This window comes from Pseudomonas putida, assembly GCF_009883635.2.
Taxonomy (GTDB): Bacteria; Pseudomonadota; Gammaproteobacteria; order Pseudomonadales; family Pseudomonadaceae; genus Aquipseudomonas; species Aquipseudomonas putida_W.
Genome location: NZ_CP026115.2, coordinates 3,114,635 through 3,172,160, shown reverse-complemented (window position 1 = coordinate 3,172,160; position 57,526 = coordinate 3,114,635). Strand labels below are relative to the sequence as shown.

At 62.7% G+C, this 57,526-nt stretch carries 52 protein-coding genes, 1 tRNA gene and 1 pseudogene (2 of these 54 cut by a window edge); 34 read left to right on the top strand and 20 right to left on the bottom strand.

Annotation, left to right across the window (positions count from 1 at the left end; all coding sequences use genetic code 11):
• Together coq7 and C2H86_RS14310 are read left to right on the top strand one after the other, a co-directional pair.
• Positions 1–227: the 3' end of a 2-polyprenyl-3-methyl-6-methoxy-1,4-benzoquinone monooxygenase gene (gene coq7 / locus C2H86_RS14315; RefSeq protein ID WP_159408667.1), read on the top strand. The gene continues 421 nt to the left of window position 1, outside the view; 227 of the gene's 648 nt are visible here — the last part of the coding sequence; its start codon lies beyond the left edge, outside the window; the stop codon is at positions 225–227.
• A gap of 13 nt (positions 228–240) precedes the next feature.
• A complete protein-coding gene (locus tag C2H86_RS14310; protein ID WP_159408666.1) occupies positions 241–1,281 on the top strand; it encodes a DUF2157 domain-containing protein in 1,041 nt (346 codons plus the stop codon).
• A 44-nt stretch (positions 1,282–1,325) separates the two neighbouring features.
• On the opposite strand, the gene C2H86_RS14305 is transcribed toward C2H86_RS14310, so the two are convergent.
• A complete protein-coding gene (locus tag C2H86_RS14305) occupies positions 1,326–1,748 on the bottom strand; it encodes an OsmC family protein (RefSeq protein WP_004376171.1) in 423 nt (140 codons plus the stop codon).
• Positions 1,749–1,939: 191 nt separating this feature from the next.
• Here C2H86_RS14305 and crp point away from each other — a divergent pair, with 191 nt between their 5' ends.
• Positions 1,940–2,584, top strand: a complete 645-nt coding sequence (crp, locus tag C2H86_RS14300) for a cAMP-activated global transcriptional regulator CRP (RefSeq protein WP_054885258.1) — start codon at positions 1,940–1,942, stop codon at positions 2,582–2,584.
• Here crp and C2H86_RS14295 read toward each other — a convergent pair.
• The 4 genes from C2H86_RS14295 to C2H86_RS14280 form a co-directional block, all read right to left on the bottom strand.
• Complete coding sequence (locus C2H86_RS14295) at positions 2,581–3,285, bottom strand: lipoate--protein ligase family protein (RefSeq protein WP_159408665.1); 705 nt, start codon at positions 3,283–3,285, stop codon at positions 2,581–2,583. The genes crp and C2H86_RS14295 overlap by 4 nt on opposite strands.
• 65 nt (positions 3,286–3,350) lie before the next feature.
• Positions 3,351–4,184, bottom strand: a complete 834-nt coding sequence (trpC, locus tag C2H86_RS14290; protein WP_159408664.1) for an indole-3-glycerol phosphate synthase TrpC — start codon at positions 4,182–4,184, stop codon at positions 3,351–3,353.
• Positions 4,181–5,230, bottom strand: a complete 1,050-nt coding sequence (gene trpD, locus C2H86_RS14285) for an anthranilate phosphoribosyltransferase (protein WP_159408663.1) — start codon at positions 5,228–5,230, stop codon at positions 4,181–4,183. The genes trpC and trpD overlap by 4 nt, the downstream gene beginning before the upstream one ends.
• A 9-nt stretch (positions 5,231–5,239) precedes the next feature.
• Positions 5,240–5,833, bottom strand: coding sequence for an aminodeoxychorismate/anthranilate synthase component II (locus tag C2H86_RS14280; protein WP_054885201.1), 594 nt, complete (start codon positions 5,831–5,833; stop codon positions 5,240–5,242).
• 375 nt (positions 5,834–6,208) lie between these two features.
• Between C2H86_RS14280 and estP the strand changes: the two genes are divergently transcribed.
• Positions 6,209–8,089, top strand: coding sequence for an esterase EstP (gene estP / locus C2H86_RS14275; protein WP_159408662.1), 1,881 nt, complete (start codon positions 6,209–6,211; stop codon positions 8,087–8,089).
• 133 nt (positions 8,090–8,222) lie between these two features.
• Here the strand turns inward: estP and trpE are convergent, their stop codons facing one another.
• The 9 genes from trpE to C2H86_RS14230 all read right to left on the bottom strand — a co-directional run bounded on the left by trpE (position 8,223) and on the right by C2H86_RS14230 (position 18,872).
• Entirely contained in the window at positions 8,223–9,704 is a 1,482-nt protein-coding gene (gene trpE, locus C2H86_RS14270) for an anthranilate synthase component I (protein WP_159408661.1), read from the bottom strand.
• A gap of 70 nt (positions 9,705–9,774) precedes the next feature.
• Entirely contained in the window at positions 9,775–10,593 is an 819-nt protein-coding gene (locus tag C2H86_RS14265) for a phosphoglycolate phosphatase (protein WP_159408660.1), read from the bottom strand.
• A complete protein-coding gene (gene rpe, locus C2H86_RS14260; protein WP_060477482.1) occupies positions 10,590–11,264 on the bottom strand; it encodes a ribulose-phosphate 3-epimerase in 675 nt (224 codons plus the stop codon). Before rpe ends, C2H86_RS14265 begins: the two co-directional genes overlap by 4 nt.
• Positions 11,265–11,357: 93 nt before the next feature.
• Positions 11,358–12,185, bottom strand: a complete 828-nt coding sequence (locus tag C2H86_RS14255; RefSeq protein WP_079226329.1) for an ABC transporter permease — start codon at positions 12,183–12,185, stop codon at positions 11,358–11,360.
• 11 nt (positions 12,186–12,196) lie between these two features.
• Complete coding sequence (locus C2H86_RS14250; protein WP_159408659.1) at positions 12,197–13,444, bottom strand: ABC transporter permease; 1,248 nt, start codon at positions 13,442–13,444, stop codon at positions 12,197–12,199.
• 60 nt (positions 13,445–13,504) lie between these two features.
• Positions 13,505–14,539 carry an ABC transporter substrate-binding protein gene (locus C2H86_RS14245; protein ID WP_054885207.1) on the bottom strand — a complete coding sequence of 345 codons (1,035 nt, stop codon included), beginning with the start codon at positions 14,537–14,539 and terminating at the stop codon, positions 13,505–13,507.
• A 40-nt stretch (positions 14,540–14,579) separates the two neighbouring features.
• Positions 14,580–15,704, bottom strand: a complete 1,125-nt coding sequence (locus tag C2H86_RS14240; RefSeq protein WP_159408658.1) for an ABC transporter ATP-binding protein — start codon at positions 15,702–15,704, stop codon at positions 14,580–14,582.
• Positions 15,705–15,844: 140 nt separating this feature from the next.
• The gene (locus tag C2H86_RS14235; RefSeq protein ID WP_159408657.1) at positions 15,845–16,474 is read right to left on the bottom strand and encodes a response regulator; all 630 of its coding nucleotides are present in this window, start codon (positions 16,472–16,474) and stop codon (positions 15,845–15,847) included.
• A gap of 10 nt (positions 16,475–16,484) precedes the next feature.
• On the bottom strand, positions 16,485–18,872 hold the full coding sequence (locus C2H86_RS14230; protein WP_159408656.1) for a PAS domain-containing sensor histidine kinase: 2,388 nt from the start codon (positions 18,870–18,872) through the stop codon (positions 16,485–16,487).
• A gap of 95 nt (positions 18,873–18,967) precedes the next feature.
• On the opposite strand from C2H86_RS14230, the gene C2H86_RS14225 reads away from it, so the two are divergent.
• Positions 18,968–19,966, top strand: a complete 999-nt coding sequence (locus C2H86_RS14225) for an alpha/beta hydrolase family protein (protein WP_159408655.1) — start codon at positions 18,968–18,970, stop codon at positions 19,964–19,966.
• Between the two features lie 32 nt (positions 19,967–19,998).
• On the opposite strand, the gene C2H86_RS14220 is transcribed toward C2H86_RS14225, so the two are convergent.
• From C2H86_RS14220 to C2H86_RS14210, 3 genes are read right to left on the bottom strand one after another with little or no spacing between them, the layout of a single operon-like run.
• The gene (locus C2H86_RS14220; RefSeq protein ID WP_159408654.1) at positions 19,999–20,763 is read right to left on the bottom strand and encodes a TerB family tellurite resistance protein; all 765 of its coding nucleotides are present in this window, start codon (positions 20,761–20,763) and stop codon (positions 19,999–20,001) included.
• Position 20,764: 1 nt separating this feature from the next.
• Positions 20,765–21,436, bottom strand: a complete 672-nt coding sequence (gene murU / locus C2H86_RS14215; RefSeq protein WP_159408653.1) for an N-acetylmuramate alpha-1-phosphate uridylyltransferase MurU — start codon at positions 21,434–21,436, stop codon at positions 20,765–20,767.
• A complete protein-coding gene (locus C2H86_RS14210) occupies positions 21,433–22,452 on the bottom strand; it encodes an aminoglycoside phosphotransferase family protein (protein ID WP_159408652.1) in 1,020 nt (339 codons plus the stop codon). Before C2H86_RS14210 ends, murU begins: the two co-directional genes overlap by 4 nt.
• 130 nt (positions 22,453–22,582) lie before the next feature.
• On the opposite strand from C2H86_RS14210, the gene C2H86_RS14205 reads away from it, so the two are divergent.
• The 11 genes from C2H86_RS14205 to C2H86_RS14155 all read left to right on the top strand — a co-directional run bounded on the left by C2H86_RS14205 (position 22,583) and on the right by C2H86_RS14155 (position 36,583).
• Positions 22,583–25,384: an LPS-assembly protein LptD gene (locus C2H86_RS14205; protein WP_159408651.1), complete on the top strand. Its 2,802-nt coding sequence runs from the start codon at positions 22,583–22,585 to the stop codon at positions 25,382–25,384.
• Positions 25,365–26,684 carry a peptidylprolyl isomerase gene (locus tag C2H86_RS14200; RefSeq protein ID WP_159408650.1) on the top strand — a complete coding sequence of 440 codons (1,320 nt, stop codon included), beginning with the start codon at positions 25,365–25,367 and terminating at the stop codon, positions 26,682–26,684. The genes C2H86_RS14205 and C2H86_RS14200 overlap by 20 nt, the downstream gene beginning before the upstream one ends.
• Positions 26,681–27,670: a 4-hydroxythreonine-4-phosphate dehydrogenase PdxA gene (gene pdxA / locus C2H86_RS14195; RefSeq protein ID WP_159408649.1), complete on the top strand. Its 990-nt coding sequence runs from the start codon at positions 26,681–26,683 to the stop codon at positions 27,668–27,670. The genes C2H86_RS14200 and pdxA overlap by 4 nt, the downstream gene beginning before the upstream one ends.
• A complete protein-coding gene (gene rsmA, locus C2H86_RS14190) occupies positions 27,667–28,467 on the top strand; it encodes a 16S rRNA (adenine(1518)-N(6)/adenine(1519)-N(6))-dimethyltransferase RsmA (protein ID WP_159408648.1) in 801 nt (266 codons plus the stop codon). Before pdxA ends, rsmA begins: the two co-directional genes overlap by 4 nt.
• 190 nt (positions 28,468–28,657) lie before the next feature.
• The gene (gene apaG / locus C2H86_RS14185) at positions 28,658–29,038 is read left to right on the top strand and encodes a Co2+/Mg2+ efflux protein ApaG (RefSeq protein ID WP_159408647.1); all 381 of its coding nucleotides are present in this window, start codon (positions 28,658–28,660) and stop codon (positions 29,036–29,038) included.
• Positions 29,038–29,904, top strand: a complete 867-nt coding sequence (locus C2H86_RS14180) for a symmetrical bis(5'-nucleosyl)-tetraphosphatase (protein WP_159408646.1) — start codon at positions 29,038–29,040, stop codon at positions 29,902–29,904. Before apaG ends, C2H86_RS14180 begins: the two co-directional genes overlap by 1 nt.
• A gap of 14 nt (positions 29,905–29,918) precedes the next feature.
• On the top strand, positions 29,919–30,248 hold the full coding sequence (gene glpE / locus C2H86_RS14175; RefSeq protein ID WP_159408645.1) for a thiosulfate sulfurtransferase GlpE: 330 nt from the start codon (positions 29,919–29,921) through the stop codon (positions 30,246–30,248).
• Positions 30,249–30,533: 285 nt separating this feature from the next.
• Positions 30,534–32,456: a PrkA family serine protein kinase gene (locus C2H86_RS14170; RefSeq protein ID WP_159408644.1), complete on the top strand. Its 1,923-nt coding sequence runs from the start codon at positions 30,534–30,536 to the stop codon at positions 32,454–32,456.
• Positions 32,457–32,597: 141 nt separating this feature from the next.
• Entirely contained in the window at positions 32,598–33,869 is a 1,272-nt protein-coding gene (locus C2H86_RS14165; protein WP_103448722.1) for a YeaH/YhbH family protein, read from the top strand.
• A complete protein-coding gene (locus tag C2H86_RS14160; protein WP_159408643.1) occupies positions 33,866–35,434 on the top strand; it encodes a SpoVR family protein in 1,569 nt (522 codons plus the stop codon). Before C2H86_RS14165 ends, C2H86_RS14160 begins: the two co-directional genes overlap by 4 nt.
• A 54-nt stretch (positions 35,435–35,488) precedes the next feature.
• Entirely contained in the window at positions 35,489–36,583 is a 1,095-nt protein-coding gene (locus tag C2H86_RS14155) for a multifunctional CCA addition/repair protein (RefSeq protein WP_159408642.1), read from the top strand.
• 94 nt (positions 36,584–36,677) lie between these two features.
• Here C2H86_RS14155 and folK read toward each other — a convergent pair whose 3' ends face one another.
• Both folK and folB read right to left on the bottom strand, forming a co-directional pair.
• The gene (folK, locus tag C2H86_RS14150) at positions 36,678–37,187 is read right to left on the bottom strand and encodes a 2-amino-4-hydroxy-6-hydroxymethyldihydropteridine diphosphokinase (protein ID WP_159408641.1); all 510 of its coding nucleotides are present in this window, start codon (positions 37,185–37,187) and stop codon (positions 36,678–36,680) included.
• Positions 37,178–37,534, bottom strand: coding sequence for a dihydroneopterin aldolase (gene folB / locus C2H86_RS14145; RefSeq protein WP_027917471.1), 357 nt, complete (start codon positions 37,532–37,534; stop codon positions 37,178–37,180). The genes folK and folB overlap by 10 nt, the downstream gene beginning before the upstream one ends.
• Before the next feature lie 74 nt (positions 37,535–37,608).
• Here folB and plsY point away from each other — a divergent pair, with 74 nt between their 5' ends.
• Positions 37,609–38,178, top strand: coding sequence for a glycerol-3-phosphate 1-O-acyltransferase PlsY (plsY, locus tag C2H86_RS14140; RefSeq protein WP_054885227.1), 570 nt, complete (start codon positions 37,609–37,611; stop codon positions 38,176–38,178).
• Positions 38,179–38,193: 15 nt separating this feature from the next.
• Here the strand turns inward: plsY and tsaD are convergent, their stop codons facing one another.
• Positions 38,194–39,219, bottom strand: coding sequence for a tRNA (adenosine(37)-N6)-threonylcarbamoyltransferase complex transferase subunit TsaD (tsaD, locus tag C2H86_RS14135; RefSeq protein WP_159408640.1), 1,026 nt, complete (start codon positions 39,217–39,219; stop codon positions 38,194–38,196).
• 205 nt (positions 39,220–39,424) lie between these two features.
• On the opposite strand from tsaD, the gene rpsU reads away from it, so the two are divergent.
• From rpsU to pqqE, 17 genes and pseudogenes are all read left to right on the top strand, one after another.
• Positions 39,425–39,640 (top strand): 30S ribosomal protein S21, encoded by a 216-nt coding sequence (rpsU, locus tag C2H86_RS14130; protein ID WP_003255575.1) that lies wholly within the window; start codon positions 39,425–39,427, stop codon positions 39,638–39,640.
• Positions 39,641–39,929: 289 nt separating this feature from the next.
• Positions 39,930–41,912 (top strand): DNA primase, encoded by a 1,983-nt coding sequence (gene dnaG, locus C2H86_RS14125; RefSeq protein ID WP_159408639.1) that lies wholly within the window; start codon positions 39,930–39,932, stop codon positions 41,910–41,912.
• A gap of 67 nt (positions 41,913–41,979) precedes the next feature.
• Entirely contained in the window at positions 41,980–43,830 is a 1,851-nt protein-coding gene (gene rpoD, locus C2H86_RS14120; protein WP_159408638.1) for an RNA polymerase sigma factor RpoD, read from the top strand.
• 118 nt (positions 43,831–43,948) lie between these two features.
• Positions 43,949–47,692, top strand: a complete 3,744-nt coding sequence (locus tag C2H86_RS14115) for a bifunctional diguanylate cyclase/phosphodiesterase (protein ID WP_159408637.1) — start codon at positions 43,949–43,951, stop codon at positions 47,690–47,692.
• Between the two features lie 17 nt (positions 47,693–47,709).
• Positions 47,710–47,786 (top strand) — tRNA-Ile (locus C2H86_RS14110).
• Positions 47,787–47,851: 65 nt separating this feature from the next.
• Entirely contained in the window at positions 47,852–48,430 is a 579-nt protein-coding gene (locus tag C2H86_RS14105; RefSeq protein ID WP_159408636.1) for a hypothetical protein, read from the top strand.
• A 103-nt stretch (positions 48,431–48,533) separates the two neighbouring features.
• Entirely contained in the window at positions 48,534–48,995 is a 462-nt protein-coding gene (locus tag C2H86_RS14100) for an Lrp/AsnC family transcriptional regulator (RefSeq protein WP_159408635.1), read from the top strand.
• A 10-nt stretch (positions 48,996–49,005) separates the two neighbouring features.
• A pseudogene (locus C2H86_RS28360) lies at positions 49,006–49,266 on the top strand (toxin); the annotation flags it as partial.
• Positions 49,244–49,558: a helix-turn-helix domain-containing protein gene (locus tag C2H86_RS14095; RefSeq protein ID WP_159408634.1), complete on the top strand. Its 315-nt coding sequence runs from the start codon at positions 49,244–49,246 to the stop codon at positions 49,556–49,558. The pseudogene C2H86_RS28360 and the gene C2H86_RS14095, both read left to right, overlap by 23 nt.
• A 161-nt stretch (positions 49,559–49,719) precedes the next feature.
• On the top strand, positions 49,720–51,402 hold the full coding sequence (locus C2H86_RS14090) for a flavin monoamine oxidase family protein (protein ID WP_159408633.1): 1,683 nt from the start codon (positions 49,720–49,722) through the stop codon (positions 51,400–51,402).
• 15 nt (positions 51,403–51,417) lie between these two features.
• Positions 51,418–52,212: a carbon-nitrogen hydrolase family protein gene (locus C2H86_RS14085; RefSeq protein ID WP_159408632.1), complete on the top strand. Its 795-nt coding sequence runs from the start codon at positions 51,418–51,420 to the stop codon at positions 52,210–52,212.
• Between the two features lie 133 nt (positions 52,213–52,345).
• The gene (gene pqqF / locus C2H86_RS14080) at positions 52,346–54,625 is read left to right on the top strand and encodes a pyrroloquinoline quinone biosynthesis protein PqqF (RefSeq protein ID WP_159408631.1); all 2,280 of its coding nucleotides are present in this window, start codon (positions 52,346–52,348) and stop codon (positions 54,623–54,625) included.
• Positions 54,626–54,794: 169 nt separating this feature from the next.
• Positions 54,795–54,866: a pyrroloquinoline quinone precursor peptide PqqA gene (gene pqqA / locus C2H86_RS14075; RefSeq protein ID WP_003243383.1), complete on the top strand. Its 72-nt coding sequence runs from the start codon at positions 54,795–54,797 to the stop codon at positions 54,864–54,866.
• An 80-nt stretch (positions 54,867–54,946) separates the two neighbouring features.
• Positions 54,947–55,858 carry a pyrroloquinoline quinone biosynthesis protein PqqB gene (gene pqqB, locus C2H86_RS14070; RefSeq protein ID WP_159408630.1) on the top strand — a complete coding sequence of 304 codons (912 nt, stop codon included), beginning with the start codon at positions 54,947–54,949 and terminating at the stop codon, positions 55,856–55,858.
• A gap of 27 nt (positions 55,859–55,885) precedes the next feature.
• Positions 55,886–56,623, top strand: a complete 738-nt coding sequence (gene pqqC / locus C2H86_RS14065; protein ID WP_181004558.1) for a pyrroloquinoline-quinone synthase PqqC — start codon at positions 55,886–55,888, stop codon at positions 56,621–56,623.
• Positions 56,620–56,895, top strand: a complete 276-nt coding sequence (pqqD, locus tag C2H86_RS14060) for a pyrroloquinoline quinone biosynthesis peptide chaperone PqqD (protein WP_103448706.1) — start codon at positions 56,620–56,622, stop codon at positions 56,893–56,895. Before pqqC ends, pqqD begins: the two co-directional genes overlap by 4 nt.
• Positions 56,867–57,526, top strand: the 5' portion of a protein-coding gene (pqqE, locus tag C2H86_RS14055) for a pyrroloquinoline quinone biosynthesis protein PqqE (RefSeq protein ID WP_159408629.1). The gene runs 489 nt beyond the window's last position; the window shows 660 of its 1,149 coding nt (coding positions 1–660); it begins with the start codon at positions 56,867–56,869; its stop codon lies beyond the right edge, outside the window. The genes pqqD and pqqE overlap by 29 nt, the downstream gene beginning before the upstream one ends.

Genomic DNA, 57,526 nt, shown 5'->3' with positions numbered 1-57,526 from the left:
TCGTCGCCGCCACCGAGCATCAGGTTTGCAAGCACCTGGACGAACACCTGGAACAGCTGCCGCAGGAAGACGAGAAGTCCCGCGCCATCCTCGAACAGATGCGCGTGGATGAAGAGCAGCACGCCGAGTCCGCACTCGAAGCTGGCGGCTATCGCTTCCCGATGCCGGTGCGTTTCGGCATGAGCCTGCTGGCCAAGGTCATGACCAAGAGTACCTACCGCATCTGACAAGGGCGCACACATGACGGACCGTATCGACGCCAAGGACCTGGCGCGCGCCGTGCAAGCCGGCATTCTCCAGCCAGGCCAGGATCAGGCCTTGCTGGTCTTCCTGCGCCAGCAACCTGCAGCCCGGGGCAGTTTCCAGCTTGCCCATGTCGCCTTCTACTTCGGCGCACTGCTGATCATGGGGGCGATGGGCTGGCTGCTCACCGAAGCCTGGATGAGTATTGGCGATGGGGCCTTGCTGGCAGTCGCCACGCTTTACATCGTTCTCCTCACATTGTTCGCCCTCAACCTGCAAGGGCGCAAGCAACCGGTTGCCGCCGGGGTACTGGCTGCCGTCGCAGTCAGCATCGTACCGTTGGTCGTGTTCGCCATCGAACGCCTGACGGGCTGGTGGCCACTGGATGATGCACAAGCGGACTATCACCAGTACTACACCTACGTGCAGGGCGGTTGGCTGCTGATGGAGGCCGTCACAGTGGTTGCCGGGCTGCTGATGCTGCGCCTGATCCCCTACCCCTTCGTGGTGATGCCAATTGCCATAGCCCTGTGGTTCATGTCCATGGATCTGAGCGAATGGGTGTTTGGCTCGCCCTTCTCCTGGGAACAGCAGCGCACGGTGTCGCTGTGGTTCGGGCTCGGTTTGCTGCTGGTGTTCCTGGTTATCGACGGTCGTACTCGCGAGGACTATGCCCATTGGGGCTACCTGGCCGGCCTGGCGGCATTCTGGGGTGGGCTGACGATGATGGACAGCGACAGCGAACTGGGCAAAGCGCTGTATTGCCTGATCAACCTGGGGCTGATGGGCATGGCGGTGCTGTTGCGCCGGCCGGTGTTCATGGTCTTCGGAGCGCTGGGGGTGGCGGCGTATCTGGGGTATCTGTCTTACGAGGTATTTGCCGAATCGCTGCTGTTCCCGGTGGTACTGACCTTGATCGGGCTGGGGGTGATCGGCTTGGGGTTGGGATACCAGAAGCGGCGGGAGCAGTTGAGCCAGGCGGTCAGAAGCAGTTTGCCGGAATGGTTGTTGACCGCCCTTCCGGCCCTGCGCGACTGACTGGAGATCGCCGGGGCTGCTGTGCAGCCCCAAAAAACTCGAAGTCAGCCCAGCTCTACGATTTCGTAACCATGGGTGATTTCAACACCGGCACGCTCGAGCATGATCGACGCCGAGCAGTACTTCTCTGCGGACAGCTCCACCGCACGCTTGACCTGAGCCTCTTTCAGCCCACGCCCTTTGACCACGAAATTCATGTGGATCTTGGTGAACACCTTCGGGTCTTCACTGGCACGCTCGGCTTCCAGGAACGCTTCGCAGCTTTCCACCGCCTGGCGCGACTTCTTCAGGATGCTCACCACGTCGAAGCTGCTGCAGCCACCGAGGCCGAGCAGGAGCATTTCCATCGGGCGCACGCCCAGGTTGCGGCCACCGGCTTCGGGCGGGCCGTCCATCACCACCACGTGGCCGCTCCCCGATTCACCGAGGAACATCGCTTCACCGGCCCACTGGATGCGTGCCTTCATCTGTCCGTACTCCTGCATTTCGCAAAAGGGTGTCAGCTTAAGCCTTGTATGCCTGTCGGAAAAGCTCAATGCGAGTCGCTTTAGTGTCAAAACTTCTGGCGCTGTCTGATAAGCTGGCGCCAATTGACTGGCGCGTCGCGCCAGACAAGGTCTAACAAGAGCCTATGCCTCGCATCGAACAGGATTTCGTGATGGTTGCCTCAGCCCTACCCGCCAAGATCAAGAACATCGACAAGCTGCTGGTTCACTGCCAGCGCCGCCGCTACACCGCCAAAAGCAACATCATCTGCGCCGGTGACCGTGCCGAAACGCTGTCGTTCATCATCAAGGGCTCGGTCACCATCCTGATCGAAGACGACGAAGGTCACGAGATGATCATCGCCTACCTCAACAATGGCGACTTCTTCGGCGAGCTGGGCCTGTTCGAACCGGCAGGCGGCGAGCAGCAGCGCAGCGCCTGGGTACGCGCCAAGACCGAGTGCGAAGTAGCAGAGATCAGCTACGACAAGTTCCGCGAACTGGCCCGCCAGGACCCGGAGATTCTCTACGCCCTGGGCAGCCAGATGGCCCAACGCTTGCGCAACACCACGCGCAAGGTCGGCGACCTGGCCTTCTTCGACGTTACCGGCCGCGTGGCCCGTTGCCTGCTCGACCTGTGCAAGCAACCGGATGCCATGACCCACCCGGACGGCATGCAGATCAAGATCACCCGTCAGGAAATCGGCAGAATCGTCGGTTGCTCACGGGAAATGGTCGGCCGCGTCCTCAAGGACCTCGAGGAGCGCAGCCTGGTACAGGTCAAGGGCAAGACCATGGTGGTCTACGGCACCCGTTAATCCTTGGGCAGCGCCGCCAGCACGTCGCGGTAGGCCAGGGACAGGCGCTCGAACCAGGGCGCCTCGGGCGCCACTTCGTGCAGGGCGATATGGCTGTCGGCGCGACAGCGCTGCTCAAGGTCACAGCATTCATTGAATCGGTTGACCGCCGCGACCATCGATTCGCGCTCGTTGTCCAGCAGCAGCGCGCCATGCACCAGCACCACCGGCCGTTTGCCACCCAGGCCCTGGCGCCAGCGCTGGGCCGTGCCGACCAGTTTGCGGCCGTTGAGGTTGACGTTGTAACGGCCATCGCAGAAGGCACCGTCGATTTCACCCACCGAAGCGACGCCACCCCACTCGCGCAATACATCGCACAATGGCAGACACAGGCGCTCGTAGGCGCTTTCGATACGACCATGATCGCCTTCGCTGCGCGGGGCCACGTAAACCAGCGCAACGTTCACCGTCGCGTGCGACTGCGGCACCGGCTCACCACCGGTTTCACGCAGCAGGACCGGCCAGCCAGCAATCGCCAGCTCCGAACAGGCGGCTTCGAAGTTGTCCAGGCGGCTCATGCGACGCGGCATGACAAGGGCGTGATCGGTGGGGCGCCAGAACAGCACGCCACTATCGCGCTCGCCGCGGCAAACGGCAGCCAGCAGCTCCTGCTCGGCGTGCAGGCCCTGTTCGACAGTGAGGGCCAAGGGCTGATCGGTCATTGATCCACCTTTCCTATTGTTTTTGCGGGCATGAAAAAGCCGGCATCAAGCCGGCTTCGTTTCGATCAGTCCAAAGTCTGAACAGTCTTCTTTACCTGATCCGGGAAGAACAACCGCTGCAGTTCCAGCCCCGGCTGCGGGGCGCGCATGAACGCCTCGCCGACCAGGAACGAGTAGACCTCGTTGATCTCCATGAGCTCGACGTCGGCGCGGTTGAGAATACCGCTCTCGGTTATCGCCAGGCGCTCACGCGGAATGCGTGGCAGCAAGTCGAGGGTGGTTTCCAGGCTGACTTCGAAGGTGTGCAGGTTACGGTTGTTCACTCCCACCAGCGGCGTATCGAGGGTCTTCAGCGCACGCTCCAGCTCATCGCCGTCATGCACTTCGACCAGCACATCAAGGCCGACATCCTTGGCCACCGAAGCCAGCTCCGCCATCTTCACATCATCCAGCGCCGACACGATCAACAGCACGCAGTCGGCACCCAGGGCACGGGCCTCGACGATCTGGTACGGGTCGACCATGAAGTCCTTGCGGATCACCGGCAGCGAAACGGCAGCGCGAGCCTGCTGCAGATACTCGTCTGCGCCCTGGAAGTAATCCACATCGGTCAGCACCGACAGGCAAGTCGCCCCACCTTTCTCGTAGCTGACGGCGATGTCCGCCGGCACGAAGTTCTCGCGGATCACGCCTTTGCTTGGCGAAGCCTTCTTGATTTCGGCGATTACCGCCGGCTGCTTGCGCTTGGCCTGCTCGATCAACGCATTGGCAAAGCCACGCGGGGCGTCGGCTGCCTTGGCCAGGCGCTCCAGTTCGGCAAGGCTGACGCGCGCGCTGCGCTCGGCCACTTCCTGGAACTTGCGGGCGATGATCCTTTCCAGCACCGTCGGCACACTCATGCTTCGTTCTCCACCTTGAATACTGCAGTAAAGGCGCCCAGTTCCTGCAGTTTTTCCCAGGCCAGCCCGGTGTGCAGGACGTCGTGGGCCAGTTCCACACCAGCCTTCAGGCTCATGGCATGGTCAGCGGCATACAGCGCCGCGCCGGCATTGAGCACGATCATTTCGGCAGCCTTCTGGCCGTTTTCGGTCTTGCGCCGGCCCAGGGCATCGCGGATCAGCTCCAGCGACGCCTGTGGGTTTTCGACGGCCAGGCCATGCAGGCTCTGACTCTTCATGCCAAGGTCTTCGGGTTCGACCCAATACTCTGTGATCTCGTCGTTCTTCAGCTCGGCAACAAAGGTTGGCGCCGCCAGGCTGAACTCATCCAGGCCGTCCTTCGAATGCACCACCAGCACATGCTTGCTGCCCAGGCGCTGCAGCACCTCGGCCAGTGGACGGCACAGCGCCTGGGTGAACACGCCGACTACCTGGTGCTTCACACCGGCCGGATTCGTAAGCGGGCCGAGCATGTTGAACAGGGTACGCAGCCCCAGATCACGACGCGGGCCAGCGGCATATTTCATGGCGCTGTGATGGCTCTGGGCGAACATGAAGCCAATCCCCAGGCTGTCGATGCAGCGGGCGACCTGGGTCGGGGTCAGGTTCAGGTAGATGCCAGCGGCCTCCAGCAGGTCGGCGCTGCCGCTCTTGCCCGATACCGCGCGATTGCCATGCTTGGCCACGGTGCAGCCAGCGGCAGCGAGGACGAACGACGACGCGGTGGAAACGTTGAAGATGTTGGCGCCATCTCCCCCCGTACCGACGATGTCGACCACGCCATCAAGGTTTTTCAGTTCGACCTTGTCGGCCAGCTCGCGCATCACCGAGACCGCACCGACGATCTCGTCGATGCTCTCGCTCTTCATACGCATGCCCATCAGGAAGGCGCCGATCTGCGCTTCACTGCACTGGCCGGTCATGATCTGGCGCATGACATCACGCATTTCATCGGTGCTGAGGTCCAGGTGGCCGACAATGCGGCTCAATGCACTCTTGATATCCATGATCGATCCTTAGCGGCGGCCGCCGGTCTGCTTGAGGAAGTTGGCGAACAGCTCGTGGCCCTGCTCGGTGAGGATGGACTCGGGGTGGAACTGTACCCCTTCGATGTTCAAGGTCTTGTGGCGCAGGCCCATGATCTCGTCGACCGAACCGTCTTCATGGGCAGTCCAGGCGGTGACTTCCAGGCAGTCCGGCAGGGTTTCGCGCTTTACCACCAGGGAGTGGTAGCGGGTCACCGTGAGCGGGTTGTTGAGTTCGGCGAACACCCCGAGGTCGCGGTGGTGCACCGGGCTGGTCTTGCCGTGCATGACCTGACGGGCACGCACCACATCACCGCCAAAGGCCTGGCCGATGGACTGATGACCCAGGCATACGCCGAGGATCGGCAGCTTGCCGGCAAAATGCAGGATGGCTTCGATGGACACGCCTGCTTCGCTCGGGGTGCACGGGCCAGGGGAGACGACGATGCGCTCAGGGTTGAGGGCTTCGATTTCGGCGATGGTCATTTCATCATTGCGAATGACCTTGACCTCGGCACCCAGCTCGCCAAGGTACTGAACGACGTTGTAAGTAAATGAGTCGTAATTGTCGATCATCAGTAACATCGGGCTAAACCTCTTGAATCTACTGACTTCAAAAAACGAACCTTCCTACACCAACCATGGGCACGGCTTTGCCACGAAGGGCGGTCGCTAAACGGACAGGAAGGCAAACGGGGACGGGCCGGACAGGCCGGCAGGAGATAAAGTCAGGCGCGCCAACGCCAACGGGCGTGGGCCTTGATAACGCGCATCAAGAGTTTGCTGACGATCAACACAGGATAGGTCTCGCTCATACTTGCACGCACAGTAGCCTACCGGGGCGGCGGGCGCAATATGCCCGTAAACACGGGGAAACGAATGGACTTGGGAGGGATGCGCGGCAATTTGCTAAGGTCGATCGGGTTGTCCTGATAAAAACAAAGAAAAGGATGTTCTCTGATGCGAAAAACACCATTGTTGCGCTTTACCTTTGCTTCATTGGCCTTGGCCTGCAGCCAGGCTTTGGCCGCCCCCTCGCCCTACTCCAGCCTGATCGTGTTTGGCGACAGCCTCAGTGATGCAGGGCAGTTTGGTGGCGCGCGCTTCACCAACCGCGATGCCAATGGCAACTATGCCCCGGTGTCACCGATGATCCTGGGTGGGCGGCTGGGTGTGAACCCGACAGAGCTGGGCCCTTCCACCTCCCCCGTCAACCAGGCACTGGGGCTTGCCGATGGCAACAACTGGGCGGTCGGCGGCTACACCACCCAGCAGATCCTGGATTCGATCACCACCACGTCCGAGACGATCATCCCGCCAGGGCGCCCCGGCGCCGGGCAGGTACTGCGAGAAAAGCCAGGCTATCTGGCCAACGGCCTGCGCGCCGACCCCAATGCCCTTTACTACCTGACCGGTGGCGGCAATGATTTTCTTCAGGGCCAGATAAACAGCCCTGCCGACGCCGTGGCCGCCGGAGGCCGCCTGGCCGCTAGCGCCCAGGCCCTGCAGCAAGGCGGCGCCCGTTACATCGTGGTCTGGCTGCTTCCCGACCTGGGGCAGACACCCAACTTCAGCGGTACGCCACAGCAGAACCCGCTGTCGCAGCTGTCCAGCGCGTTCAATCAGTCGCTGCTCAGCCAACTGAGGCAGGTCGATGCCGAAATCATCCCCCTGAACATTCCCGTACTGCTGAGCGAGGCTTTGGCCAGCCCCAGCCAGTTCGGTCTGGCCACCGGCCAGAACCTGGTTGGCACCTGCTACAGCGGCGAAGGATGCGTGGAAAACCCGATATATGGCATCAACGGCATAACGCCAGACCCGACCAAACTGCTGTTCAACGACTCGGTGCACCCGACCATCGCCGGGCAGCAACTGATCGCGGATTACGCCTACTCGATCATTTCCGCCCCTTGGGAGTTGACCTTGCTGCCGGAAATGGCCCACGCCAGCCTGCGCGCGCATCAGGACGAACTGCGCAACCAGTGGCAGACACCCTGGCAGGCAGTCGGCCAATGGCAGGCCTTCGTCAGCACCGGCGCCCAGGACCTGGACTTCGATGACCAGCATAGTGCTGCCAGCGCTGACGGGCACGGCTACAACCTGACCCTGGGCGGCAGTTACCGGCTCAATGATGCCTGGCGCCTGGGCCTTGCCGGTGGCGTGTACCGGCAGAAGCTGGAGGCCGGTGAACAGGACTCGGACTACAAGCTCGACAGCTACTTGGCCAGCGCCTTCGCCCAGTTCCGTCAGGACCGCTGGTGGGCCGACGCCGCACTGAGCGCCGGCCATCTGGATTACCACGACCTCAAGCGCACCTTTGCGCTTGGCGTCAACGACCGCAGCGAGAAGGGCGACACCGATGGCGAGGCCTGGGCCGTAACGGCCCGGCTGGGCTACAACCTGGCGGCCGACAGCAGCCGCTGGCAACTGGCACCGTTTATCAGTGCCGATTATGCGCGGGTGAAGGTCGATGGCTATGACGAGAAAAGCGGGCGCTCGACAGCGCTGGGCTTCGATGACCAGGAGCGGACTTCACGGCGCCTGGGCGTTGGGCTGCTAGGCAGCGTTCAGGTACTGCCGAGCACCCGGCTGTTCGCCGAGGTGGCGCAGGAGCATGAATTCGAGGATGACCAGCAGGATGTGACGATGCACCTGACGACGTTGCCGGCGAATGACTTCACGTTGACCGGTTATACGCCGCACAGTGATTTGACCCGGGCGAGTCTGGGGGTGACTCATGAGCTGGTGGCGGGGGTTCATCTGCGCGGGAACTATAACTGGCGCAAGAGTGATGAATTGACTCAGCAAGGTGTGAGTCTGGGCGTTAGTGTCGACTTCTAAATCTTTGGGGCCGCTATGCGGCCCATTCGCGGCTAAAGCCGCTCCTACAGCAACCGCATGGGCATTGAAACCTGTGCAATACCTGTAGGAGCGGCTTTAGCCGCGAATGGGCTGCAAGGCAGCCCCAATCGATTTACTTGGCGGTAGTCTGCTCAGCCAGCGCCACGGCACGGAACATTGCCCGGCGCTTGTTGATGGTCTCTTCCCACTCCAGCGCCGGCACCGAGTCGGCAACGATGCCGCCACCGGCCTGCACGTGCAGTTCGCCGTCCTTGATCACCGCAGTACGGATGGCAATCGCGGTATCCATGTTGCCGTTCCAGGCGAAGTAACCGACCGCACCACCGTAAACGCCACGCTTGACCGGCTCGAGTTCGTCGATGATCTCCATCGCGCGAATCTTCGGCGCACCCGACAAGGTGCCCGCCGGCAGGATTGCCCGCAGCGCATCCATCGCGGTCAGGCCTTCACGCAGTTGGCCAGTCACGTTGGACACAATGTGCATCACGTTCGAGTAGCGCTCGATCACCATCTTCTCGGTCAGGCGCACGCTACCGGTCGAGGACACCCGGCCCACGTCGTTGCGGCCAAGGTCGATCAGCATCAGGTGCTCGGCGATCTCTTTGTCGTCCGACAGCAGGTCATCTTCCAGCGCACGGTCGGCCTCCTCGGTAGCCCCACGCGGGCGGGTACCAGCAATCGGGCGCACGGTGACCAGGTTGTCTTCTACCCGCACCAGTACTTCCGGCGAGCTGCCGACCACATGGAAGTCACCGAAGTTGAAGAAGTACATGTACGGCGTCGGGTTGAAGCAGCGCAGCGCGCGGTACAGGTCGATGGGGGCAGCCTTGAAGTCGATCGACATGCGCTGCGACGGCACGACCTGCATGCAGTCGCCGGCCAGGATGTATTCCTTGATACGGCCGACCGCGTTCTCGTAGTCGTCACGGGTGTAGCTGGATCGGAATTCCGGCTCGGCAGCCATCGGCCCGCTCAGGTCCAGGCCACGGCGAGGGGTGATGGGCTGGCGCAGTTTCTCCAGCAAGCCTTGGAGGCGTGCCTGGCCTTGCTCGAAGGCCTGCTCTTCAGCCGGGTCGACCAGCACGATGGCGTGCATCTTGCCCGCCAGGTTGTCGAACACCACCACCGCATCGGAAACCATCAGCAGGATGTCCGGTACGCCCAGCGGGTCAGGGTTCGGGCTGGCACCCAGGCGCTTCTCCACATACCGCACGCAGTCATAGCCGAAGTAGCCGACCAGGCCACCGTTGAAACGTGGCAGGCCAGAGATGTCGGCGACCTTGTAGCGGTCCTTGAAGCTTTCGACGAAGGCCAGCGGGTCTTCGACGTCGTGGCTTTCCACTTCCACTCCATCCTGCAGGATGCTCACATGGTAGCCATGCACGCGCATCACGGTGCGCGACGGCAGGCCGATCATCGAGTAACGGCCCCACTTCTCGCCGCCCTGCACGGACTCGAGCAAGTAGGAGTTGGCTTGGTCGGCCAGCTTCAGGTAGATCGACAGCGGCGTGTCGAAGTCGGCCAGGGTTTCACAGGCCAAAGGGATGCGGTTGTAGCCGGTAGCGGCCAGGCGCAGGAATTCTTCGCGGGTCATGGGTAGCCTCGTGGCAAGCAGCAATGGGGTCGGGCAAGCGGACGGGCCGGCAGGCGCCGGCGGGCATAAGTCAGGCGCGCCAGCGCCAACGGGCCAAGGCCTTGATGACTTTCATCCAGAATTTGCCAGTGACCGCCACGGTGGACTCTCTGTCTTGGGAGGCTTGAAGGTCCGCCAACGTTATCCCAGTGGCCGGGTCTGCGCAACCGGGCAGCAGTGCGCGCAGGTCGTCGACCACCAGGCTGGGGGATTCCTCGGTAATCGGCCGGCCATGGTTATAGCCATAGGTGAGGCCCACGCATTGCACGCAGGCCGCCTTGGCCGCCAGCACATCGCTGCGCGAATCGCCGACGAACAGCGACTGTTGCGGGCTGACACCGGCCATCTGCATGACGAACAGCAGCGCTGCCGGGTCAGGCTTTTTCTGCGGCAGAGTATCGCCGCCGATGATCCAGCGGAAATAGCGGCCGATCTTCATCTGGTCCAGCAACGGCGCAACGAAGCGCTCCGGCTTGTTGGTGATGAGCGCCATTTCCACGCCCTGCTTCTGTAGCCAGCGCAGGGTGTCCTTCACACCGGGATAGAGCACGGTGAGCGCGTGGCTTTCGGCATAGGCGTCCATGAACAGCGCCAGACCTTTTTCGGCCAGCGCATCGTCCACGGCATCATGCTCGATGCCACCGGCCAGGGCGCGGCGCACCAGCACCTGGGCGCCGTTGCCAACCCAGTGGCGCACGGCCTCAAGGCCGGCGGGCGGGCGCCCCAGTTCGAGCAGCATGCGGTCCACGGCGGCAGCCAGGTCGGGTACCGAGTCGATCAGGGTACCGTCCAGATCGAACATCACCAGCCTGGGCAGCGTCCCCGGGAACAGCTGCTCGAAGCCACTCATGGGCGGGCCTGGGCCAGTTCGGCGCGCATCTTGGCGATGACTTCCTGGTAGTCCGGGGCGTTGAAGATCGCTGAACCGGCCACGAAGGTGTCAGCGCCAGCAGCGGCGATTTCGCGGATGTTGTTGACGTTGACGCCACCATCGATCTCCAGGCGGATATCGCGGCCGCTGGCGTCGATCAGCGCGCGGGCTTCACGCAGCTTATCGAGGGTGCCGGGGATGAACTTCTGCCCGCCGAAGCCTGGGTTGACGCTCATCAGCAGGACCATGTCGACCTTGTCCATCACGTACTTCAGGGCGTCCAGGCTGGTGGCCGGGTTGAACACCAGGCCGGCCTTGCAGCCGCCGTCCTTGATCAGTTGCAGCGATCGGTCGATGTGCTGCGAGGCTTCCGGGTGGAAGGTGATGTAGGTGGCGCCGGCTTCGATGAAATCGCCGATGATGCGGTCGACCGGGCTGACCATCAGGTGCACGTCGATCGGCGCGGTCACGCCGTACTTGCGCAGTGCGCTGCAAACCATCGGGCCGATGGTCAGGTTGGGTACGTAGTGGTTGTCCATGACATCGAAGTGGACGATGTCGGCACCCGCGGCCAGAACCTTGTCGACGTCCTCGCCCAGGCGGGCGAAATCGGCAGAGAGAATGGAGGGGGCAATAGCGTAGGGCTGCATGGCGCACCTGTTGGCAGAATCACGGTGGCGCGCATTGTAACTCAGGGAAGCGGATCGGGGCTGATTGGTATCAACCCCGTCCGCACCCTTGCTTCAGGCAGGTTGTTGGGTGCGCAGTTTCTCGCTACGCCCGCGCAGCCATTCCAGGGTCAGCAACAACACTACCGAGAAGGCAATCAGCAGGGTTGCCGCCGCCGCAATGGTCGGGCTGAGGTTCTCGCGAATGCCGCTGAACATCTGCCGCGGCAGGGTTGCCTGCTCAGGCCCGGCGAGGAACAGCGTCACCACCACTTCGTCGAACGACGTGGCAAAGGCGAACAGCGCCCCCGAGATCACCCCGGGGGCGATCAGCGGCAAGGTCACCCGACGGAAGGTCAGCAACGGCGAAGCACCGAGGCTGGCCGCCGCACGTACCAGGTTGTAGTTGAAGCCCTGCAAGGTCGCCGACACGGTGATGATGACGAACGGCACACCCAGCACCGCGTGCACCAGGATCAGCGAGATGAAGCTGTTGCCCAGGCCCAGCGGGGCGAAGAACAGGTAGCTGGCCACACCGATGATCACCACCGGCACCACCATCGGCGAAATCACCAGCGCCATCACCAGCGACTTGCCTGGGAAATCACCACGGGTCAGGCCGATCGACGCCAGCGTGCCAAATACCATGGCCAGCACCGTGGCCGCTGGCGCGACGATGATGCTGTTCTTCAACGCCCGCATCCACTCGGCCGAGGCGAAGAAGTCGTGGTACCACTGCAGCGAAAAGCCCTGCAGCGGGTACACCAGGAAGCTGCCGCTGTTGAACGACAGGGGCACGATCACCAGCACCGGCAGCACCAGGAACAACAGGATCAGGCCGCAAAGGATGCGCAGGGTGTAGAACCACACCCGCTCGACGGGCGACATGTAGGGGCTCAGCATCTCAAGGCTCCTCAGCTCAGGCGCAGGCGGCTGGCGCCGACCAGCCAGCTATAGATCAGGTACAGCAGCACGGTCGCCAGCAGCAACAGCCCGCCCAGCGCGGTGGCCATGCCCCAGTTGATGCTGGTGTTGGTGTAGAAGGCGACGAAGTAGCTGACCATCTGATCGTTCGGGCTGCCGAGCAGCGCCGGGGTGATGTAGTAGCCGATGGCCAGGATGAACACCAGCAGGCAACCGGCACCCACGCCGGCGTAGGTCTGCGGGAAGTACACCCGCCAGAAGCTGGCGAACGGGTGGCAGCCCAGCGAAATCGCCGCACGCATGTAGCTCGGCGAAATGCCTTTCATCACGCTGTACAGCGGCAGGATCATGAACGGCAGCAGAATGTGCACCATCGAGATGTACACGCCGGTGCGGTTGAACACCAGTTCCAGCGGCTGGTCGATGATGCCCATCGCCATCAGCGCGCTGTTGATCAAGCCGCCGGACTGCAGCAGCACGATCCACGCGGCCACCCGCACCAGGATCGAGGTCCAGAACGGCAGCAGCACCAGGATCATCAGCAGGTTGCTCTGCCGGGTCGGCAGGTTGGCCAGCAGGTAGGCCAGCGGATAGGCCAGTACCAGGCAGATGGCGGTGATCACCACACCCATCCACAGGGTGCGGGCAAAGATATCCAGGTAGATGGCCTGGTCGGGGGTGGCCTTGGCCAGCTCGCCGAGGTCATCGATACGGTGGTCAAGCGAAGCCAGCAGGTAGAACGAGGTCACCGAACTGGTATTGCGGCGGATCGCCTGCCAGTAGGCCGGGTCGCCCCAACGCTCGTCGAGTGCCTGCAAGGCATCTTTATAAGAGGTAGGCTCGGCCTTGAACGGCAATGCCCGTGCAGTCTTGGCCAGCAGGCTGCGGTAGCCGGCCAGCTCCATGTTCAGGCGCTTGGAGAGATCGCCCAGGGTCTGGTTCTTGCGCGATTCGGCCAGGTCCTGGCTCAACGCCTTGTAGACGTCTTCACCGGGCAGGCTCTTGCCGTCCCAATGGCTGATCACCTCGACCGTGCGCGGCAGGCCGCCGACCACTTCCGGGTTGCCGACGCTCTTGTACAGCAGCGCCGCGATCGGCACCAGGAACACCAGCAGGAGAAACAGCGCCAGCGGCGCGATCAACGCCTGCGCCTTCCAGCGGTTGACCCGCTCGGCATGCTTGAGGCGCTGCTTGAGACTTGGACCTGCGCCTTCGTTGAGGGGCACTGCAATGGCCATGGCGAACTCCGCGATACAGGCTGAAATTGGGGCCGCTATGCGGCCCCGCTTTCTGGGTTGTTACTTCTTCGCCGCCCAGGCGTTGAAGCGTTGCTCCAGCTGCTCGCTGTTGTCGGCCCAGAAGGCCACGTCGATCTGCACCTGGTTGGCGATGTTCTCAGGCGTGGTCGGCATGTCTTTCTTCACCGCATCGGCCAGCAGCGGTACAGCCTTGGAGTTGGCCGGGCCGTAGGCGATGTTCTCGGAGTAGGTTTTCTGCTGCTCTGGCTGCACGGTGTAGGCGATGAACTTCTTCGCCTCTTCCACATCCTTGGCGCCTTTCGGGATCGCCCAGGCGTCGAAGTCATAGATGCCGCCGTTCCACACCACCTTGAGGTTGCTCTCTTTCTGCACGGCAGCGATGCGACCGTTATAGGCCGAGCTCATGACCACGTCACCCGAGGCCAGGTACTGTGGCGGCTGGGCACCGGCTTCCCACCACTGGATGCTCGGCTTGAGCTCGTCGAGCTTCTTGAAGGCGCGGTCCACGCCCTCCTTGGTGCCCAGCACCTGATACACATCCTTCGGCGCAACGCCGTCGGCCATCAGGGCGAACTCGAGGGTGTACTTGGCGCCCTTGCGCAGGCCACGCTTGCCCGGGAATTTCTTGGTGTCCCAGAAATCGGCCCAACTGGTGGGAGCGGTCTTCAGCTTGTCGGCGTTATAGGCCAGCACCGTGGACCAGACGAAGAAACCCACGCCGCAAGGCTGGATGGCACCCTTCACATAATCGGATTCATTGCCGAACAACGCCGGGTCGAGCTCTTCGAACATGCCTTCGTCGCAACCACGAGCCAGCTCTGGCGACTCCACCTCCACCAGGTTCCACGACACGCTGTTGGTGTCGACCATGGCTTTGACCTTGGCCATTTCACCGTTGTACTCGCCCGCGACGATCTTGCCCTTGCCAGCTTTCTCCCATGGCTCGTAGAAAGCCTTGACCTGGGCCGCCTTGTTGGCGCCGCCGAAGGAGACCACGGTCAGGTCCGCCGCCATGCTCTGGCCGGCGGCGCACAGGCCGAGGGCCAGGGCGGTCAGTTTCAACTGCTTGCGCATTATTATTCTCTCCACAGTACAGGGTTGGTGAAGCAATCCATCAGTGGGCTTCGGCAATCGGATCGAGCGCGCGGGCGTGCTCCACCTCCCAGCCCAGCGGTACCACATCGCCCACGGCCAGCGCCGGGTCGAGCTCGGCGATCGGCTGCTTCACGAAGAAGTCGGCCTTGCCGCAGACTTCCAGGCGCACCCGTACGTGGTCGCCCAGGTAGATGAACTCGGCCACGCGGCCGGAGAAGCGATTGACGCAGCTTTCGCTGTGGCCGTTAAGGCGCACGCGCTCGGGGCGCACCGACAGGGTCACCGGCTCGCCAGCCTGGCCGACGTTCACCGCCAGCGCCTCGACCCGCTCGCCGCGGGCCAGCTGCACCTGGCAACGCTTGCCATCGCTGGCCAGCAGGGTGCCGTTGATGCGGTTGTTCTCGCCGATGAAGTTGGCGACGAAGGTGTTGCAAGGTTCTTCATAGAGGGTGCGCGGGTCGGCGATCTGCTGGATCTCGCCCTGGTGGAACACCGCCACGCGGTCGGACATGGTCAGCGCCTCGCCCTGGTCGTGGGTCACGTAGACCACGGTCACGCCCAGGCGCTGGTGAATGTGCTTGATCTCCATCTGCATGTGTTCACGCAGCTGCTTGTCGAGGGCGCCCAGTGGCTCGTCCATCAGCACCAGCTGAGGTTCGAACACCAGCGCCCGGGCCAGCGCCACACGCTGCTGCTGACCACCGGAAAGCTGGCCGGGGTAGCGCTTGGCGAAGGCATCGAGCTGGACCATGTTCAGCACCCGCTTGACCCGCTCGCTGATGTCGGTCTTGCTCAGGCCGCGTACGGTCAGCGGGAAGGCCAGGTTCTCGGCCACGGTCATGTGCGGGAACAGTGCGTAGTTCTGGAACACCATGCCGATGTCGCGCTTGTGTGGTGGCACGTTGTTGATCGAACGCCCGGCCAGCTGGATCTCACCGGCAGTGGGAGTTTCGAAACCGGCCAGCATCATCAGGCTGGTGGTCTTGCCCGAGCCGGAGGGGCCGAGCAGGGTGAGGAATTCACCCTTGCGAATGTCCAGGTTGAGGTCTTTGACGATCAGCGATTCGCCGTCGTAGCTCTTCTGCACACCACGGAAGCTGACCAGCGTCTCGCCGGTGGCAGCGTTCGAATTCGCCTCGCTCATGCCTGCACCTTCTTGTTGGAATGACTGCGTAGGCAAAAGAGTAGAAGAGCCGCAAGCGCCCGAAAATCGGCGGTACTGAGAGAATGCCATCATCCCGATGGAAGATTTGCTGTAGGGCGATCCCTACAAGGATGTCGCAATCAGACCAGCTTGTGCTCCATGGCGTACTTCACCAGTTCCGCCAGCGAATTGACCTTGAGCTTCTGCATCAGCCTGGCCTTGTGGGTGCTGATGGTCTTGCTCGAAAGTGCCAGCTGCTGAGCGATGTCGTTGACGTTGGCGCCCTGGGCCAGGCGCTCGAACACCGAGAACTCGCGTTCCGACAACAGCGTGTGCAGTGGCCGGGTCTCGGTCAGGCCTACCTCGAAGACCATGCGGTCGGCCAGTGCCGGGTCGATGTAGCGCCCGCCTCCTGCCACTCGGCGAATCGCCGTGAGCAACAGGGCCGGGTCGCTGTCCTTGGTCGCATAGCCCGCAGCACCCGCTTTCAGGGCACGGGCCGCCATCTGCGCCTCGTCGTGCATCGACAGCATCAGGATCGCCGGGGCGTCGTTCAGCGCGCGGATGCGCGGAATCGCCTCCAGGCCATTTACCCCCGGCATGGAGATATCCAGCAATACCACCTCGCAAGGCGTGTGGCGCAGGGTCTCGAGCAATTGCTCGCCATTCCCGGCCTCCCCCGCCACCTGCATGTCCTTGGCCAGGCCGATCAACTGCTTGATGCCTTCACGGACAATGGTGTGGTCTTCGGCCACCAGCACTCGAATCACGCTCGCTCTCCTACTCCAAGGGAATGGCCACGCTCAGGCTGGTGCCCTCGCCTGGTTCACTGTCCAGCGCCATGCTGCCACCGAGCATCAGCACCCGCTCACGCACGCCGACCAGGCCGAACGAGGTGGGCCTGGGCTGATCCCGGCAGAAGCCAGTGCCATCGTCACTGACGGTCATGCGCAGTTGCCCGTCTTCACGCACCAGTTCGATTTCCACGCTGTGTGCCTGCGCATGGCGCATCACGTTGGTCAACGCCTCCTGCAGGATGCGGAACAGGCCGGTGGCCTTGGCATCGCTCAATGCTGGCAGATTATCCGGTACCTGTACCAGACACGGTATCTGCGTGCGCGCTTCGAAACGCCGCGCCTGCCATTCGATGGCCGAGGCGATACCCGCGTCGAGGATCGGTGGACGCAACGCGGTGGCGACGTCGCGTACCAGTTGGAACAACTGGGCGATCAGGCGCTTCATGCTGCCCAGGCGCTCGTGCAGGCCAGGATCCAGTTCGGCAAAGGCCAGCTCGCACATCGACACTTCCAGCTTGAGCACGGTCAGCATCTGCCCCAGCTCATCGTGCACTTCACGGGCGATGCGGGCCTTTTCTTCTTCGCGCACGCTCTCCAGGTGCGCCGAGAGCTCGCGCAGCTGCTCCTGCGACTGAGCCAGCGCCAGCTCGGCGCGCTTGCCTTGGGTGATGTCCCAGACGATACCGTCCCAGGCCACCCGGCCATTGGGCAAACGCCGGGCACTGGCCTTGATGTCGGCCCAGCGCTGCTCGCCCTGACGGGTGAGGATACGCCCCTGCCACGACCAGTCCTGATCACTGGCAATCGCCAGATCCTGCACCTGGTGATAGTCGGCCCGATCGTCTGGGTGTACGAGATTGCGTAACCCCATCAGTGGGTGCTGGATCTGCGCGGGCGTGTAGCCGACCAGCGCCTCGCTGCCCTCGCTGATGTACGGAAATTCCGGCTCACCTTCGGCAGGTGCTGGCTCAAGGCGGAACACCAGGCCCGGCACGTTACCGGCAATGCCCTTGAGCCGCGCCTCGCTTTCGCGCAGGGCCGCCAGGGCGCGATGGCGTTCGGTGACATCGGCGAGGTACACCACCAGGTATTCGGCATCGCGAAAACGCAGGAAGCTGAGCGACAGTTCCACCGGGAGCAAGCTGCCATCGGCGCGCCGGCACTGGGTTTCGAATTGCCGGGCACCGCCATCGCCGGCACGGGCCCCCTTCCACAGTTCAAGCCAGCGGTCCATGGTCAGGTTCGGCTCGAAGTCGATCAGCGGGCGCTCCAGCAGCTCGGCCTCGGCATAGCCAAGCATGTGCTCCACCGCATGGTTGGCGTAGCGTACATGGCTGTCCCAGTTGACCCAGAGAATGCCCACCGTGCTCTGATCGATGGCGAACTGGCTCAGGCGCAGCGCCTCTTCGCGCCCCTGCCGCTCGGTCAGGCTTTCCCGCGTGGCCAGCAGGCTGCGTTCCAGCTGGCGTTGCTGCCGACGCTGCCACACCAACGTGGCCAGGGCACACAGCAACAACATGCCGAACAGCAAGGCCAGGTTCTGCCAGAAGCCGGGCGACTCGCTCAAGCGCGGGTATTTGGGCTGCAACCAACGCTGGTGAAGTTGCTCCAGCTCCTTGGCCGGCATGGCCTGCAGCCCGCGCTCGAGGACATCGGCAAGCACCGGCCAGTCGCGTCGCGAACCCACTCGCAGCAACTGCGGCAAGCCGATATCACCCACCACCACCAGCTCGGCGAACTCACTTTCCCGTGATAGCCGACTCAGCTGTGCCTCATCGAGCACCGCGTAACTGGCCTGGCCACCGACCAGCAGTTGCAAGGCCTCGCGCTCGCTGGGCACGCCCTGCAGATTGAGGCCGCTGTAATTGCCACGCAGATAGTCGGCAAGGACACTGGGCATGCGCACTGCGACGCGGGTTTCAGCATCGAGCTTTTCCAGTTCCACGGCGATCGCCCCGGTACGCGGCCCCACCACCAGCTGCGGTACTCGCATGTAAGGGTCGCTGAACAGCCACAGGCGCAGGCTGGCCGGTGTTTGCGTCAGTCCCGGGGCGAAATCGATCTCCCCCGCTTGCAAGGCATGCTCAAGGCTGGCCTGGTCGGTGAAGTTGCGCCAGGTCAGGTCCAGGCCCAGCGCTTGCCCCAGCCAGTTCACCAGCTCGACGTTGGCGCCGTAGAGCTGCTGCAGGCGGCGATCGAACTGTGCGTAGGGTGCCTGCAGCACCAGGCCGACACGCAGGCTGCGATGGCTCTCGAGCCATTGCTGCTGGGCAGGCTCCAGCGTCACCATTGGTGGCACTTCCGACCGTGCCAAGGCGATCAAGGGCAGGCACAACCAGCCGATAACCAACAGGCGACGCAATCGCTTCATCTACACGCTCGTCTTGGCAAGGGCGGCCATGCAGCATGGCCGCCGCGGGCAAATACTATTAGGCTGCCGGTATCATTCTGGCCTTGGGTTGATTCATGTCCACACTTTATCGCACGACGCTGGCAATGTGCTGCCTGGCCTCGCTCCTACCACTCGGCGCCCTGGCCGCTGACGCCGCCAAGCCGGAGGCAGCAGCCGAGGCGCCCGCCGCCCCGGCGCCACGCCCGCCCCTGCTGGAGCGTAGCCAGGAAGACGCGCAAGCCCTGGAGCGCCTGGTGCCAAAAGCCGAACAACAGACCCTGCAGGCCGGCGCGGACAGCTTCCTGGCCCTGTGGAAACCGGCCAACGACAGTGATCCGCAGGGTGCCGTGATTATCGTCCCGGGCGCTGGCGAAAATGCCGACTGGCCCAACACAGTCGGCCCGTTACGGCGCAAGTTCCCGGATATCGGCTGGCACAGCCTGAGCGTGAGCCTGCCCGACCTGCTCGCCGACGCCCCGCAAGCACGGGTAGAGGACAAGCCGGCGCCAGCGCCTGAGAAAGAAGCAGGCGAAAGCGCACCGGCCAAGGACACCCCTGCCGACGCCAACGCCAACATCGCCCAGGCCACCGCCGCCGACACCGATACCGCGGAAAGCACCGACGCCGAGCAAGCCAGCGAACAGAACGACGAGGCCGACGCCGAACGCATCTTCGCTCGCCTGGATGCTGCCGTGGCCTATGCCCAACAGCACAACTCGCGCAGCATCGTGCTGATCGGCCACGGCAGCGGCGCCTATTGGGCAGCACGCTACCTGAGCGAAAAGCAACCGCCCCAGGTGCAGAAGCTGGTGATGGTTGCCGCACAGACGCCGGCACGGGTCGAGCACGACCTGGAAAGCCTGACGCCCACCCTCAAGGTGCCTACGGCTGACCTCTACTACGCCACCCGTACCGGGGACCGCAATGCGGCGGCGCAGCGCTTGCAGGCCAGCAAGCGGCAGAAGGACAGCCAATACAAGCAGCTGTCATTGATTGCCATGCCGGCCAACAAGGACGGCGAACAAGAGCAATTGTTCCGCAGGGTTCGGGGCTGGATGAGCCCGCAACAGTAATTTGAGGTTGCCAGGGGCGCTGTGCGCCCCTTCTAGAACCCGCCCCGCTTGCGAACGATCGCATAGGCCTGGTGCAGTTCGCGGGTCCGCTCGGTTGCTTCGCGCACTTGCGCCTCGCTTGCCCCGCTGCCCGCCAGTTTGTCCGGATGATGCTTGCTGACCAGGCGCCGGTAAGCCTGCTTTACCTGATCCCCCTCGGTGTCGGCCTCGACGCCCAGCAAGCGCAGCGCTGCCGCGAAGTTCATCACACCCGCTGACACCGGTGCCTTGCGCGGCTCGTACTCCAGTGACAGCGCCTGCACCTGACGCCGGCTCAGGCCCAGCTTGTGCCCCCACTCCAGCAGCAGTTCACGCTCGCGCCGCCCAGCCTTGCCGTCGGCCCAGGCCATGCGCCAGCAGGCACGCAAGGTACCCTCGGCGGCATGCGGCTGCAGGCGGATGCGTCGCAGGTGGCCAGACAACCGGTCTTTGCCAGTCTTGCCACGGTTGAAGGCGGCTATCGCCCGCAAACGCGCAGCTTCGGCCATGTCCAGGCGGACCATTTCCTGCCGCGCCTGCTGGATGTGCTGCTCGGCCACACGGCCGTCGCTCTTGGCCAGCCGCCCGAGCAAGACGAACAGCAATTCATCGTCTTGCAGGACCGGGCGACCGCCCAGGCGCTCGCACATGTCGTCCCAGCCCTGCAGGCGAATGCGTCGGTCCATCGCCTGGCCCAGCAAGGCACCGAGCAACGCACCGGGGATACTGGCGACCGCAAAGCCTGCGCCCAACCCGATTACCGTGCCTGGCCACCACATGTCAGGCGCGCTCGCCGATCAAGCGCTCGGCCTCGGCCAGGCGCTCGAGGGTGCCGACATCCACCCAGTGGCCACGGAAGTGCTCACCGCTCACCTGGCCTGAGGCCATCGCCTGGCGCAGCAACGGCGCCAGCTTGAACGCGCCCGCCTGGCAGCCTTCGAACAAGGCCGGGTGCAGCACAGAGAGGCCGCTGAAGGTCAGCGTGCCGGGGGCGTCGTCACCATCGACCACCCGACCCTCGCTCAGACGGAAGTCGCCACGCCCGTGATGGCCGGGGTTGTCGACCAGCACCAGATGCGCCAGCCCGCGCAGCGGCGCGCGCAGGAGGCCGAGGTCATAGTCGGTCCAGATATCGCCGTTGATCAGGGCGAACGGCTCATTCCCCAGCAATGGCAGGGCCTTGAAGATGCCGCCGCCGGTTTCCAGCGGCTCACCTTCGGCCGAGTAGCTGATGTGCAGGCCGAACCGGCTGCCATCGCCCAGATAGTCTTCGATCTGCTGGCCAAGCCAGGCGTGGTTGATCACCACCTCGGTAAACCCGGCCGCCGCCAGCGCGCGCAGGTGATACTCGATCAGTGGCTGACCCGCGACTGGCACCAGCGGTTTGGGGGTATGCAGGGTCAGCGGGCGCATGCGCTCGCCTTTGCCTGCTGCAAGAATCATCGCCTTCATGCACGCGCTCCGGCTTGCAACTCGGCGATCAGCTGGCCCAGTTCAGCAAGCTCCGGGCGACGGCTGACCACTTCATCTATATAGGCGAAGAATCGCGGGACGTCGGCCAAATAACGCGGTTTTCCGTCACGATGGCAGATTCGCGCGAAGATACCGATCACCTTGAGGTGGCGCTGCACGCCCATCAGGTCGCTGGCGCGGTGGAAATCGTCGAACACCGGCTGCACTGGAATACCGGCGGCTTGCGCCTGCTCCCAGTAGCTGCGCAGCCAGCCTTCGACCCGCGCCTGCGGCCAGCTGAGGAAAGCATCCTTGAACAGGCAGGTGATGTCGTAGGTGACCGGGCCATAAACCGCATCCTGGAAGTCCAGTACGCCTGGGTTCGGGGTGCTCTGCATCAGGTTGCGCGGCATGTAGTCACGGTGCACCAGCACCTTGGGCTGGGCCAGGGCGCTGTCGATCAGCAGCTGGCTGATACGCTGCCAGCTGGCTTTCTGCGCTTCAGTGAAGGCCAGGCCGAGCTCACGGCCAACGTACCACTCAGGGAACAGTTCGACTTCACGGCGTAGCAAGGCGTCGTCGTAGCTGGGCAGCGGCGCGTCCATCGGCAGGCACTGGAAGGCCAGCAGGGCCTCGATGGCATCCGCGAACAGTGCATCGGCGTTGTCAGCCTGAATGATGTCCAGGTATGTCTGGTGGCCCAGATCACCCAGCAACAGGAAACCACGTTCCACGTCCTGTGCATGAATCTGCGGCACATGCACGCCTGCGCTGGCCAGCAGATGGTCGATGTCGACGAATGGTCGGCAGTTTTCCTGTGGCGGTGGCGCGTCCATGATCACGAAGCTGTGGCCTGCGCCCTGCCAGCGGAAGTAGCGGCGGAAGCTGGCATCGCTGCTGGCGGCGGTCAGGCTGCCCTCGGGCACCTCGCCCCAGGCGTTGTCGCGGAAAAGCTGATTGAGCTGCTCATCGAGCCAGACAGTCAGTTGTTGCAGGCGTACATCGTGTTCAGGCATTACAAGGGTCTCCGACGGCCCTAGCCGTCAAGCGGGTCATGCTTTATTATCCAGCATCTTTTTCAGACCATCGAGAGGCGTGCGGCCCCACACGCGGGCAGATGGCACGCAGGAAGCCCGGACTAATAAGATGGCATTGAAATCCCCCGCGTTTCGTAGAAAGTTTCCGTTGCTGGTGACCGGCGGTCTGCTGGCCATGCAACCTTTGGCCACCCCCTATGTGGTGGCTGCCGAGCAGTTCGACTGCCAAGTGTCCGCCTCCGGTGGTTGGGACTGCAAGCCCAAGACCCCAGCCAACAACCTGCCTCCGCGCCCGGTGCATGAAGGGGCCGCGCTCACGTCGGGCACCGAAGCCGAGCCGGCCGAGTCCGCTGACAAGCCGATGCTGGTCACCGAGGCCAAGGGCCGTGGCCTGAAGTCGCGCAGCGAAGACTACAGCCACCTCGACTGGGTTCCACGCGAGAAGCTCACTGCAGCCCAACTGGCCGAAACCGGCCCGTACTGCGGTGGCGCGTACATCGAGCCCACTCGCCCCGGCATGGCCGACTCCACGCCGAAGGACGAGTCGCCGACCTACATCAACGCCAAGGTCTCCAAGTACCAGCAGGAGCAGCAGATCGCTACCCTCGCTGGTGACGTGGTCATGCGCCAGGGCAGCATGCAGGCCGAAGCCGACGAGGCCAACCTGTACCAGGCCGAGAACCGTGGCGAGCTCAAGGGCAACGTCAAGATCCGCGACAATGGCTCGCTGGTCGTCGGTGACCAGGCGCAGATTCAGCTCGATACTGGCGAAGCCCAGGTCGACAACGCCGAATACGTGATGCACAAGTCGCACATTCGCGGCAATGCCCTGTACGCCAAGCGTGGCGAAAACGCCATCATCCGTCTCAAGGACGGTACGTACACCACGTGCGAACCGGGCAGCAACGCCTGGCAGCTGAAGGGCAACAACATCACCCTGAACCCGGCGACCGGTTTCGGTACCGCGACCAACGTCACCCTGCGGGTCAAAGATTTCCCGGTGCTCTACACACCGTACATCTACTTCCCGATCGACGACCGTCGCCAGTCCGGCTTCCTGCCGCCGTCGTTCAGCAGCACCAGCGACACCGGCTTCATGCTGGTCACGCCTTACTACTTCAACCTGGCGCCCAACTATGACGCCACGTTGTACCCGCGCTACATGACCAAGCGCGGCCTGCTGATGGAAGGCGAGTTCCGCTACCTGACCAAGTCCAGCGAAGGCCAGTTCGGCGGCGGCTACCTCAACGACGAGGACGACGACCGCAAGCTGCAGACGGACTACAAGAAAGAACGCTGGATGATCAACTGGCAGCACAAAGGTGGCTTGGACGAGCGCCTGATGACTGAAGTTGACTACACCGACATCAGCGATCCGTTCTACTTCCAGGACCTTGAAACCGACCAGATCGGCGTCAAGAGCCGGGACGTGGTCAATCAGCAAGGTGCCCTGACCTGGCGTGGCGACACTTACACCGCCCGCCTGAATGCACAAGCGTACGAGATGGCGACCCTGTCGCAGATCACGCCGTACGACAAGCTGCCGCAGATCACTCTCAATGGCATGCTGCCTTACCATCCAAGCGGGTTCGACCTCAGCTACGAGACTGAAGCCGTGCGCTTCGATCGCGACCTGAAGAACGATTTCGTGACCAACAAAGATGGGCTACCGGATGACACCGCTGGCGTTCCTGGCCAACGTCTGGATGAAAACATCTTCGGTCTTGCGCGTGCTAACGGTACTCGCCTCAACGTTGCGCCAGCTATCAGCCTGCCGATGACAGCTAGCTACGGCTACATCACGCCGAAGCTGAAGTACATGTACACACACTATGACCTAGACCTGGACGGAAAAGGTAAGAACGACCTAATTACTCAGCCAGGTCGAATTCCGCTAGAAGGCGACTTCAACAGCACTCAAGATCGCGATGTTCCGATCTTCAGCGTTGACAGCGGCCTTTACTTCGACCGCAACACTTCGCTGTTCGGCACCAATTACCGCCAGACCCTCGAACCGCGCCTGTTCTACCTCTACGTCCCGTACAAGGACCAGACGGACATCCCGCTGTTCGACTCGAGCGAAAACCTGTTCAGTTACGATTCCCTGTTCCGCGACAATCGCTTCGCCGGCACCGACCGCATCGGCGACGAGAACAAGCTGTCGCTGGGCGTGACCACCCGCTGGATCGAGGAAAACGGCTTCGAGCGTCAGAACTTCAGCATTGGCCAGGCTTACTACTTCAAGGACCGCAAGGTCCAGCTGCCAGGCATTGACTACCGTACCCGCAAGGACTCGCAGTCGGATGTATCGCCGTACGCGTTGGTGTACAACTACTACTTCAACCGCGACTGGCGCTTCAATTCGGACTTCAACTGGGACCCGGACAGCCGCAGCACCCGTTCGGGCAGCGCGATGTTCCACTACCAGCCTGAAGACAACCCGAACAAGATCGTCAACGTCGGCTATCGCTACCGCAACGACACCATCGCCTACGACTCCACTACCGGTACCTGGAAAGTGGGCGGCGGCGACTATGGCACGCCGGGCGATCCGAACTACATCAAGGATTACTACAAGATCCAGCAGCACGACTTCTCGGTCATCTGGCCAGTCGTACCGCAATGGAACGTGATCGCCCGCTGGCAGCATGACTACAACCGTAACCGTACCCTGGAAGCCATGGGTGGTTTCGAGTATGACAACTGCTGCTGGAAGCTGCGCCTGATCAACCGTTACTGGGTCGACTACGACGACTTCAGCCAGGCTACTCCTGCAAACGAAAAAGGCGACCACGGCATCTTCCTGCAAATCGTCCTGAAAGGCCTCGGCGGCGTAGTGGGCAACAAGGTGGAATCGTTCCTCGACCAAGGCATTCAAGGTTACCGTACACGTGAAGACCAAGCTTATTGATCGACTGCGCCCGGTTTTGCTGGGCGCTGCATTGCTGAGTGGCGCGGTGCATGCCGCGGTACAACCCATCGACCGCGTGGTGGCCATCGTCGACAACGACGTGGTCATGCAGAGCCAACTGGACCAGCGTGTCCACGAGGTGCAGCAGACCATCGCCAAGCGCGGCGGCGGCGTGCCGCCGACCGGCGCACTGGAGCAGCAGGTACTGGAACGCCTGATCGTCGAGAACCTGCAGCTGCAGATCGGCGAACGTTCGGGCATCCGCATCACCGACGAAGAGCTGAACCAGGCCATCGGCACCATTGCCCAGCGCAATGGCATGTCCCTGGAGCAGTTCCGCGCCGCCCTCGCCCATGACGGCCTGTCGTTCGACGACGCCCGCGAGCAGGTCAAGCGCGAGATGATCATCAGCCGCGTGCGTCAGCGCCGCGTTGCCGAGCGCATTCAGGTTTCCGAGCAGGAAGTGAAGAACTTCCTCGCCTCGGACATGGGCAAGATGCAGATGTCGGAAGAGTATCGACTGGCCAACATCCTCATCCCGACACCGGAAGCCGCCAACTCCGACGACATCCGGGCGGCTGCGCGCAAGGTCGGTGATGTCTACGACCAGCTTCGCAAAGGCGCTGACTTCGGCCAGATGGCAATTGCCAACTCCAAGAGTGAAAACGCCCTGGAAGGCGGCGAGATGGGCTGGCGCAAAGCGGCTCAGCTGCCACCGGAATTCGCCAAACTGCTCGGCAGCATGAGCGTTGGCGATATCACCCAGCCACTGCGCATTCCGAGCGGTTTCATCATCATCAAGCTTGAGGAGAAGCGCGGCGGCAGCGAGAACGTGCTGCGTGACGAAGTGCATGTCCGCCATATCCTGATCAAACCAAGCGAAGTGCGCAGCGAAGCTGCCACCGAACAATTGGCCGAGAAGCTCTACGAGCGGATCAATAACGGCGAAGACTTTGCCACGCTGGCTAAGAGCTTCTCGGAAGACCCAGGCTCCGCGCTCAATGGCGGCGACCTCAACTGGGTCGACCCAAACAGCCTGGTACCTGAGTTCCGCGAGCAGATGGCCAACGCCCAGCAAGGCGTGGTGACCAAACCGTTCAAGACCCAGTACGGCTGGCACGTCCTTGAAGTGCTGGGCCGCCGTGCCACCGACAGCACCGAGCAGGCTCGTGAGCAACAGGCCATGAACGTGCTGCGCAACCGCAAGTACGACGAAGAGCTGCAGACCTGGCTGCGCCAGATCCGCGACGAAGCCTACGTTGAAATCAAGCTGCCTGGCGCTGACCAGGCCGCACAGTGAAGCCCCTGCGCTTCGCCGTCACCCCCGGCGAACCAGCCGGCATAGGCCCCGACCTGTGCCTGCTGCTCGCCGCCGACGCCCAACCCCATCCCCTGATTGCCATCACCAGCCGTGACCTGCTCGCCGAGCGGGCCGCGCAGCTGGGGCTGGCTGTCAGCCTGCTGCCGGTAATGCCAGGCCAATGGCCCGACCAGCCTGCGCCTGCCGGCAGCCTGTATGTGTGGGATACCCCCTTGGCCGCGCCAGTGGTGCCAGGCCAGCTGGACAAGGCCAACGCGGCGTTCGTGCTGGAAACGCTGACCCGTGCCGGCCAAGGCTGCCTTGACGGGCAATTCGCCGGGATGATCACCGCGCCGGTGCACAAGGGCGTGATCAACGAAAGCGGTATCGCCTTCTCCGGCCATACCGAATTCCTTGCCGACCTGACCAGCACCGCCCAAGTGGTAATGATGCTGGCCACCCGTGGCTTGCGTGTCGCCCTGGTGACGACGCACCTGCCGCTGCGGGACATTGCCGACGCCATCACTGCCGAGCGCGTGGACCGGGTCACCCGCATCCTGCACGCCGACATGCGCGACAAGTTCGGCATTGCCAACCCGCGCATCCTGGTCTGCGGCCTCAACCCGCATGCCGGGGAAGGCGGCCATCTTGGCCGCGAAGAAATCGACATCATCGAGCCAACGCTGGCCCGCCTGCGTACCGAAGGCATGGACCTGCGCGGCCCGCTGCCGGCCGATACCCTGTTTACCCCCAAATATCTGGAGCACTGCGACGCGGTGCTGGCGATGTACCACGACCAGGGCCTGCCCGTACTCAAGTACAAAGGCTTTGGCGCTGCCGTCAACGTGACACTGGGCCTGCCGATCATCCGCACATCGGTCGACCACGGCACCGCCCTGGACCTGGCCGGCAGCGGCAAGGTCGACACAGGCAGCCTGCGCGTCGCCCTGGAAACCGCCTACCAGATGGCCGAGAACCGACCATGAACGAGCAATACCAACACCGGGCGCGCAAGCGCTTCGGTCAGAACTTCCTGCACGATGCGGGCATCATCGACCGCATCCTGCGCGCCATCAACGCCAAAGCTGGCGAACACCTGCTGGAAATCGGCCCGGGCCAAGGCGCCCTGACTGAAGGCCTGCTGGGCAGTGGCGCCCAGCTGGACGTGGTGGAACTGGACAAGGACCTGGTGCCGATCCTGCAACACAAGTTTGCCGGCCGCGGCAATTTCCGCCTGCACCAGGGCGACGCCCTGAAGTTCGACTTCAACCAGCTCGGCGTGCCGCCACGCAGCCTCAAAGTGGTCGGCAACCTGCCCTACAACATCTCCACCCCGCTGATCTTCCACCTGCTCAGCCACGCCGGGCTGATCCGTGACATGCACTTCATGCTGCAGAAGGAAGTGGTCGAGCGCATGGCGGCCGGCCCTGGCGGTGGTGACTGGGGTCGCCTGTCGATCATGGTGCAGTACCATTGCCGCGTGGAACACCTGTTCAACGTGGGCCCAGGCGCGTTCAACCCGCCGCCGAAGGTCGACTCGGCGATCGTGCGCCTGGTGCCGCACGAAGTGCTGCCCCACCCTGCCAAGGATGCACGCTTGCTGGAGCAAGTGGTGCGTGAAGCGTTCAACCAGCGTCGCAAGACCCTGCGCAACACTATGAAGGGACTGCTCGACAGCGCCGCCATCGAGGCCGCTGGCGTGGATGGCAGCCTGCGCCCTGAACAGCTCGACCTGGCGGCCTTTGTGCGCCTGGCCGATCAGCTGGCCATCCAGCAAGCCTGATTCAGCCTGCACCGGCCCTTTCGCGGGACAAGCCCGCTCCTACAGTTGATCGCGTTCCCCTGTAGGAGCGGGCTTGTCCCGCGAAGAGGCCCGTACAGACAACTCAAATCCCCAATCCCTACACCGCTGGCCCTCCCCCCCGCCAATGGCCTAGACTGCATTATTGCGTCAGTTCGCCCAAGGCCCTTGCATGTCCGACCCTCGCTATCAGATCGACGTCAGCGTCGTGACCCGTTACCTCAAAGACCAATCCGACCCCGAAAGCAGTCGCTTCGCCTTCGCCTACACCATCACCGTGCAAAACAACGGCTCGGTCAAAGCCAAGCTGTTGTCGCGTCACTGGCTGATCACCAACGGTGATGGCGAAGTCGAGGAGGTGCGCGGTGCCGGCGTAGTCGGCCAGCAGCCGACCATCGAGCCCGGCCAGAGCCATACCTACAGCAGTGGCGCGGTGATCAGCACACGCGTCGGCACCATGCAGGGCAGCTACGAAATGTTCGCCGAAGACGGCAAGCGCTTCGAAGCCGAGATCGCACCCTTCCGCCTCGCGGTGCCTGGGGCCCTGCACTGATGGCCACCTATGCCGTCGGAGACCTGCAAGGCTGCCTGGGGCCGCTCAAGTGCCTGCTCGAACGGGTCAACTTCAACCCGGCGGTCGACCGCCTGTGGCTGGTTGGCGACCTGGTGAACCGCGGCCCCGAGTCGCTGGAAACCCTGCGTTACCTCTATTCGATCCGCCAATCGCTGGTGTGCGTGCTGGGCAACCACGACCTGCACCTGCTGGCCGCCTGGCACAACGTCGAGCGCCTGAAGAAAAGCGACACCCTGCGCGAGATCATCGAAGCGCCGGACGCCGACCAATTGTTCGACTGGCTGCGTCAACAGAAACTTCTGCATTACGACGAACCCCGCGGCATCGCCCTGGTCCATGCCGGTATCCCGCCGCAATGGACCCTCGGCCAGGCGCTGCAACTGGCCCAAGAGGTCGAGCAAGTACTGCGCGACGACAACCGCCTGCGACTCTACCTCGACGGCATGTACGGCAACGAGCCGAACAAGTGGAGCAAGAGCCTGACCGGTATCGAGCGCCTGCGGGTGATCACCAACTACCTCACGCGGATGCGCTTCTGCACCGCGGCAGGCAAGCTCGACCTCAAGAGCAAGGAAGGCCTCGACACCGCGCCCAAGGGCTTCAAGCCCTGGTACGCGCACAAGGACCGCCGCTCGCGCCACGTGAAGATCATCTTCGGCCACTGGGCTGCACTCCAAGGCCAGGTCAACGAACCCGACATCATCGCCCTCGACACCGGCTGCGTGTGGGGCGGCGCCATGACTCTGTACAACGTCGACAGCGGCGAATACCACCGCTGCGACTGCACGGACGACGGCCATGTCCGCCCGCCGCCACAAGCCACTACACTGAACGATCAACCCTGAAGAGAACCGTACCCATGAGCGAATTCAAGCGCATCCCTCCCGAGCAGGCCCTCGCCTTGCGCGCGCAAGGTGCGGTAGTCGTCGACATTCGCGACTCGCAAGCCTTTGCCGCCGGCCACATCACCGGCGCCAAGCATCTGGATAACCACTCGGTCGCCGAGTTCATCCGCAATGCCGACCTGGATGCCCCGACTCTGGTGGTCTGCTACCACGGCAACTCCAGCCAGAGCGCAGCCGCCTACCTGGTCGGCCAGGGCTTCTCCGACGTGTACAGCGTCGATGGCGGCTTCGAACTGTGGCGTAGCACCTACCCGGCCGAGACCGCCCAGAGCGCTGCCGAATAAATTTTTTTCATTTTTACTGCAGCCCGCGTCCCACGCGGGCTCGCAGCCAACCTGACGAACGGTCGTTCGCAACTTCTCCGCCGCCCGCCCTTGATCTTGCGGATAACCAACTATTCTTAAGCGCAGGCCATCCAGAAAAAGGGGAGAGCCGGTACACCGGCGTGCGGGTCATCGGTAGCGTTACAGGGTGTTCTGGGGGGTATACAGCAATCGGCCAACCCGATTGCATGCCAGCATCAGCTGACTGATCCGGCGTCGTCTCCACGTATCGAGCGAGGTGACGTCATGAGTATTTTTAGCCACTTCCAACAACGCTTCGAGTCTACGCGCCAGGAAGAACTCTCGCTGCAGGAGTACCTCGAGCTGTGCAAAGAGGATCGCAGTGCCTACGCATCGGCGGCTGAACGGCTGTTGCTGGCCATCGGTGAGCCAGAACTGATCGACACCTCTACCAACTCCAGGCTGTCGCGAATCTTCTCCAACAAGGTCATTCGCCGGTATCCGGCCTTTGCCGACTTCCATGGCATGGAAGAGTGCATCGACCAGATCGTTTCGTACTTCCGCCATGCCGCCCAAGGCCTGGAAGAGAAGAAACAGATCCTCTATCTGCTGGGCCCGGTAGGCGGCGGTAAATCGTCGCTGGCCGAGAAACTCAAGCAGCTGATGGAAAAGGTGCCCTTCTACGCCATCAAGGGCTCACCGGTGTTCGAGTCCCCCCTGGGCTTGTTCAATGCCACCGAAGACGGGGCCATTCTCGAGGAAGAGTACGGCATCTCGCGGCGCTACCTGAACACCATCATGTCGCCTTGGGCCACCAAGCGCCTGCAGGAATTCGGCGGTGATATCAGCAAGTTCAAGGTGGTGAAGCTTTACCCCTCGATCCTCAACCAGATCGCCATCGCCAAGACCGAGCCGGGTGACGAGAACAACCAGGACATCTCCGCCCTGGTCGGTAAAGTGGATATCCGCAAACTCGAAGAATTCCCGCAGAACGACGCCGATGCCTACAGCTACTCGGGCGCACTGTGCCGGGCCAACCAAGGCCTGATGGAGTTCGTCGAGATGTTCAAGGCGCCGATCAAGGTCCTGCACCCCTTGCTCACCGCCACCCAGGAAGGCAACTACAACAGTACCGAGGGCCTTGGGGCCATTCCCTATACCGGTATCCTGCTGGCCCACTCCAACGAATCGGAGTGGCACACCTTCCGCAACAACAAGAACAACGAGGCGTTCATCGACCGGATCTACATCGTCAAGGTGCCGTACTGCCTGCGCGTCAGCGATGAGATCAAGATCTACGACAAGTTGCTGGTCAACAGCTCGCTGGCCAAGGCCCATTGCGCGCCAGACACGCTGAAGATGCTTGCCCAGTTCACCGTGCTCTCGCGCCTCAAGGAGCCGGAAAACTCCAACATCTACTCGAAGATGCGCGTCTACGACGGCGAAAACCTCAAGGACACCGACCCGAAAGCCAAGTCGATCCAGGAGTACCGCGATGCGGCGGGCGTGGACGAAGGCATGAACGGCCTGTCGACCCGCTTCGCCTTCAAGATCCTCTCCAAGGTGTTCAACTTCGACCCGCATGAAGTGGCAGCCAACCCGGTGCACCTGCTGTATGTGCTGGAACAGCAGATCGAGCAGGAACAGTTCCCGGCCGAAGTCCGCGAGCGCTACCTGCGCTACCTGAAGGAGTACCTGGCACCGCGCTACATCGAGTTCATCGGCAAGGAAATCCAGACCGCCTACCTCGAGTCCTACAGCGAATACGGCCAGAACATCTTCGACCGCTATGTGCTGTACGCCGACTTCTGGATCCAGGACCAGGAGTACCGCGACCCGGAGACCGGCGAGATCCTCAACCGCATCGCCCTCAACGAAGAGCTGGAAAAGATCGAGAAACCGGCAGGCATCAGCAATCCGAAGGACTTCCGCAACGAAATCGTCAACTTCGTGCTGCGTGCCCGTGCCAACAACAATGGCAAGAACCCGAGCTGGCTCAGCTACGAGAAGCTGCGGGTGGTGATCGAGAAGAAAATGTTCTCCAACACCGAGGACCTGCTGCCGGTCATCAGCTTCAACGCCAAGGCCAGCAAGGAGGACCAACAGAAGCACAACGACTTCGTCACGCGGATGGTGGAGCGTGGCTACACCGACAAACAGGTGCGCCTGCTGTCGGAATGGTACCTGCGGGTCAGGAAATCGCAATAAAGCGGCAAGCTACAAGCCGCACGCTTCAAGCTGCCCAGCGCCGGGCGCAAGCCCGGCGCCGTAGCTTGCAGCAGCGGCGGCTGCTCTTTCCTGCAGCCTGAAGCTTGTGGCTTGCAGCTGCTCCCAGCTACCGGAGGGACCATGAGCTACGTTATCGACCGACGCCTGAACGGCAAGAACAAGAGCACGGTCAACCGCCAGCGCTTTCTGCGGCGTTACCGTGAACACATCAAGAAGGCCGTCGAAGAGGCCGTGAGCCGGCGTTCCATCATGGATATGGAACACGGTGAACAGATCAGCATTCCGGGACGGGACATCGATGAACCGGTACTGCACCATGGTCGTGGCGGCAAGCAGACCATCGTGCACCCAGGCAACAAGGAGTTCACTGCAGGCGAGCACATCCCTCGGCCGCAAGGCGGCGGAGGTGGCAGTGGTCGCGGCAAGGCCGGCAATTCCGGCGAGGGCATGGACGATTTCGTCTTCCAGATCACCCAGGAAGAGTTCCTCGAATTCATGTTCGAAGACCTCGAACTGCCCAATCTGGTCAAACGCCACCTGACCGGCGCCGACACCTTCAAGACCGTACGAGCCGGTATCGCCAACGAAGGCAACCCGTCACGCATCAACATTGTCCGCACCCTGCGCTCGGCCCACGCCCGGCGCATCGCCCTGACCGGCAGCAGCCGTGCGCTGCTGCGCGAAGCACAGAAGGAACTGGACCGGCTGAAAGTCGAGGAACCCGACAATTTCACCGACATCCAGGAAGTCGAACAGGAAATCGAACGGCTCAAGGCACGCATCAACCGCCTGCCCTTCCTTGACACCTTCGACCTCAAGTACAACCTGCTGGTCAAGCAGCCCAACCCCAGTTCCAAGGCGGTGATGTTCTGCCTGATGGACGTGTCCGGCTCGATGACCCAGGCCACCAAGGACATCGCCAAACGCTTCTTCATCCTGCTGTACCTGTTCCTCAAGCGTAACTACGACCGTATCGAGGTGGTCTTCATCCGCCACCACACCAGCGCCCGCGAAGTCGACGAGGAAGAATTCTTCTACTCCCGAGAAACCGGCGGCACCATCGTTTCCAGTGCGTTGAAGATGATGCAGGAGATCATGGCCGAACGTTACCCGGCCGCCGACTGGAACATCTATGCCGCCCAGGCCTCCGATGGTGACAACTGGAACGACGACTCGCCGATCTGCCGCGAGATCCTGTCCAAGCAGATAATGCCGCATGTGCAGTACTACACTTACGTTGAGATCACCCCGCGTGAGCACCAGGCGTTGTGGTACGAGTACGAGCGAATCGGCGAGGCTTTCCCCGACACATTCGCCCAGCAGCAGTTGGTATCGGCCGGCGATATCTACCCGGTCTTCCGTGAACTCTTCCAGCGCAGGTTAGCCACATGACCGCCAGAGCACAGAGACGCCAACCCATTTCCACCGGGTCCGAGTGGACGTTCGAGCTGATCCAGACCTACGACCGAGAAATCAGCCGGCTGGCCGAGCGTTACGCCCTGGATACCTACCCCAACCAGATCGAGGTGATCACCGCCGAGCAGATGATGGATGCCTACGCCTCCGTCGGCATGCCGCTGGGTTATCACCACTGGTCTTACGGCAAGCAGTTCCTCAGTACCGAGAAGTCCTACAGCCGGGGCCAGATGGGCCTGGCCTACGAGATCGTGATCAACTCCGATCCTTGCATCGCCTACCTGATGGAAGAAAACACCATGTGCATGCAGGCACTGGTGATTGCTCACGCCTGCTATGGCCACAACAGTTTCTTCAAGGGCAACTACCTGTTCCGCACCTGGACCGACGCCACGTCGATCATCGATTACCTGGTGTTCGCCAAGCAGTACATCGCCCAGTGCGAGGAACGTCATGGCATCGATGCCGTGGAAGACCTGATCGACTCCTGCCACGCGCTGATGAACTACGGCGTGGATCGCTACAAGCGCCCCTATCCGATCTCCGCCGAAGAAGAACGTCGGCGCCAGAAAGACCGTGAAGAGCACCTGCAGCGGCAGATCAACGACCTGTGGCGCACCATTCCAAAGGGCGCCGAAAAAGGCGGCGAGCGCGACGATGCGCGATTCCCTTCTGAACCGCAGGAAAACATCCTCTATTTCATCGAGAAGAACGCCCCGCTGCTGGAACCCTGGCAGCGCGAAGTGGTGCGCATCGTGCGCAAGATCGCCCAATACTTCTACCCACAGCGCCAGACCCAGGTGATGAACGAAGGTTGGGCGACCTTCTGGCACTACACCCTGATGAACGACCTGTACGACGAAGGCCTGATCACTGAAGGCTTCATGATGGAGTTTCTGCAGTCGCACACCAGCGTGGTGTTCCAGCCCGGTTTCGACAGCCCGTATTACAGCGGCATAAACCCCTACGCGCTGGGCTTTGCCATGTACACCGACATCCGCCGCATGTGCGAGAACCCAACCGAGGAAGATCGCCACTGGTTCCCCGACATTGCCGGCAGCGACTGGCTTTCTACCATCAAGTTCGCCATGAGCAGCTTCAAGGACGAGAGCTTCATCCTGCAGTACCTTTCACCCAAGGTGATGCGTGACCTGAAGCTGTTCAGCATCCTCGATGACGACCAGCGCGATGACCTGCTGGTACCGGCCATCCATGACGAAGCTGGCTACCGGATCATTCGCGAGCAACTGGCAGCCCAGTACAACCTCGGCAACCGCGAGCCCAATGTGCAGATCTGGAGCATCGACCGCCGTGGCGATCGCTCGCTGACCTTGCGCCACCAGCAGCACAACCGCAAACCGTTGGGCGACTCCACCGAGGAAGTGCTCAAGCATCTGCACCGCCTGTGGGGCTTCGATATCCACCTGGAGACCGTACAGGGCGACCAGCTGGTCAAGACCCATCACATGCCGCCGCGTGGGGAGCATGCCGAGAGCGGCGACTACGGGCGCATGGACCTCGCCGTCATCCACCACCTCTGATGCACCGCCGTTGCTGCCGACAGGGTATCCTGTGGGCAGTAATGGAGGCTGCACATGCACATCTACAAAGTCGGCGGCGCAGTACGCGACCGCCTGCTCGGGCGCCCGGTCAGCGATATCGACTGGCTGGTGGTCGGCGCCACGGTCGAGGAAATGCACGCCCAGGGTTTTCGCCCGGTCGGCGCTGATTTCCCGGTTTTCCTGCATCCGAAGACGGGCGAGGAATATGCCCTGGCGCGCACCGAGCGCAAGAGCGGGCGCGGTTATGGCGGGTTCACTTTTCACGCTAGCCCCGACGTGACGCTGGAAGAGGACCTTATCCGTCGAGATCTGACCATCAATGCGATGGCCGAAGATGAACAGGGCGCAGTCTACGACCCCTACCACGGCCAGGACGACCTTGAACATCGCATCCTTCGCCATGTTTCCCCCGCGTTCGCCGAAGATCCCTTGCGTGTACTGCGTGTTGCCCGCTTTGCCGCGCGCTACGCGTCACTGGGTTTCCGCGTCGCCGAGGAAACCCTGGCGCTGATGAAGCAGATCGCCGAATCGGGCGAGTTGCAGGCACTGACGGCTGAACGCAGCTGGAAGGAGATCGAGCGGGCGCTGATGGAAAGCGAGCCGCAGGTTTTCATCAAGGTGCTGCGCGCCTGTGGCGCCCTGAAGGAATTGATGCCGGAACTGGAACACAGCGCGGATACGCTCGCAGCACTGCATCGGGCGGCAGACCATCAACAGCCGCTGGCTGTGCGCTGGGCGTGCTTGCTGCGAGGGCTGGAGCCAGCCGCGATCAAGGCGCTCAACCAGCGTTTCAAGGCGCCGCGGGAATGCCAGGAACTGGCCGTGCTGGTGGGTGAGTTTGCCGGGAAGGCCGACGACGCTTTGCAGCTAGCGCCTGCAAACTTGCTGGAAATGCTACAGAAGTTCGATGTGTATCGACGGCCGCAGCGTTTCGATGACTTCATTGCCGCGTGCGAGATGGCCACATCTGGAGGCTATCCACAGGCCGATTATCTGCGCGGAGCAGCAGCTGCGGCCCGGGCAGTGGACGTGAAGCCGCTGGTGGAAGCCGGGCTGACCGGCCAAGGCCTGGGCGAGGCCCTCAAAGGTGAGCGGCTGAAAGCGCTTGAGGCTTATAAGCCAGGCTGACCACACCGGCCTCTTCGCGGGGCAAGCCCGCTCCTACAAGAGTGTGCGATCGCCTGTAGGAGCGGGCTTGCCCCGCGAAGTGGCCGGCACAGGCTCACGCCTGAGTCAGCTGCAACCCCCGCCATTCGAAAGCAACAGGCGCCAACACCTGGTCAATCCGCGCCTCCTGCCACAACTGCGCCATGCTTTTCCCGGCCCCAGGATGCACCAGCTCCGGCGCCAGCAGCGACAACGGCCACAGCACGAAAGCATTCTTCAGGATCTCTGCCCGAGGCAGCACCAGCCCATCGAACGTGCCATGCAGGTCGTCATACATGAGCACGTCGATATCCAGCGGCAGGCCCTTGCGGTCCGGCGCATAGCGACCGTTGTCCGCCTCGATGAACTTGAGCCGGCGATCCAGTTCCATGAGTGGCAGATCGGTCTTGCCGGTGACCACGAAGTTGATGAACGGCCCGCTCTTGATCCCCACCGCCTGGCTCTCGAACGCCGGGGAACATTGCATTTCGCTGAGAATGGCCGCCAACGCCTCGAGCCCTGCACACAGGTGCTGGTGGCGATCGATGTTGCTGCCAAGGCCAAGATAAACCGTGCTCAGAGACATCCGCGCTCGATCTCCACACCAACACCGCCACGGGCGGCGGGAACGGCGCCCGGCTTGGTCAGTTTCAACCGAACCCAGGGAATGTGGAATTCTTCCATCAGCGTCGCCACCAGGCGCTCGGCAAAGGTTTCCACCAGTTCGAAGCGCGCCTGCTCGGCAAATGCCTGGACGCGTGCCGAAACACTGGCGTAATCGAGCGCCAGGTTCAGATCATCACCGGCCGCTGCCGGGCGGTTGTCCCAGGCAAAACTCAGGTCCAGGCGCAGGCACTGGCGAATATCCCGTTCCCAGTCATAGGCACCGATGACGGTATCGACTTCCAGGCCTTCGATGAACACTCTGTCCAAGCACTTCTCTCCACAGCACGACAAGGGCGACTGGCGCCGTTAGAATCAGGGCGTCCTCGCCCGGAATAGTTAGCATGTTTTGGTTATTGGCGCTGCTCGCCTACCTGCTCGGCTCGCTGTCCTTCGCCATCGTCCTCAGCCGCCTTTCGGGCAGCCCGGACCCGCGTTCCAGCGGTTCGGGCAATGCCGGCGCCACCAACATGCTACGCCTGGCGGGCCGTAAACTGGCGATCCTGACCCTGCTTGGCGACCTGTGCAAGGGCCTGCTGCCGGTTTTGCTCGCCCGCGCTGCCGGCCTTGGCCTGCAGGAGCAGGCCTGGGTCGGTGTCTGCGCAGTGCTCGGCCACCTGTTCCCGCTGTACTTCCGTTTTCGCGGCGGCAAAGGCGTCGCCACCGCCGCCGGCATGCTCATGGGCCTGTATTTCCCGGCCGCACTGTTGGCCATCGGCGCCTGGCTGCTGACCTTCTACCTTACGCGCACCAGTTCGCTGGCAGCGCTTGTCGCGACCCCGCTGACCTTGCCACTGCTGGCCTGGCGCGAGCCGGAGGCGCTGCTGCCGATCGCCGTGCTGACGGTGATGATCGTCTGGCGCCACCGCAACAATCTGCGCGATTTGTTTGCCGGGCGCGAAAGGCATTTCTGACACGCCCGCATGCCTTCACACCGGCGGCAACTGCTCCATCGGCCAGCGCGCCTGCACGCTGATCGCCAGGTCCTGCTGCTGCCCGGCCAACAGGCGCTGGCAACCGGCATAGGCGATCATCGCGCCGTTGTCGGTGCAGAACTGCGGACGCGCGTAGTACACGTTGCCCTTGAGACCGGCCAGCATGTCTTCCAGCGAGGCGCGCAACGCCTTGTTGGCACTCACGCCACCAGCGATGACCAAGCGTTTGAGACCGGTCTGCTTGAGGGCGCGCTTGCACTTGATGGTCAGAGTCTCCACCACCGCCTGCTGGAACGCCAGGGACACGTCGCAACGGGTTTGCTCGTTGTCGTCGCCAGCATTCTTGCATTGCTGCCATGTGTTCAGGGCAAACGTCTTGAGGCCGCTGAAGCTGAATTCAAGGCCCGGGCGATCGGTCATCGGCCGCGGGAACACGAAGCGCCCAGGTACACCCTGTTCGGCCAGACGCGCGATTTCCGGGCCACCTGGGTAGTTGAGGCCGATCAGCTTGGCGGTCTTGTCGAACGCTTCACCAGCCGCATCGTCGAGGCTCTCGCCCAGCAGCTCGTAGTGACCGATGCCATCCACCCGCACCAGCTGGGTATGGCCGCCGGAAACCAACAAAGCGACGAACGGAAACTCGGGCGGGTTTTCCTCCAGCATCGGAGCCAGCAGGTGGCCTTCCATATGGTGCACGCCGATCGCCGGGATATCCCAGGCGAAGGCCAGGGCTTGGGCGCACGAGGCGCCGACCAGCAGCGCGCCGACCAGGCCAGGACCAGCGGTGTAGGCGATGGCGTCGATCTCGGTAGCAACGCAGCCGGCCTCCTCCAGCACCTGGCGGATGAGCGGCAGCATGCGCTTGACGTGGTCACGCGAGGCGAGCTCGGGTACCACGCCACCGAACACGCGGTGCAGGTCGATTTGACTGAACAGCGCGTCGGCTAACAAACCGCGCTCGCTGTCGTATAATGCGACGCCGGTTTCGTCGCAGGATGTTTCCAATCCCAGTACTAGCATGGGCTCGTCCCTTGTGGGGGCTGAATTCGAAGCCGCGCATGATAGTCCCCGTGCCGGGTGCCGACCAGCGGTTTTCGATCAGAGGCTTTGCATTCCGGCGTACTAAGGGTTAACATCCGCAACCCTTGAAAACCGACGTTCTCCAGCACACCTTTTGTTTTGCCAGGAGCACGTCTACCCCGGTAATGAATTAAGGTAGCCCTGGATGCCAGCCGTCAAAGTTAAAGAGAACGAACCCTTCGACGTAGCTCTGCGTCGTTTCAAGCGCTCCTGCGAAAAAGCCGGTGTACTGGCTGAAGTTCGTAGCCGCGAGTTTTACGAGAAGCCGACCGCCGAGCGTAAGCGCAAAGCAGCTGCTGCTGTTAAGCGTCACGCCAAGAAAGTTCAGCGCGAACAGCGCCGCGCCGTTCGTCTGTACTAATTACAGACGTTCTACGCTAGAGCTTTTGCCCTGCCCGGCTCACCGCCGGGCCGATGGCAGCGGCTTGTTTCAAACCTTGAGCAGCTAGCCCAAGGCGCCCGTCGCAACCTGCAGTGGGCAAATGCATCAAAGCGTCAGATCTGGCTTCGGCCAGGCGTGCACGTCCTGACTGACGGGCCCTTGCGGCTACCGACGAGCACACATTCCCTCGCACTTCCCCTACTCAGCATTCGCCCCTCTGCGGCGCGTTAGCGATTAGACTTGCCAGTTGCCAGATGACGAGACTGCCATGGCCGGGCTGATTCCCCAAAGCTTCATCGACGACCTGATCAACCGCCTCGACATTGTCGACGTGGTGAGTTCGCGCGTTCAGCTGAAAAAAACCGGCAAGAACTACTCCGCCTGCTGCCCGTTCCACAAGGAAAAGACCCCTTCCTTCACGGTCAGCCCCGACAAGCAGTTCTACTACTGCTTCGGCTGCGGCGCCGGCGGCAACGCCCTCGGCTTCGTCATGGACCACGACAACCTGGACTTCCCCCAGGCCGTCGAGGAGCTGGCCCGCGCGGCCGGCATGGAAGTGCCCAGGGAACAAGGCCGTCGCGACAACAAGCCGCGCCAGCCGACCGACTCGCCGTTGTACCCGTTACTGGATGCCGCCTCGGAGTTCTACCGCCAGGCCCTGCGCAGCCATCCGACCCGCAAGGCGGCGGTGGACTACCTCAAGGGCCGCGGCCTGTCGGGCGAAATTGCCCGCGACTTCGGCCTGGGCTTCGCGCCGCCGGGCTGGGACAACCTGCTCAAGCACCTGGGCGCAGACACCCTGCAACAAAAGGTGATGATCGACGCCGGCCTGCTGATCGAGAACGCCGAAAGCGGCAAGCGCTATGACCGCTTCCGCGACCGGGTGATGTTCCCGATCCGCGACAGCCGCGGGCGCATCATCGCCTTTGGCGGCCGGGTACTGGGCGACGACAAGCCCAAGTACCTCAACTCCCCGGAAACCCCGGTGTTCCACAAGGGCCAGGAACTCTACGGGCTGTACGAGGCACGCAAGCACAACCGCAACCTCGACGAGATCATCGTCGTCGAGGGCTACATGGACGTGATCGCCCTGGCCCAGCAGGGCCTGCGCAATGCCGTGGCCACCCTCGGCACCGCGACCAGCGAAGAGCACCTCAAGCGCCTGTTCCGCGTGGTGCCCAGCGTGCTGTTCTGCTTCGATGGCGACCAGGCCGGGCGCAAGGCCGCCTGGCGCGCACTGGAATCAACTCTCTCGGCATTGCAGGATGGCCGCCGTGCGCGCTTCCTGTTCCTGCCCGAAGGCGAAGACCCGGACAGCCTGGTACGCGCCGAAGGCACCGATGCCTTCAAGGCGCGGATCAACCAGCACGCGCAGCCACTGGCCGATTATTTCTTCGAGCAACTGAGCAACGAAGCCGACCCGCGCTCGCTGGAAGGCAAGGCACACATGGCGACCTTGGCAGCACCGTTGATCGAAAAGATCCCCGGCGCCAACCTGCGTCAGCTGATGCGCAACCGCCTGAAGGAAATCACCGGCCTGGACCCACAGCAGGTCGAGCAACTGTCGCAACAGGCTCCGGCGCCCAGCAGTGTGCCGGACTACGACCCTGGCTATGACTACGATGCCATGGCCAGCTTCACCCCCGACTACGGCGACATGCCACAGCACGACTACGCTCCCGTTCATCAGGAACCGGAGTGGAAGCCGAACAAAGGCGGGGGCAAGAAACCATGGAGCGACAAGCCATGGGACAAGAACCGCAAGGGCGGTAAGCCATGGCAGCAGCGCGACGAAGCGCCGCCGCGGGTGCCGGCACCGGTCGAACCACCGACCCTGGCTGCCCTGCGCACCTTGCTGCACCACCCGCTGCTGGCCGGCAAGGTCGAGGATGCCAGCCACTTCGCCGACGAAGAACACCTGTACAGCCAGCTGCTGGTGGCCCTGATCGAAGCTGCGCAGAAGAATCCTGGGCTAAGCTCAATGCAGCTGATCGCACGTTGGCACGGCACTGAACAAGGCCGCCTGCTGCGGGCCCTGGCCGAAAAGGAATGGTTGATCGTGGCTGACAACCTTGAACAACAGTTTTTCGACACTATAACTAGCTTGTCCGCCCGCCAACGCGAGCGCAGCCTGGAACAACTGCTCAGGAAATCACGTCAAAGCGAATTGACCAGCGAGGAAAAATCACAGCTCCTCGCCCTGCTGAGCCGGAATGTTCCCGCACAAACGCCGACCTCATCTGGCGCGTGAGGCCCATGCTCGGGTATAATCCTCGGCTTGTTTTTTGCCCGCCAAGACCTTCAGTGGATAGGGTGTTATGTCCGGAAAAGCGCAACAGCAGTCTCGTATCAAAGAGTTGATCACCCGCGGTCGTGAGCAGGGCTACCTGACTTACGCGGAGGTCAACGACCACCTGCCTGAGGATATTTCAGATCCGGAACAGGTGGAAGACATCATCCGCATGATCAACGACATGGGGATCAACGTATTCGAGAGTGCTCCGGATGCGGATGCCCTTCTGTTGGCGGAAGCCGACACCGACGAAGCCGCGGCCGAAGAAGCCGCTGCTGCGTTGGCGGCAGTTGAAACCGATATCGGCCGCACGACCGACCCGGTGCGCATGTACATGCGCGAAATGGGTACCGTTGAGCTGCTGACCCGCGAAGGCGAGATCGAAATCGCCAAGCGGATCGAGGAAGGCATCCGTGAAGTCATGGGCGCCATCGCTCACTTCCCGGGTACTGTCGACTACATCCTTGGCGAATACGACCGCGTAACCGCCGAAGGCGGCCGCCTGTCCGACGTTCTCAGCGGTTACATCGACCCTGACGACAACATTGCCGCGCCGACCGACGAAGTGCCAGTACCTGGCGCCAAGGCCCCTGCGGCCAAGGAAGAGTCGGACGACGAAGAGGAAGAAAGTGAAGGCAGTGACGACGAGGAAGAGGCCGAAAGCGGTCCTGATCCGGTCGTCGCAGCCCAGCGCTTCGGCGCCGTTGCCGATCAGCTTCAGGCCACTAACAAGGTCCTGAAGAAGGGCGGCCGCAACGTCAAGGAAAGCATCGAGGCCCTGCAGGCCCTGGCTGATCTGTTCATGCCGATCAAGCTGGTGCCGAAGCAGTTCGACGTTCTGGTCGAGCGCGTGCGCGATGCCCTGAACCGCCTGCGTCAGCAAGAGCGTGCAATCATGCAGCTGTGCGTGCGTGACGCCCGCATGCCGCGTGCCGACTTCCTGCGCCTGTTCCCGAGCAACGAAACCGACCAGACCTGGTCCGGCGACCTGGCCAAGCGCAACACCAAGTGGGCTGCCGCCCTGGGTGAAAAGGACGCCGCCATCGTCGCTTGCCAGCAGAAGCTGATCGACCTTGAGACCGAGACCGGCCTGACCGTCGCCGAGATCAAGGAAATCAACCGTCGCATGTCCATCGGTGAGGCGAAAGCCCGCCGCGCCAAGAAAGAAATGGTCGAGGCGAACCTGCGTCTGGTGATCTCCATCGCCAAGAAGTACACCAACCGTGGCCTGCAGTTCCTCGACCTGATCCAGGAAGGCAACATCGGCTTGATGAAAGCGGTGGACAAGTTCGAATACCGTCGCGGCTACAAATTCTCGACGTACGCTACCTGGTGGATCCGCCAGGCGATCACCCGCTCGATCGCCGACCAGGCGCGCACCATCCGTATTCCGGTGCACATGATCGAGACGATCAACAAGCTCAACCGGATTTCCCGCCAGATGCTGCAGGAAATGGGTCGTGAACCGACCCCGGAAGAGCTCGGTGAGCGCATGGAAATGCCTGAGGACAAGATCCGCAAGGTATTGAAGATCGCCAAAGAGCCGATCTCCATGGAAACCCCGATCGGTGACGACGAAGATTCGCACCTGGGCGACTTCATCGAGGACTCGACCATGCAGTCCCCGATCGACGTGGCCACGGTCGAAAGCCTCAAGGAAGCGACCCGTGACGTGCTCTCGGGCCTGACCGCACGCGAAGCCAAGGTGCTGCGCATGCGCTTCGGTATCGACATGAACACCGACCACACCCTCGAAGAGGTGGGCAAGCAGTTCGACGTGACCCGTGAGCGGATCCGTCAGATCGAAGCGAAGGCGTTGCGCAAATTGCGCCACCCGACTCGCAGCGAGCACCTGCGCTCCTTCCTCGACGAGTGATGACAAACCCCGGCCCAGGCCGGGGTTTTTCTTATCCGACAAATAGTTGTGATCGGCCGCTCGGCTGGCTGAATGCCCGTCTACACTCGACTTCAGACTAACTGAATGCGAGGCCGCTATGCTGCCGATGCCGGCCATTCTGTTGTTGCTCCTGATGCTGTGGAACACAACGGCCGGCGCCCTGACCCTGACAGACGAGGAAAAAACCTGGCTCGCTGCCCACCCGCAGTTGAGACTGGGCGTCGACGCCTCCTGGCCACCATTCGAATTTCGTGACCAGGAGGGCCGGTACCAGGGATTGGCCGCCGATTACATCGCCTTGCTCCAGGATCGCCTGGGAGTATCACTGAAACCGGTCGAGCCCAGCAGCTGGACCGAGGTACTGCAGCAGGCGCGCGAAGGGCGTATCGACCTACTGCCCGGCGTCATGTCGACGCCGGAACGTCAGGGCTACCTGGCATTCACCCGACCCTACCTTGATTTCCCCATCGTCATCCTGGCCCATGAAGGCGGCCCGCAACCGCGCACGCTCAAGGACTTGTATGGGCTCAAGGTGGCCGTGGTGGAAAACTACGCGCCCCATGAACTGCTCCGTACCCACCACCCAGACCTCAACCTGGTGGCGATGGCCAATGTCAGCTCGACCCTGCAGGCACTGGCCACCGACGCGGTGGACGCCGTGGTCGGCGACCTCGCCTCGAGCATCTGGAGCTTGCGCCAGCTCAAGCTCGAAGGGCTGTACGTGAGCGGCGAAACGCCCTACCGCTATCAACTGGCAATGGCCGCGCCCCGTGACCAGCAGGTACTTATCGGCATTCTCGACAAGGTGATGGCCGACATGTCCAGCGATGAAGTCAGCCACATCCAGCAGCGCTGGGTTGGCAACGTGGTCGACCAGCGCAGCTTCTGGCGCGACACGCTGCTCTATGGCCTGCCCGCCGTCCTGCTGCTGATCGCCATTCTCGCCGTGGTCATCCGTATCAATCGCCGGCTCAGTTCGGAAATTTCCCGGCGCATCGCCCTGGAGCAGGAGCTGCGCAGCAGCGAATACCACTACCGCGGCCTGATCGAAAGCCTGTCGGCAATCGCCTGGGAAGCCGACGCCAACGACTTCACCTACAGCTACGTCTCGCCCCATGCCGAAGACCTGCTGGGCTACCCCCTGCACGACTGGCTCAAGCCCGGTTTCTGGCGCAGCATCCTGCACCCCGACGACGCACTCTGGGCCCAGGCCTTCTGCGAGAGTGAAACCGCTGCCGGGCGTGATCACAGCCTCGATTACCGCGTGATGCGCGCCGACGGCCAAGCGCTTTGGGTACGCAACATCGTCAGCATGATCGAACACGGCCACCGGCCCGTGATGCGCGGCCTGATGATCGACATCAGCGAGACCAAACGCACCGAAGACGCCCTGCGCCTGTCAGAACAGAAGTTCGCCTCGGTGTTCGAGCAGTGCCCGGACATTCTGCTGATCGCACGGCACAGCGATGGCGTGCTGCTCGAGGTCAATGAAGCCTTCGAAGAGCAGATTGGCCTGACACCGGGCGAAGTAATCGGCCGTACCGCCACCGAGCTCAACTTGTGGGGCATCGAAGGCATGGGCCCGAGGCTGCTCGAACGCCTGCACCAAGGCGGCATCCGCAATATCGAAATGACCTTCCGCCGCAGCAACGGCCAGTTGTTCACCGGCCTGACCTCAGCCGAAACCTTCGAGCTTGACGGCACCCTGGCGCTGGTCGTGGCCGTTCGCGACATCAACCAGCTCAAGGAAACCCAGCAACAGTTGCAGACTTCCGAGGAAAAGTTCGCCAAGGCCTTCCACGCCTCCCCAGACGGCCTGCTGCTGTCGCGCCAGAGCGATGGCCTGCTGCTGGAGGTCAACGAGGGCTTCTGCCGCCTGACCGGTTACGAATTCAACCCGCCTATCGACCAGACCTCGTTCGACCTGGGGATCTGGGTCGATCTCAACGAACGCAAGCGCCTGATCGACCAGCTTGGCCGCGATGGCTTCGTGCGAGACTTCAGTTGCCACCTGCGCCGCAGCGATGGGCAAATTCGCCTCTGCGAACTGTCGGCTCGACCACTGCCCATCGGTGGCGTCGACTGCATGCTGACCATCGCCCGCGACATCACCGAACGCCACCTGATGCAGGAAAAACTGCAACTGGCTGCCACCGTGTTCGAGAATACTGCTGAAGGCGTTCTGATTACCGACACCGACCAACGCATCAGCGCAGTCAACCGTGCCTTCAGCGAGATCACCGGCTACAGCGAGATCGAAGCACTCGGCCAGACCCCGCGCCTGCTCGCCTCTGGTCAGCATGACAGCGCTTTCTACGCTGCCATGTGGCACCAGCTCACGGCTGAAGGTCACTGGCAGGGCGAAATCTACAACAAGCGCAAGAATGGCGAGATGTATCCCGGCTGGCTGACCATCAGCGCCGTACGCAACAGCGAGCGCGACGTCACCCACTTCGTCGCCGTGTTCGCCGACATTTCCAGCCTCAAGCATGCCCAGGCCAAACTCGATTACCAGGCCCACCACGACCCACTGACCGGCCTGCCCAACCGCGCCCTCTTCGAAAACCGGCTGCAGGCCGTGCTGACCTGCTCGCAGGTCTCCAACCGCCAGGGCGCGGTGCTGTTCCTCGACCTGGACCGTTTCAAACACATCAACGACAGCCTCGGTCACCCCGTCGGCGACCTGCTGCTCAAAGGCATCGCCCAACGCCTCAAGGAGCAAGTGCGCGACGTCGACACCGTGGCCCGTCTGGGTGGCGACGAGTTCATCATCCTGCTGCCCGGCCTGCACAAGCCCAGCGATGCCCATGCCATCGCCAACAAGCTGTTGGCCTGCTTCGTCGCCCCGTTCCAGGCCGGCGAGCACGAGTTCTTCACCAGCGCCAGCATCGGCATCAGCCTCTACCCGCAGGATGGCACCGACGTCGCCACGCTGATCCGCAACGCCGACGCCGCCATGTACCGCTCCAAGGCCAAAGGCCGCAACCGCGTGGAAGCCTACACCCGTGACCTGACCGTGCAGGCCAGTGAACGCATCGCCATGGAACACGAGTTGCGCCGCGCCATCGAGCGTAACGAGATGAGCCTGAGCTTCCAGCCCAAGCTGAGCCTCAAGACCCAGACCCTGGTCGGGGCCGAAGCGCTGATTCGCTGGAGCCACCCGACATTCGGCGAGGTACCGCCCGAGCATTTCATTCACCTGGCCGAAGAGAACGGCACCATTCTCCAGCTGGGCGACTGGGTGCTGGAACAGGCTTGCCAGCAGATGCACCGCTGGAAGAAGGCTTACCAGGCCTTTGGGCCACTGTCGATCAACCTGGCGGGCGCGCAGCTGCGCCACCCCAACCTCGCCAAGCGCATCGAGCATCTGTTGAAGGTCTACCAGCTGAAAGCGGGTGACCTGCAGCTGGAAATCACCGAAAACTTCATCATGAGCCAGGCCGAAGAGGCATTGGCCGTATTGCACCAGCTCAAGAAGCTGGGCGTGCAGCTGGCGATCGACGACTTCGGCACCGGCTACTCGTCGCTGAGCTACCTCAAGCGCCTGCCGCTGGACATCCTCAAGATCGACAAATCGTTCATCCGCGGCCTGCCGGATGACCCGCACGATGCCGCCATCGCCCGCGCCATCATTGCACTGGGGCGCAGCATGCAATTGACGATCATTGCCGAGGGCGTGGAGAATCAGGCGCAGCAACGCTTCCTTGCCGCCGAGGGCTGCGAGCAGATCCAGGGCTACATTGTCAGCCTGCCATTGCCGCCGGATGAGTTCGCAGCGGCGTTTCTTCGTATAGCACTGTCTGATCTTTCGGATGGCACGCTTTCAAAACCCTCGTTATAATCCCGGGCACTTACTGAGGGCCTATAGCTCAGTTGGTTAGAGCAGAGGACTCATAATCCTTTGGTCCACGGTTCGAGTCCGTGTGGGCCCACCAGACATGAAAAAGCCGCGCATCTGCGCGGCTTTTTCGTTTGCGAGCGATCATGCCTAGCAGATCAGATGCGCATTTTCGACACGGCAACTTTCAGGTTTACCGGCAGAGAAAGCGCCAAAGTCGGCGGCGAGCCGCACGATATCAATCGGCCGCTACCCTGTCCACGCAGCCTGGCCGGCCTGGACAAGCGTGAAGACAGCGGCCTGCGCTTCCTGCCGTTCCACGATCTGGCAGCAATCTGGCTCAGGTTTCCACAGGCTCACGAGGCCCACTGGGACAACCAACGCCCAGGCGACCTGATGTTCGGGGCCTGGATCCGCAGTGATACTGGCTTCGACAAACACACCGGCAACTATTCTGGCGAGCCCGCCGAATCCAGTCGCAGCGAGCTGGTGCTTTCGGTAGTGATCTGTGACGAACCAAAAGAGGGAAATTGGTACAACGAGTACTGGACCAATATCGGCTACCCCGAGCATGGCGAAGTCAACTCAACCGACATGCCAGGCTATCGCTGCTATGCCAACGCCATTCCCCTGGCTCAACTGGCGGACAGCGCTTCGGTGGATGCGGCCCTGCGCACCTGGTGTGCGCATGCCAGCGCCAAGCTCGACACTCCCATTGGGCTTTATCCTCGGCATCGATAGGCAACTGACCATGACCGTGGGCTGGAAGCGACATGATCAGGCAAACACTGGCTGAGCGCAGGGAACGCCATGTAGGCTAGCGAGCCCACTGCAGAGACTCACCATGTCGGACTCCCGCCCCATCACCCTCGACGAAATCGACCGGCAGCTGATCGCCCTGCTGCAGATCAACGCTCGCGAAAGCGTCGCCACCCTCGCCCGCCAGCTCGGCATCGCCCGCACCACGGTCAACTCGCGCCTGGAACGGCTGGAAAAGAACAAGGTCATCACCGGCTATGGCGTGCGCCTTGGCCAGCGCCTGATGGGCGGTGGGCTGCAGGCCTATGTCGGGATCAAGGTGCAGCCACGCTCCGGCAAGGAAGTGGTGCGTCGCCTGAGTGCCATGGGGCAGGTACAGCAGCTGTGCGCGGTGAGTGGCGAGTTCGATTACGTGGCCTGGCTGCGCAGCGATTCACCGGAGCAACTCGACCAGTTGCTGGACCAGATTGGCAGTGTCGAGGGAGTGGAGAAGACCACCACGTCGATCATCCTCAGCAGCAAGGTCGATCGCGGACAGCCTGTCTGATCCGAGCTGCCCAGATGCAGGCGATGTCATCAGAGGAACCGGAGGGCTTAGAAAAATCCGGTTTTCTGATCCCCTCAGGCACAAGGGCAAACGGGGCGGCATCCGTGTCATTTACTACTACTGGCTATCGGGCATGCAGTTCTGGTTGTTCACCCTTTACGGGAAAGACATGCAGGATGACCTGACAGATCAACAGCGAAAAACGCTGAAAACGATGCTCGAACGCGAATACCTGATGAGGACATACCATGCACCGCAACCTCTTCACTGAACTCAGCGAAGGCTTCGACGCCCTGGCCGAGGAGCGTGCAGGAAAAATGACCCTGCGCTCGCACAAGGTGAATTACCAGGAACTCGCGCCACTGGCTCCCAACGAGTTGCTTGAACTGCGCCAGCAACTGAACATGTCCAGAGCAGTCTTCGCGAACTATCTGCGGACCAATGCCCGAACGCTGGAGAACTGGGAGCAAGGTCGCTCCAAGCCGAATGCGCAAGCCATCGCCTTGATCCGCCTGGTACAAAAGTTCCCCGAAACGGTGGAGCACCTTGCAGCAATCAGCTGATCGTTAAAACTAATGTAATTCTGGTCATAGCGACGATAAAAACTACATTCCGCCATCATTCTGCATCTTAATTACGAACACCCCGCTTCATAAAATGACCACCAGCCATCTCCTATACTCAGGCTCCGCCCCTCGCGCAGCCGCTCTGGCAAGGTCACTTCATGAACAAGAAAAACCGCCACCCCGCCGACGGCAAACAGCCCATCACCATCTTCGGCCCGGACTTCCCTTTCGCCTTCGACGACTGGCTGGAGCACCCGGCCGGCCTGGGCAGCATTCCGGCTGAGCGCCATGGTGAGGAAGTCGCCATCGTCGGCGCCGGTATCGCCGGCCTGGTCGCGGCCTACGAATTGATGAAGCTGGGCCTCAAGCCCGTGGTGTACGAGGCCTCGAAGCTCGGCGGGCGGCTGCGATCGCAGGCCTTCAACGGCACCGACGGCGTCATCGCCGAGCTCGGCGGCATGCGCTTTCCGGTGTCCTCCACCGCCTTCTACCACTACGTCGACAAGCTGGGCCTGGAAACCAGGCCCTTCCCCAACCCGCTGACGTCCGCATCGGGCAGCACGGTGATCGACCTCGAAGGCCAGACCTACTACGCCGAAAAGGCCAGTGACCTGCCGAAACTGTTCCATGAAGTGGCAGACGCCTGGGCGGATGCGCTGGAGAGCGGCGCCAGGTTCGCCGACATCCAGCAGGCGATCCGTGACCGTGACGTACCTCGGCTGAAAGAGTTGTGGAACAAACTGGTACCGCTGTGGGACGACCGCACCTTCTACGACTTTGTCGCTACCTCGCGCTCGTTCGCCCAGCTGAGCTTCCAGCACCGCGAAGTGTTCGGCCAGGTCGGTTTCGGCACTGGCGGCTGGGACTCGGACTTCCCCAACTCGATGCTGGAAATCTTCCGCGTGGTGATGACCAACTGCGACGATCACCAGCACCTGATCGTCGGTGGCGTGGAACAGGTGCCACAGGGTATCTGGCGCCATGTGCCGGAGCGTTGCGCCCATTGGCCGGAAGGCACCAGTCTCAGCTCGCTGCATGGCGGCGCACCGCGCACCGGGGTCAGGCGCATCGCCCGCGCGACCGACGGGCGCCTGGCGGTCACCGACAACTGGGGCGATACCCGCCACTATGGTGCAGTACTCGCCACCTGCCAGAGCTGGCTGCTGACCACCCAGATCGACTGCGAAGAGTCGCTGTTCTCGCAGAAGATGTGGATGGCTCTGGACCGCACCCGCTACATGCAGTCTTCGAAAACCTTCGTCATGGTCGACCGGCCGTTCTGGAAGGACAAGGACCCTCAGACCGGCCGCGACCTGATGAGCATGACCCTCACTGATCGCCTCACCCGCGGGACCTACCTGTTCGACAACGGTGACGACAAACCGGGGGTGATCTGCCTGTCCTACGCCTGGATGAGCGACGCTCTGAAGATGCTGCCGCATCCCGTGGAAAAGCGCGTGCAGCTGGCCCTGGATGCACTGAAGAAGATCTACCCCAAGACCGATATCGCCGGGCATATCATCGGCGACCCGATCACCATTTCCTGGGAGGCCGACCCGCACTTCCTCGGCGCCTTCAAGGGCGCGCTGCCGGGCCACTACCGCTACAACCAGCGCATGTACGCGCACTTCATGCAGCAGGACATGCCCGCCGAACAGCGCGGCATGTTCATTGCCGGTGACGATGTGTCGTGGACCCCGGCCTGGGTCGAAGGTGCGGTGCAGACGTCGCTGAATGCGGTGTGGGGTATCATGAACCACTTCGGTGGTCACACCCACCCGGACAACCCAGGCCCGGGTGATGTGTTCGACGAGATCGGGCCCATCGCCCTGGCTGACTGAAACCAAGGAGGCAGCATGCGCATCGCTCTGTTCCAGGGCGCACCCAACCCGCTGGACGTGCCCGGCAACCTGCAACGGCTGCGCCACCAGGCGCAGCTGGCGGCCGAGCGTGGCGCGCAATTGCTGGTGTGCCCGGAGATGTTCCTGAGCGGCTACAACATCGGCCTGGCGCAGGTCGAACGGCTGGCTGAAACCGACGATGGTCCCTCGGCCATGGAAGTGGTGGAGATCGCCCAGGCGCACCGTATCGCTATCGTCTACGGCTACCCGGAGCGCGCCGATGACGGGGCGATCTACAACAGCGTGCAGTTGATCGATGCCCATGGCCGCAGCCTGTGCAATTACCGCAAGACCCACCTGTTCGGCGAGCTGGACCGGGCGATGTTCAGCCCTGGCGCCGATCATTTCCCGGTGGTCGAGCTGGAGGGCTGGAAGGTGGGCATGCTGATCTGCTACGACATCGAGTTCCCGGAGAACGCCCGGCGCCTGGCGTTGGCAGGAGCCGAGCTGATCCTGGTGCCGACGGCGAACATGACGCCGTACGACTTCGTCTGCCAGGTGACCGTGCGCTCGCGGGCGCAGGAGAACCAGTGCTACCTGGTGTATGCCAACTACTGCGGGGCCGAGGACGAGATCCTCTACTGCGGGCAGAGCAGCATCATCGGGCCCGATGGCAGCCTGCTGGCCATGGCCGGGCGCGATGAGTGCCAGTTGCTGGCTGAGCTGGAGCATGAGCGGGTGGTGCGGGGGCGTGAGGCGTTTCCTTACCTGACCGATCTGCGTCAAGAGTTGCATCTGCGCCAGGGCTGACAGGGGCCGCTTTGCGGCCCATTCGCGGGACAAGCCCGCTCCTACAGGAATCGCATATGCCTAGGCTTGCCCCGCGAATGGGCCGGGCCTGCCTTGCAAATGGGTTAGCATGAACACCTGCCCCGGAGTTCCCATGCCTGACACCACCCGCCACCTCACCCTCGCCAACGGCTTGCAGCTGACCCTGCGCCACGCCCCGCGCCTGAAGCGCTCGGCGGCCGCCTTGAGGGTGCATGCGGGAAGCCATGATGCCCCAACCGCATGGCCTGGGCTGGCCCACTTCCTGGAACACCTGTTCTTCCTCGGCACCGCACGCTTCCCTCTTGAAGACGGCCTGATGCGCTACGTCCAGGCCCTTGGCGGCCAGGTCAATGCCAGCACCCGCGAGCGCACCACCGACTTCTTCTTTGAACTGCCGCCCGCCGCACTGGCCGGTGGCCTGGAGCGCCTGTGCCAGATGCTTGCCGAACCGGACCTGAGCATCGAACGGCAAAGCCGCGAGCGGGAAGTCATCCACGCCGAATTCATCGCCTGGTCACGCAACCCGCAGGCGCAGCAGCAGTTTGCCTTGCTGCAATCGGTGGCTGGCGATCATCCGCTGGTCGGCTTCCATGCAGGCAACCGCTATTCCCTCGTTTTGCACAATATTGCCTTCCAGCAAGCGCTCACGGGCTTTCACCAGCGCTTCTACCAGGGCGGCCAGATCACCCTGAGTCTCTGTGGCCCGCAGCCACTGGATGAACTTGAACAACTCGGCAAGCAATACGCCGGGGTCTTCGAAACGGGCGGCCTTGTGCCACAAGCCTTGCCACCCGCCTTGGCCGCCAACAAGCCGCTATTGTTCGCCCACGAGGGCCTGCCCGCAGGTGCAGAGCAGGCGCTGGAACTGCTGCTAACCAACCTCGGCGACAACCGCCCCGGCACTTGGCTGAATGCTCTCGAACAGCGCGGCTGGCTCAAAGCGTGCCAGGTCGAGAAGTTGTATGCCTTCGCCGGGCAACTGCTCTGGCACATCGACCTGAAACTCGCCGCGGATGCCGACACCGGTGAAGCGCTGAAGCTGCTGCATGGCTGGTTCGACTTCATCCGCCAGTCAGACTCCGCCCTACTCAACAGCGCGTTTGGCCGCCTGCAACGACGTCGCGAACGCAGCGCCAGTGCACTGGAGCTGGCCCGCCGCGACAGCGCCGGGCAGCTGTTTGCAGCACTTGATAAACAAGCTCTGGGCGCGCTCGAAGCGTTGCTTGAACAGCTGCCACGTCAGGCATACGGGCAATGGCAACTGCCTGCGACCGAGCCGTTGTTGTTCGATGAACTACCCACCGATCTTACTGCGGAGCTGCCACCTGCGCTGGCCATGAGCGACCTGCTTCCACCCGCCAGGCAATACGCAGCACTTTATCTGCGCTGGCACGTGCCATCGGCATTGCGCCAGCGCCTGCAGAGTGTACTTGAACGCGCCTTGCATCCCCTGCAGGCACGTTGCGAACAGGCCTGCGTGCAACTGCAGTTCAACGCTTCTGGCGAATACTGGCAGCTACGTTGCGCTGGCCACCCGGCAGCCGTGGTACGCGCCACAGGCCAGGCGCTGGCGCTCATGCAGGCGCCCTCCAACTGGCAGCCATCGCCACCCGAGGCGCCCGCCCTGATACCGATCAGGGCATTGATCAATCAGCTATCTGACGCCGTGTTCGGCACTCTCCCCGCCGAAACGCCGCTCTGCACACTCGATCAGGCGCTGCTCGACGACGCCTGGCAGCACAGCCACTGGCAGGGCCTGGCTGTAGGCTTCGACACCAGCGCCGCGCAGGCGCTGGGCGCAGTGCTGCAAGGCTGCCCAGGACAAGGCGCGGTGCCCACGCCTGCCGCCCTCTGGACCGGCCATCGCTGGCACCATGCCAAGGTGCCGGGCAGTGAACATGCCCTGCTGCTGTTCTGCCCACTACCCGCCGGGCAGCAAGCCATTGGTCGACTCCTGGCCCAGCTGCTGCAAGGCCCGGTGTATCAACGACTGCGAGTCGAGCTGCAACTTGGCTATGCCGTTTTCAGTACCTTCCGTCAGATCGAAGGCATCGGTGGCCTGCTGTTCGGTGTGCAGTCGCCACATGCCAGCCAGGGCGAAATCCTCGATCACCTGCGCGAGCTTCTGGGCCAGGGTGTCACACTCGATAGCCATGCTCGCCAGGCACTGGCCGAGCAGTTCGACGAGCCTGCCATGGCCAACGCCGAGGTCGCCGAATGGGCATGGCAGACACACCTGGCCACACAACCCGGCGATCTACTTGCGCTGCAGCGGGCTATTCTGATGACGCAACAAGCGGATCTGGACGACCTGCTAAGCGGCCTGCTCGGCTACGATTGCGCCTGGCTTTGCCTGGCCAACAGCGCCGCGCCGGATGCGTCCTGGCACTGATCTCGCGGGGATTGTTACGTTTACTGCAAGGGCGCTTATCAAAGAATTAACCTTTCAGTACAAAAATTTCTTGTAAGATAACGCTATCTCAGCCAATGGAACCTCCAGCTCCAGGTGGCACCCAATGAGTAGCTGAAGCACCCCAACCCCATCCGGAAGGAGAACGCCCATGTGGACCAAACCTGCATACACTGACCTGCGTATCGGCTTCGAAGTGACCATGTACTTCGCCAACCGCTAAGCCCTGCTTTGCGGTTCGACGCCTCGGCCCGCCGGGGCGTCGTCGTTTTTCCGATACGGCTTTTCGCAGAAGGAGTGGCCATGTACATCCAGATTCTCGGTTCCGCCGCCGGCGGTGGTTTCCCGCAGTGGAACTGCAACTGCGTCAACTGCAAGGGCTATCGCGACGGCAGCCTGCGTGCCACGGCGCGCACCCAGTCGTCCATCGCCCTGTCCGACGACGGTGAGCACTGGATCCTGTGCAATGCCTCGCCCGACATCCGCGCCCAGCTCCAGGCCTTCGCGCCGATGCAGCCGGCGCGTGCCCTGCGCGACACCGGCATCAACGCCATCGTCCTGCTCGACAGCCAGATCGACCACACCACCGGCCTGCTCAGCCTGCGCGAAGGCTGCCCACACCAGGTCTGGTGCACCGACATGGTCCACCAGGACCTGACCACCGGCTTCCCGTTGTTCAACATGCTCAGCCACTGGAACGGTGGCCTGCAGTGGAACCGCATCGAGCTTGAAGGCAGTTTCGTCATCGACGCTTGCCCCAACCTCACGTTCACCCCCTTCCCCCTGCGTAGCGCCGCGCCGCCCTACTCGCCGCACCGCTTCGACCCGCACCCGGGTGACAACCTCGGTCTGCTGGTCGAGGACACGCGCACCGGCGGCAAGCTGTTCTACGCCCCTGGCCTCGGCCAGGTCGATGACCAGCTGCTGCAGATGATGCACGGCGCTGACTGCCTGCTGGTCGACGGCACACTGTGGGAGGATGATGAAATGCAGCGCCGCGGTGTCGGCACCCGCACCGGCCGCGAGATGGGCCACCTGGCGCAGAACGGCCCGGGTGGCATGCTCGAGGTGCTCGACGGCTTCCCGCGCCAACGCAAGGTGCTCATCCACATCAACAACACCAACCCGATCCTCGACGAAGATTCCCCCGAGCGCGCCGAAGTGCAGCGCCGCGGCGTCGAAGTCGCCTTCGATGGCATGAGCATCGAGCTGTAAGGAGGCCCCGTGAGCGACGCACTGCCAATGTCACCTGCCGAATTCGAGCAGGCCCTGCGCGCCAAGGGCGCCTACTACCACATCCACCACCCGTACCATGTGGCGATGTACGAGGGCCGCGCCACCCGCGAGCAGATTCAGGGCTGGGTGGCCAACCGCTTCTATTACCAGGTCAACATCCCAATGAAGGATGCCGCGATCCTGGCCAACTGCCCGGACCGCGAAATCCGCCGCGAGTGGATCCAGCGCCTGCTCGACCATGACGGCGCGCCCGGCGAGGACGGCGGTATCGAAGCCTGGCTGCGCCTGGGTCAGGCGGTCGGCCTCGACCCCGACCAGTTGCGCTCCCAGGAACTGGTGCTGCCAGGCGTGCGCTTCGCCGTCGATGCCTACGTCAACTTCGCCCGCCGTGCCAGCTGGCAGGAGGCGGCCAGCAGCTCGCTGACCGAGCTGTTCGCCCCGCAGATCCACCAGTCGCGCCTGGACAGCTGGCCGCAGCACTACCCGTGGATCGACCCCGCCGGCTACGAGTATTTCCGCACCCGCCTGGGCCAGGCTCGGCGCGACGTGGAACACGGTCTGGCGATCACTTTGCAGCACTACACCACCCGCGCGGGCCAGGAGCGTATGCTGGAAATCCTGCAGTTCAAGCTGGATATCCTCTGGAGCATGCTCGACGCCATGAGCATGGCCTACGAGCTGAATCGCCCGCCCTATCACACCGTCACCCAGCAACGGGTCTGGCACAAGGGGATTGCCCTATGAGTTTCGACCGCAAGCAAGTGCCGAACTGGCGCCCCGGCTACCGCTTCCAGTACGAACCGGCACAGAAAGGCCATGTGCTGCTGTACCCCGAGGGCATGATCAAGCTCAACGACAGCGCCGGCCTGATCGGCGGGTTGATCGACGGCAAGCGTGACGTGGCGGCGATCATTGCCGACCTCGAACAACAATTCCCTGGTGTGCCCGAAGTCGCCGACGACATCGAGCAATTCATGGAGGTGGCCCGTGCCGAACACTGGATCACCCTCGCCTGAGGTGCCGGTCGGCCTGCCGCTGTGGCTGCTGGCCGAGCTGACCTACCGCTGCCCGCTGCAGTGCCCGTACTGCTCCAACCCACTGGATTTCGCCGCCCAGGGCCAGGAGCTGAGCACCGAGCAGTGGTTCAAGGTAATGGCCGAGGCCCGCGAGATGGGCGCTGCGCAGATCGGCTTCTCCGGTGGCGAACCGCTGGTGCGCCAGGACCTCGCCGAACTGATTGGCGAGGCTCGCCGGCTGGGCTACTACACCAACCTGATCACCTCCGGCATCGGCCTGACCGAAGCGCGCATCGCCGCCTTCAAGGAGGCCGGGCTGGACCATATCCAGATCAGCTTCCAGGCCAGTGACGAGCAGGTCAACAACCTGCTGGCCGGCTCGAAGAAGGCCTTTGCGCAGAAGCTGGAGATGGCCCGTGCGGTGAAGGCCCACGGTTATCCGATGGTGCTCAACTTCGTCACCCACCGGCACAACATCGACAAGATCGACCGCATCATCGAGTTGTGCATTGCTCTCGAGGCGGATTTTGTCGAGCTTGCCACTTGCCAGTTCTACGGCTGGGCGCACCTCAACCGCCTGGGCCTGCTACCGACCCGCGCGCAGCTCGAACGTGCCGAACGCATCACCAAC

Bases quoted from the DNA above. Each gene is read 5' to 3' on its own strand.
- trpE (WP_159408661.1), bottom strand. From the start codon at position 9,704: ATGACCCGCGAAGAATTCCTGCGCCTGGCCGCTACCGGCTACAACCGC.
- C2H86_RS14210 (WP_159408652.1), bottom strand. From the start codon at position 22,452: ATGCCTGAACACGATGTACGCCTGCAACAACTGACTGTCTGGCTCGAT.
- rsmA (WP_159408648.1), top strand. From the start codon at position 27,667: ATGAACGAGCAATACCAACACCGGGCGCGCAAGCGCTTCGGTCAGAAC.
- C2H86_RS14305 (WP_004376171.1), bottom strand. From the start codon at position 1,748: ATGAAGGCACGCATCCAGTGGGCCGGTGAAGCGATGTTCCTCGGTGAA.
- folK (WP_159408641.1), bottom strand. From the start codon at position 37,187: ATGTCTCTGAGCACGGTTTATCTTGGCCTTGGCAGCAACATCGATCGC.
- C2H86_RS14095 (WP_159408634.1), top strand. From the start codon at position 49,244: ATGCACCGCAACCTCTTCACTGAACTCAGCGAAGGCTTCGACGCCCTG.
- C2H86_RS14090 (WP_159408633.1), top strand. From the start codon at position 49,720: ATGAACAAGAAAAACCGCCACCCCGCCGACGGCAAACAGCCCATCACC.
- C2H86_RS14170 (WP_159408644.1), top strand. From the start codon at position 30,534: ATGAGTATTTTTAGCCACTTCCAACAACGCTTCGAGTCTACGCGCCAG.
- C2H86_RS14085 (WP_159408632.1), top strand. From the start codon at position 51,418: ATGCGCATCGCTCTGTTCCAGGGCGCACCCAACCCGCTGGACGTGCCC.
- estP (WP_159408662.1), top strand. From the start codon at position 6,209: ATGCGAAAAACACCATTGTTGCGCTTTACCTTTGCTTCATTGGCCTTG.
- C2H86_RS14160 (WP_159408643.1), top strand. From the start codon at position 33,866: ATGACCGCCAGAGCACAGAGACGCCAACCCATTTCCACCGGGTCCGAG.
- tsaD (WP_159408640.1), bottom strand. From the start codon at position 39,219: ATGCTAGTACTGGGATTGGAAACATCCTGCGACGAAACCGGCGTCGCA.
- C2H86_RS14100 (WP_159408635.1), top strand. From the start codon at position 48,534: ATGTCGGACTCCCGCCCCATCACCCTCGACGAAATCGACCGGCAGCTG.
- C2H86_RS14240 (WP_159408658.1), bottom strand. From the start codon at position 15,704: ATGAGCGAGGCGAATTCGAACGCTGCCACCGGCGAGACGCTGGTCAGC.
- C2H86_RS14255 (WP_079226329.1), bottom strand. From the start codon at position 12,185: ATGCTGAGCCCCTACATGTCGCCCGTCGAGCGGGTGTGGTTCTACACC.
- plsY (WP_054885227.1), top strand. From the start codon at position 37,609: ATGTTTTGGTTATTGGCGCTGCTCGCCTACCTGCTCGGCTCGCTGTCC.
- rpoD (WP_159408638.1), top strand. From the start codon at position 41,980: ATGTCCGGAAAAGCGCAACAGCAGTCTCGTATCAAAGAGTTGATCACC.
- pqqD (WP_103448706.1), top strand. From the start codon at position 56,620: ATGAGTTTCGACCGCAAGCAAGTGCCGAACTGGCGCCCCGGCTACCGC.
- C2H86_RS14105 (WP_159408636.1), top strand. From the start codon at position 47,852: ATGCGCATTTTCGACACGGCAACTTTCAGGTTTACCGGCAGAGAAAGC.
- C2H86_RS14230 (WP_159408656.1), bottom strand. From the start codon at position 18,872: ATGAAGCGATTGCGTCGCCTGTTGGTTATCGGCTGGTTGTGCCTGCCC.
- C2H86_RS14155 (WP_159408642.1), top strand. From the start codon at position 35,489: ATGCACATCTACAAAGTCGGCGGCGCAGTACGCGACCGCCTGCTCGGG.
- C2H86_RS14265 (WP_159408660.1), bottom strand. From the start codon at position 10,593: ATGAGTGGCTTCGAGCAGCTGTTCCCGGGGACGCTGCCCAGGCTGGTG.
- C2H86_RS14250 (WP_159408659.1), bottom strand. From the start codon at position 13,444: ATGGCCATTGCAGTGCCCCTCAACGAAGGCGCAGGTCCAAGTCTCAAG.
- C2H86_RS14225 (WP_159408655.1), top strand. From the start codon at position 18,968: ATGTCCACACTTTATCGCACGACGCTGGCAATGTGCTGCCTGGCCTCG.
- C2H86_RS14115 (WP_159408637.1), top strand. From the start codon at position 43,949: ATGCTGCCGATGCCGGCCATTCTGTTGTTGCTCCTGATGCTGTGGAAC.
- glpE (WP_159408645.1), top strand. From the start codon at position 29,919: ATGAGCGAATTCAAGCGCATCCCTCCCGAGCAGGCCCTCGCCTTGCGC.
- trpD (WP_159408663.1), bottom strand. From the start codon at position 5,230: ATGGATATCAAGAGTGCATTGAGCCGCATTGTCGGCCACCTGGACCTC.
- C2H86_RS14280 (WP_054885201.1), bottom strand. From the start codon at position 5,833: ATGTTACTGATGATCGACAATTACGACTCATTTACTTACAACGTCGTT.
- C2H86_RS14220 (WP_159408654.1), bottom strand. From the start codon at position 20,763: ATGTGGTGGCCAGGCACGGTAATCGGGTTGGGCGCAGGCTTTGCGGTC.
- dnaG (WP_159408639.1), top strand. From the start codon at position 39,930: ATGGCCGGGCTGATTCCCCAAAGCTTCATCGACGACCTGATCAACCGC.
- pqqC (WP_181004558.1), top strand. From the start codon at position 55,886: ATGTCACCTGCCGAATTCGAGCAGGCCCTGCGCGCCAAGGGCGCCTAC.
- C2H86_RS14295 (WP_159408665.1), bottom strand. From the start codon at position 3,285: ATGACCGATCAGCCCTTGGCCCTCACTGTCGAACAGGGCCTGCACGCC.
- rpsU (WP_003255575.1), top strand. From the start codon at position 39,425: ATGCCAGCCGTCAAAGTTAAAGAGAACGAACCCTTCGACGTAGCTCTG.
- C2H86_RS14205 (WP_159408651.1), top strand. From the start codon at position 22,583: ATGGCATTGAAATCCCCCGCGTTTCGTAGAAAGTTTCCGTTGCTGGTG.
- rpe (WP_060477482.1), bottom strand. From the start codon at position 11,264: ATGCAGCCCTACGCTATTGCCCCCTCCATTCTCTCTGCCGATTTCGCC.
- C2H86_RS14245 (WP_054885207.1), bottom strand. From the start codon at position 14,539: ATGCGCAAGCAGTTGAAACTGACCGCCCTGGCCCTCGGCCTGTGCGCC.
- C2H86_RS14180 (WP_159408646.1), top strand. From the start codon at position 29,038: ATGGCCACCTATGCCGTCGGAGACCTGCAAGGCTGCCTGGGGCCGCTC.
- trpC (WP_159408664.1), bottom strand. From the start codon at position 4,184: ATGAGTGTGCCGACGGTGCTGGAAAGGATCATCGCCCGCAAGTTCCAG.
- C2H86_RS14165 (WP_103448722.1), top strand. From the start codon at position 32,598: ATGAGCTACGTTATCGACCGACGCCTGAACGGCAAGAACAAGAGCACG.
- C2H86_RS14310 (WP_159408666.1), top strand. From the start codon at position 241: ATGACGGACCGTATCGACGCCAAGGACCTGGCGCGCGCCGTGCAAGCC.
- murU (WP_159408653.1), bottom strand. From the start codon at position 21,436: ATGAAGGCGATGATTCTTGCAGCAGGCAAAGGCGAGCGCATGCGCCCG.
- crp (WP_054885258.1), top strand. From the start codon at position 1,940: ATGGTTGCCTCAGCCCTACCCGCCAAGATCAAGAACATCGACAAGCTG.
- pqqB (WP_159408630.1), top strand. From the start codon at position 54,947: ATGTACATCCAGATTCTCGGTTCCGCCGCCGGCGGTGGTTTCCCGCAG.
- apaG (WP_159408647.1), top strand. From the start codon at position 28,658: ATGTCCGACCCTCGCTATCAGATCGACGTCAGCGTCGTGACCCGTTAC.
- pqqF (WP_159408631.1), top strand. From the start codon at position 52,346: ATGCCTGACACCACCCGCCACCTCACCCTCGCCAACGGCTTGCAGCTG.